Source organism: Xanthobacter albus, from assembly GCF_043194895.2.
Taxonomy (GTDB): Bacteria; Pseudomonadota; Alphaproteobacteria; order Rhizobiales; family Xanthobacteraceae; genus Xanthobacter.
The window spans coordinates 1,198,670-1,251,227 of the sequence record NZ_CM195532.1 but is presented as its reverse complement, the minus strand read 5'-3'; the positions used below and the strand labels follow the sequence as shown (position 1 = coordinate 1,251,227).

The 52,558-nt window shown below is 70.1% G+C and carries 65 protein-coding genes (1 of these 65 only partly in view); 41 read left to right on the top strand and 24 right to left on the bottom strand.

All coding sequences use genetic code 11. The features are described 5' to 3' along the window. Positions 1-723, bottom strand: partial view of a sulfurtransferase gene (locus tag V5F75_RS05645; RefSeq protein ID WP_394033490.1) — the 5' portion only. The gene continues 132 nt to the left of window position 1, outside the view; 723 of the gene's 855 nt are visible here — the first part of the coding sequence; the start codon lies at positions 721-723; its stop codon lies off the left edge, out of view. Between the two features lie 111 nt (positions 724-834). Next, positions 835-1,296: a hypothetical protein gene (locus V5F75_RS05640; protein ID WP_394033489.1), complete on the bottom strand. Its 462-nt coding sequence runs from the start codon at positions 1,294-1,296 to the stop codon at positions 835-837. Between the two features lie 376 nt (positions 1,297-1,672). Here V5F75_RS05640 and V5F75_RS05635 point away from each other — a divergent pair, with 376 nt between their 5' ends. Together V5F75_RS05635 and V5F75_RS05630 are read left to right on the top strand one after the other, a co-directional pair. Then, positions 1,673-3,301: a flavin monoamine oxidase family protein gene (locus tag V5F75_RS05635; protein ID WP_394033488.1), complete on the top strand. Its 1,629-nt coding sequence runs from the start codon at positions 1,673-1,675 to the stop codon at positions 3,299-3,301. A gap of 156 nt (positions 3,302-3,457) precedes the next feature. After that, positions 3,458-3,919 carry a Rieske (2Fe-2S) protein gene (locus V5F75_RS05630; RefSeq protein WP_394033487.1) on the top strand — a complete coding sequence of 154 codons (462 nt, stop codon included), beginning with the start codon at positions 3,458-3,460 and terminating at the stop codon, positions 3,917-3,919. Between the two features lie 156 nt (positions 3,920-4,075). Here V5F75_RS05630 and V5F75_RS05625 read toward each other — a convergent pair whose 3' ends face one another. Next, positions 4,076-4,663 carry a hypothetical protein gene (locus tag V5F75_RS05625; RefSeq protein ID WP_394033486.1) on the bottom strand — a complete coding sequence of 196 codons (588 nt, stop codon included), beginning with the start codon at positions 4,661-4,663 and terminating at the stop codon, positions 4,076-4,078. Between the two features lie 416 nt (positions 4,664-5,079). Here V5F75_RS05625 and V5F75_RS05620 point away from each other — a divergent pair, with 416 nt between their 5' ends. The 19 genes from V5F75_RS05620 (at position 5,080) to V5F75_RS05530 (ending at position 17,371) form a co-directional block, all read left to right on the top strand. Then, positions 5,080-5,400, top strand: coding sequence for a HesB/IscA family protein (locus V5F75_RS05620; protein WP_393989878.1), 321 nt, complete (start codon positions 5,080-5,082; stop codon positions 5,398-5,400). Positions 5,401-5,477: 77 nt separating this feature from the next. Further along, positions 5,478-5,807 (top strand): NifU family protein, encoded by a 330-nt coding sequence (locus V5F75_RS05615; RefSeq protein ID WP_394033485.1) that lies wholly within the window; start codon positions 5,478-5,480, stop codon positions 5,805-5,807. A gap of 63 nt (positions 5,808-5,870) precedes the next feature. Next, entirely contained in the window at positions 5,871-7,076 is a 1,206-nt protein-coding gene (nifS, locus tag V5F75_RS05610) for a cysteine desulfurase NifS (RefSeq protein WP_394033484.1), read from the top strand. 141 nt (positions 7,077-7,217) lie between these two features. Then, a complete protein-coding gene (nifT, locus tag V5F75_RS05605) occupies positions 7,218-7,433 on the top strand; it encodes a putative nitrogen fixation protein NifT (RefSeq protein WP_393989875.1) in 216 nt (71 codons plus the stop codon). Positions 7,434-7,438: 5 nt separating this feature from the next. Further along, entirely contained in the window at positions 7,439-8,314 is an 876-nt protein-coding gene (locus V5F75_RS05600) for an SIR2 family NAD-dependent protein deacylase (protein WP_394033483.1), read from the top strand. A gap of 338 nt (positions 8,315-8,652) precedes the next feature. Beyond that, a complete protein-coding gene (gene nifB / locus V5F75_RS05595; protein WP_394033482.1) occupies positions 8,653-10,212 on the top strand; it encodes a nitrogenase cofactor biosynthesis protein NifB in 1,560 nt (519 codons plus the stop codon). Between the two features lie 88 nt (positions 10,213-10,300). Continuing rightward, the gene (locus V5F75_RS05590; protein WP_394033481.1) at positions 10,301-10,525 is read left to right on the top strand and encodes a 4Fe-4S binding protein; all 225 of its coding nucleotides are present in this window, start codon (positions 10,301-10,303) and stop codon (positions 10,523-10,525) included. A gap of 11 nt (positions 10,526-10,536) precedes the next feature. Then, positions 10,537-10,854, top strand: a complete 318-nt coding sequence (locus tag V5F75_RS05585; RefSeq protein WP_394033480.1) for a HesB/IscA family protein — start codon at positions 10,537-10,539, stop codon at positions 10,852-10,854. A gap of 20 nt (positions 10,855-10,874) precedes the next feature. After that, positions 10,875-11,441, top strand: a complete 567-nt coding sequence (locus tag V5F75_RS05580) for a hypothetical protein (RefSeq protein WP_394033479.1) — start codon at positions 10,875-10,877, stop codon at positions 11,439-11,441. Then, positions 11,434-12,207 carry a 4Fe4S-binding leucine-rich repeat protein gene (locus V5F75_RS05575; protein WP_394033478.1) on the top strand — a complete coding sequence of 258 codons (774 nt, stop codon included), beginning with the start codon at positions 11,434-11,436 and terminating at the stop codon, positions 12,205-12,207. The genes V5F75_RS05580 and V5F75_RS05575 overlap by 8 nt, the downstream gene beginning before the upstream one ends. Further along, the gene (locus V5F75_RS05570; RefSeq protein WP_394033477.1) at positions 12,204-12,521 is read left to right on the top strand and encodes a nitrogen fixation protein NifZ; all 318 of its coding nucleotides are present in this window, start codon (positions 12,204-12,206) and stop codon (positions 12,519-12,521) included. The genes V5F75_RS05575 and V5F75_RS05570 overlap by 4 nt, the downstream gene beginning before the upstream one ends. Further along, on the top strand, positions 12,521-12,760 hold the full coding sequence (locus V5F75_RS05565; RefSeq protein WP_394033652.1) for a nitrogen fixation protein NifZ: 240 nt from the start codon (positions 12,521-12,523) through the stop codon (positions 12,758-12,760). The genes V5F75_RS05570 and V5F75_RS05565 overlap by 1 nt, the downstream gene beginning before the upstream one ends. Positions 12,761-12,800: 40 nt before the next feature. Beyond that, on the top strand, positions 12,801-13,130 hold the full coding sequence (locus V5F75_RS05560) for a DUF3024 domain-containing protein (protein WP_394033476.1): 330 nt from the start codon (positions 12,801-12,803) through the stop codon (positions 13,128-13,130). 72 nt (positions 13,131-13,202) lie between these two features. Then, entirely contained in the window at positions 13,203-13,463 is a 261-nt protein-coding gene (locus V5F75_RS05555; protein ID WP_394033475.1) for a DUF6129 family protein, read from the top strand. 108 nt (positions 13,464-13,571) lie between these two features. After that, a complete protein-coding gene (locus V5F75_RS05550; protein WP_394033651.1) occupies positions 13,572-14,684 on the top strand; it encodes a DegT/DnrJ/EryC1/StrS family aminotransferase in 1,113 nt (370 codons plus the stop codon). A gap of 102 nt (positions 14,685-14,786) precedes the next feature. Then, positions 14,787-15,104 carry a ferredoxin gene (locus tag V5F75_RS05545; protein ID WP_393989865.1) on the top strand — a complete coding sequence of 106 codons (318 nt, stop codon included), beginning with the start codon at positions 14,787-14,789 and terminating at the stop codon, positions 15,102-15,104. Positions 15,105-15,643: 539 nt separating this feature from the next. Further along, positions 15,644-15,868 (top strand): hypothetical protein, encoded by a 225-nt coding sequence (locus tag V5F75_RS05540; RefSeq protein WP_394033474.1) that lies wholly within the window; start codon positions 15,644-15,646, stop codon positions 15,866-15,868. 240 nt (positions 15,869-16,108) lie between these two features. Beyond that, entirely contained in the window at positions 16,109-16,867 is a 759-nt protein-coding gene (locus V5F75_RS05535; RefSeq protein WP_394033473.1) for a 4Fe4S-binding leucine-rich repeat protein, read from the top strand. A 180-nt stretch (positions 16,868-17,047) separates the two neighbouring features. Beyond that, positions 17,048-17,371 (top strand): hypothetical protein, encoded by a 324-nt coding sequence (locus V5F75_RS05530; RefSeq protein WP_394033472.1) that lies wholly within the window; start codon positions 17,048-17,050, stop codon positions 17,369-17,371. Positions 17,372-17,570: 199 nt separating this feature from the next. Here V5F75_RS05530 and V5F75_RS05525 read toward each other — a convergent pair whose 3' ends face one another. Beyond that, entirely contained in the window at positions 17,571-18,083 is a 513-nt protein-coding gene (locus V5F75_RS05525; protein ID WP_394033471.1) for a hypothetical protein, read from the bottom strand. A 220-nt stretch (positions 18,084-18,303) separates the two neighbouring features. Here V5F75_RS05525 and V5F75_RS05520 point away from each other — a divergent pair, with 220 nt between their 5' ends. Continuing rightward, entirely contained in the window at positions 18,304-18,549 is a 246-nt protein-coding gene (locus tag V5F75_RS05520) for a hypothetical protein (RefSeq protein ID WP_394033470.1), read from the top strand. Between the two features lie 82 nt (positions 18,550-18,631). Then, positions 18,632-18,871 carry a hypothetical protein gene (locus V5F75_RS05515; protein ID WP_393989859.1) on the top strand — a complete coding sequence of 80 codons (240 nt, stop codon included), beginning with the start codon at positions 18,632-18,634 and terminating at the stop codon, positions 18,869-18,871. A gap of 104 nt (positions 18,872-18,975) precedes the next feature. Here V5F75_RS05515 and V5F75_RS05510 read toward each other — a convergent pair whose 3' ends face one another. The 4 genes from V5F75_RS05510 to V5F75_RS05495 form a co-directional block, all read right to left on the bottom strand. Next, positions 18,976-19,410 carry a group II truncated hemoglobin gene (locus V5F75_RS05510; protein ID WP_394033469.1) on the bottom strand — a complete coding sequence of 145 codons (435 nt, stop codon included), beginning with the start codon at positions 19,408-19,410 and terminating at the stop codon, positions 18,976-18,978. 155 nt (positions 19,411-19,565) lie between these two features. After that, on the bottom strand, positions 19,566-19,733 hold the full coding sequence (locus V5F75_RS05505) for a hypothetical protein (RefSeq protein ID WP_393989857.1): 168 nt from the start codon (positions 19,731-19,733) through the stop codon (positions 19,566-19,568). Between the two features lie 34 nt (positions 19,734-19,767). Further along, positions 19,768-20,100, bottom strand: a complete 333-nt coding sequence (locus tag V5F75_RS05500; protein ID WP_394033468.1) for a DUF6156 family protein — start codon at positions 20,098-20,100, stop codon at positions 19,768-19,770. A 62-nt stretch (positions 20,101-20,162) separates the two neighbouring features. Continuing rightward, on the bottom strand, positions 20,163-20,612 hold the full coding sequence (locus V5F75_RS05495) for a Rieske (2Fe-2S) protein (RefSeq protein ID WP_394033467.1): 450 nt from the start codon (positions 20,610-20,612) through the stop codon (positions 20,163-20,165). 219 nt (positions 20,613-20,831) lie between these two features. Between V5F75_RS05495 and V5F75_RS05490 the strand changes: the two genes are divergently transcribed. Beyond that, positions 20,832-21,482 (top strand): glutathione S-transferase family protein, encoded by a 651-nt coding sequence (locus V5F75_RS05490; protein ID WP_394033650.1) that lies wholly within the window; start codon positions 20,832-20,834, stop codon positions 21,480-21,482. A gap of 10 nt (positions 21,483-21,492) precedes the next feature. Next, positions 21,493-21,825, top strand: a complete 333-nt coding sequence (locus V5F75_RS05485) for a Rieske 2Fe-2S domain-containing protein (RefSeq protein ID WP_394033466.1) — start codon at positions 21,493-21,495, stop codon at positions 21,823-21,825. 22 nt (positions 21,826-21,847) lie between these two features. Here V5F75_RS05485 and V5F75_RS05480 read toward each other — a convergent pair whose 3' ends face one another. The 3 genes from V5F75_RS05480 to V5F75_RS05470 all read right to left on the bottom strand — a co-directional run bounded on the left by V5F75_RS05480 (position 21,848) and on the right by V5F75_RS05470 (position 24,027). Beyond that, positions 21,848-22,249 (bottom strand): DUF59 domain-containing protein, encoded by a 402-nt coding sequence (locus V5F75_RS05480; protein WP_394033465.1) that lies wholly within the window; start codon positions 22,247-22,249, stop codon positions 21,848-21,850. Positions 22,250-22,549: 300 nt separating this feature from the next. After that, entirely contained in the window at positions 22,550-23,032 is a 483-nt protein-coding gene (locus V5F75_RS05475) for a tetratricopeptide repeat protein (RefSeq protein WP_394033464.1), read from the bottom strand. A 134-nt stretch (positions 23,033-23,166) separates the two neighbouring features. After that, on the bottom strand, positions 23,167-24,027 hold the full coding sequence (locus tag V5F75_RS05470; protein WP_394033463.1) for a xanthine dehydrogenase: 861 nt from the start codon (positions 24,025-24,027) through the stop codon (positions 23,167-23,169). Positions 24,028-24,330: 303 nt separating this feature from the next. Between V5F75_RS05470 and V5F75_RS05465 the strand changes: the two genes are divergently transcribed. Then, the gene (locus V5F75_RS05465; RefSeq protein WP_394033462.1) at positions 24,331-24,564 is read left to right on the top strand and encodes a BolA/IbaG family iron-sulfur metabolism protein; all 234 of its coding nucleotides are present in this window, start codon (positions 24,331-24,333) and stop codon (positions 24,562-24,564) included. 89 nt (positions 24,565-24,653) lie between these two features. After that, complete coding sequence (gene grxD / locus V5F75_RS05460; protein ID WP_394033461.1) at positions 24,654-24,986, top strand: Grx4 family monothiol glutaredoxin; 333 nt, start codon at positions 24,654-24,656, stop codon at positions 24,984-24,986. A 515-nt stretch (positions 24,987-25,501) separates the two neighbouring features. Here grxD and V5F75_RS05455 read toward each other — a convergent pair. Further along, positions 25,502-25,996: a hypothetical protein gene (locus tag V5F75_RS05455; RefSeq protein WP_394033460.1), complete on the bottom strand. Its 495-nt coding sequence runs from the start codon at positions 25,994-25,996 to the stop codon at positions 25,502-25,504. Positions 25,997-26,170: 174 nt separating this feature from the next. On the opposite strand from V5F75_RS05455, the gene V5F75_RS05450 reads away from it, so the two are divergent. Then, on the top strand, positions 26,171-27,124 hold the full coding sequence (locus V5F75_RS05450; RefSeq protein WP_394033459.1) for a 2-hydroxyacid dehydrogenase: 954 nt from the start codon (positions 26,171-26,173) through the stop codon (positions 27,122-27,124). A gap of 360 nt (positions 27,125-27,484) precedes the next feature. Here the strand turns inward: V5F75_RS05450 and lpxC are convergent, their stop codons facing one another. From lpxC to V5F75_RS05425, 5 genes are all read right to left on the bottom strand, one after another. Then, positions 27,485-28,417: a UDP-3-O-acyl-N-acetylglucosamine deacetylase gene (gene lpxC / locus V5F75_RS05445; RefSeq protein WP_394033458.1), complete on the bottom strand. Its 933-nt coding sequence runs from the start codon at positions 28,415-28,417 to the stop codon at positions 27,485-27,487. Positions 28,418-28,724: 307 nt separating this feature from the next. Further along, positions 28,725-30,473, bottom strand: a complete 1,749-nt coding sequence (ftsZ, locus tag V5F75_RS05440; RefSeq protein ID WP_394033457.1) for a cell division protein FtsZ — start codon at positions 30,471-30,473, stop codon at positions 28,725-28,727. An 89-nt stretch (positions 30,474-30,562) separates the two neighbouring features. Then, positions 30,563-31,888: a cell division protein FtsA gene (gene ftsA / locus V5F75_RS05435; protein WP_393989843.1), complete on the bottom strand. Its 1,326-nt coding sequence runs from the start codon at positions 31,886-31,888 to the stop codon at positions 30,563-30,565. Continuing rightward, positions 31,885-32,763 carry a cell division protein FtsQ/DivIB gene (locus V5F75_RS05430; RefSeq protein WP_394033456.1) on the bottom strand — a complete coding sequence of 293 codons (879 nt, stop codon included), beginning with the start codon at positions 32,761-32,763 and terminating at the stop codon, positions 31,885-31,887. Before V5F75_RS05430 ends, ftsA begins: the two co-directional genes overlap by 4 nt. Before the next feature lie 80 nt (positions 32,764-32,843). After that, a complete protein-coding gene (locus V5F75_RS05425) occupies positions 32,844-33,764 on the bottom strand; it encodes a D-alanine--D-alanine ligase (protein WP_394033455.1) in 921 nt (306 codons plus the stop codon). A 501-nt stretch (positions 33,765-34,265) separates the two neighbouring features. On the opposite strand from V5F75_RS05425, the gene V5F75_RS05420 reads away from it, so the two are divergent. After that, positions 34,266-35,360, top strand: a complete 1,095-nt coding sequence (locus V5F75_RS05420) for a methyl-accepting chemotaxis protein (RefSeq protein WP_394033454.1) — start codon at positions 34,266-34,268, stop codon at positions 35,358-35,360. 23 nt (positions 35,361-35,383) lie between these two features. On the opposite strand, the gene murB is transcribed toward V5F75_RS05420, so the two are convergent. Next, entirely contained in the window at positions 35,384-36,316 is a 933-nt protein-coding gene (gene murB, locus V5F75_RS05415; RefSeq protein ID WP_394033649.1) for a UDP-N-acetylmuramate dehydrogenase, read from the bottom strand. A gap of 312 nt (positions 36,317-36,628) precedes the next feature. On the opposite strand from murB, the gene V5F75_RS05410 reads away from it, so the two are divergent. The 7 genes from V5F75_RS05410 (at position 36,629) to lpxK (ending at position 42,611) form a co-directional block, all read left to right on the top strand. Continuing rightward, a complete protein-coding gene (locus V5F75_RS05410; RefSeq protein ID WP_394033453.1) occupies positions 36,629-37,114 on the top strand; it encodes a hypothetical protein in 486 nt (161 codons plus the stop codon). A 26-nt stretch (positions 37,115-37,140) separates the two neighbouring features. Continuing rightward, entirely contained in the window at positions 37,141-38,088 is a 948-nt protein-coding gene (gene ubiA / locus V5F75_RS05405) for a 4-hydroxybenzoate octaprenyltransferase (RefSeq protein WP_394033648.1), read from the top strand. Positions 38,089-38,267: 179 nt separating this feature from the next. Next, positions 38,268-39,134 carry a 3'(2'),5'-bisphosphate nucleotidase CysQ gene (locus V5F75_RS05400; RefSeq protein ID WP_394033452.1) on the top strand — a complete coding sequence of 289 codons (867 nt, stop codon included), beginning with the start codon at positions 38,268-38,270 and terminating at the stop codon, positions 39,132-39,134. A gap of 19 nt (positions 39,135-39,153) precedes the next feature. Beyond that, on the top strand, positions 39,154-39,399 hold the full coding sequence (locus V5F75_RS05395; RefSeq protein ID WP_394033451.1) for a DUF4170 domain-containing protein: 246 nt from the start codon (positions 39,154-39,156) through the stop codon (positions 39,397-39,399). A gap of 181 nt (positions 39,400-39,580) precedes the next feature. Beyond that, positions 39,581-40,297, top strand: a complete 717-nt coding sequence (locus tag V5F75_RS05390) for a lysophospholipid acyltransferase family protein (RefSeq protein ID WP_394033450.1) — start codon at positions 39,581-39,583, stop codon at positions 40,295-40,297. After that, positions 40,294-41,592, top strand: a complete 1,299-nt coding sequence (locus V5F75_RS05385; protein ID WP_394033449.1) for a 3-deoxy-D-manno-octulosonic acid transferase — start codon at positions 40,294-40,296, stop codon at positions 41,590-41,592. The genes V5F75_RS05390 and V5F75_RS05385 overlap by 4 nt, the downstream gene beginning before the upstream one ends. Beyond that, entirely contained in the window at positions 41,589-42,611 is a 1,023-nt protein-coding gene (lpxK, locus tag V5F75_RS05380) for a tetraacyldisaccharide 4'-kinase (protein ID WP_394033448.1), read from the top strand. The genes V5F75_RS05385 and lpxK overlap by 4 nt, the downstream gene beginning before the upstream one ends. A 771-nt stretch (positions 42,612-43,382) precedes the next feature. Here lpxK and V5F75_RS05375 read toward each other — a convergent pair. Together V5F75_RS05375 and xseA are read right to left on the bottom strand one after the other, a co-directional pair. Beyond that, positions 43,383-43,610 (bottom strand): DUF2093 domain-containing protein, encoded by a 228-nt coding sequence (locus V5F75_RS05375; RefSeq protein ID WP_394033447.1) that lies wholly within the window; start codon positions 43,608-43,610, stop codon positions 43,383-43,385. A 113-nt stretch (positions 43,611-43,723) separates the two neighbouring features. Beyond that, complete coding sequence (xseA, locus tag V5F75_RS05370; protein WP_394033446.1) at positions 43,724-45,334, bottom strand: exodeoxyribonuclease VII large subunit; 1,611 nt, start codon at positions 45,332-45,334, stop codon at positions 43,724-43,726. A gap of 162 nt (positions 45,335-45,496) precedes the next feature. On the opposite strand from xseA, the gene purD reads away from it, so the two are divergent. The 4 genes from purD (at position 45,497) to V5F75_RS05350 (ending at position 48,541) form a co-directional block, all read left to right on the top strand. After that, positions 45,497-46,759 carry a phosphoribosylamine--glycine ligase gene (purD, locus tag V5F75_RS05365; RefSeq protein ID WP_394033445.1) on the top strand — a complete coding sequence of 421 codons (1,263 nt, stop codon included), beginning with the start codon at positions 45,497-45,499 and terminating at the stop codon, positions 46,757-46,759. 13 nt (positions 46,760-46,772) lie between these two features. Then, positions 46,773-47,213, top strand: coding sequence for an acyl-CoA thioesterase (locus V5F75_RS05360; protein ID WP_394033444.1), 441 nt, complete (start codon positions 46,773-46,775; stop codon positions 47,211-47,213). 102 nt (positions 47,214-47,315) lie between these two features. Next, positions 47,316-47,894 (top strand): DUF1214 domain-containing protein, encoded by a 579-nt coding sequence (locus V5F75_RS05355; RefSeq protein ID WP_393989829.1) that lies wholly within the window; start codon positions 47,316-47,318, stop codon positions 47,892-47,894. Then, a complete protein-coding gene (locus V5F75_RS05350; RefSeq protein WP_394033443.1) occupies positions 47,891-48,541 on the top strand; it encodes a DUF1254 domain-containing protein in 651 nt (216 codons plus the stop codon). Before V5F75_RS05355 ends, V5F75_RS05350 begins: the two co-directional genes overlap by 4 nt. Before the next feature lie 149 nt (positions 48,542-48,690). On the opposite strand, the gene V5F75_RS05345 is transcribed toward V5F75_RS05350, so the two are convergent. The 4 genes from V5F75_RS05345 to V5F75_RS05330 all read right to left on the bottom strand — a co-directional run bounded on the left by V5F75_RS05345 (position 48,691) and on the right by V5F75_RS05330 (position 51,775). Next, on the bottom strand, positions 48,691-48,933 hold the full coding sequence (locus V5F75_RS05345) for a hypothetical protein (RefSeq protein ID WP_394033442.1): 243 nt from the start codon (positions 48,931-48,933) through the stop codon (positions 48,691-48,693). A 260-nt stretch (positions 48,934-49,193) separates the two neighbouring features. Continuing rightward, entirely contained in the window at positions 49,194-49,538 is a 345-nt protein-coding gene (locus tag V5F75_RS05340) for a DUF1491 family protein (protein WP_394033441.1), read from the bottom strand. 3 nt (positions 49,539-49,541) lie between these two features. Continuing rightward, positions 49,542-50,297: a peptidoglycan-binding domain-containing protein gene (locus V5F75_RS05335; protein ID WP_394033440.1), complete on the bottom strand. Its 756-nt coding sequence runs from the start codon at positions 50,295-50,297 to the stop codon at positions 49,542-49,544. Then, complete coding sequence (locus V5F75_RS05330) at positions 50,294-51,775, bottom strand: sensor histidine kinase (RefSeq protein ID WP_394033439.1); 1,482 nt, start codon at positions 51,773-51,775, stop codon at positions 50,294-50,296. The genes V5F75_RS05335 and V5F75_RS05330 overlap by 4 nt, the downstream gene beginning before the upstream one ends. A 302-nt stretch (positions 51,776-52,077) precedes the next feature. Here V5F75_RS05330 and V5F75_RS05325 point away from each other — a divergent pair, with 302 nt between their 5' ends. Further along, positions 52,078-52,500, top strand: coding sequence for a DUF5330 domain-containing protein (locus V5F75_RS05325; RefSeq protein WP_394033438.1), 423 nt, complete (start codon positions 52,078-52,080; stop codon positions 52,498-52,500). The last annotated feature ends 58 nt before the right edge of the window (positions 52,501-52,558 follow it).

Below are 52,558 nucleotides of genomic sequence, written 5' to 3'. Positions count from 1 at the left end.
GACGACGATAGGCTTCGCAAGGTCGATGCCCGCCGCCGCGAACCGCGCCCGGATCGCCTCCGGCGAGACCAGCGCGCCGGTTTCGGCCACCACGAGGTCGCCCCAGGGCAGGTTCACCGCATCGGGGATGTGCCCGTGCTTGCGCGCGGGGAAAAGGTCTTCCTGGCTGCCGTCGAACTTCGCGGGGCCGCGCGCGTCCAGCACCTGCTCGGCGCCGGAGGCGAGGTTCGCCCGCATCTGGTCGAGGGTCCGCACCAGATGCGGCGAGAAGCTGGCGCTGAAAGTCTTCGGCTCCGGCCGCACCGGAGACATCTCGGTGGGCCGCTTCTCGGCGGTCCACTTGCCGTACCCGCCGTCCAGCACTGCCACGTTGTCGTAGCCGAACACGCGGAACATCCACCACACCCGCGCCGCGGCCGAGCCGCCGCAGTTGCGGTCATAGACCACCACCCGGTCGCCGGCGCCGATGCCGAGCAGCCCCACCTTCTTCGCGAAGTCGGCGGCCGAGGGCAGCATGTGCGGGAGGCCCGTCGACTTGTCCGCCACATGGTCGATGTCGAAATGCACGGCGCCCGGCAGGTGGCGGCCGCGATACTGGGTCCGCCCGTCGAGATTGGTGCTCTCGTGGTGCCAGGTGCAGTCGAGAATCCTGAGGTCCGGGTCCGAAAGATGATCGCTCAGCCATTCGCTGGCGACCAGGGCCCCGGGGAGTGTGGTGGTCATGAGATCACGGGCTCCTTCTCGGCGGGCCGGCACCGCGCCGGGCGCGCGCCGGAAGTCACGATCCCGAGGCCCGCGCCGCCCGCCCGAAGGCAGCGGCGCGGGCCGGGCGGCTCAGGGAACCTTGGGCATCTCGTAGCCGGGGCGCGGGTGGCTGTCGTAATAATCGACGCGCTCCGGCCAGCCGCCCTCGGGCTTGAAGGTGAACTTCGCCACCCTCACCGGCGCATTGGTGGAGACGGTGACCTCCGCGAACTTGATCTCGCGGTCGCCGGGGCCGGCGGAGAAATCGGCGATCACGGTGCCGTCTTCCTTAGTGGCGCGCGCGAAGCCGGGGGTGCCGGCATCCGCTCCGGGCACCGGATTGGCGACGAAGCTCGGGACCTCGGAACCGTCCTCGGAGGGGGTGCCGAAGGCCGGAGTGGCGAAGGTGAAGGTGGCGAGCTTGTTCGAACGATCCACCTTCTGGTCCGCCGAGGCCGGACGGGCGACGGAATAGACCGTGAGGGTGGCCCCCGCCAGCAGCTCCTTGATCTCGTCCAGCGACTTCTGGGCGAATTCAGACGCGACGTACATCTTGGCTCTCCAAAGGCAAACGGTTCGCCTTCGGAACATCAAGTTTCATGCCAGCCGCGCACGCCGGCCGCGAAACATCGGAAGGACGCCGCGCGGCCCCTTGCGGCGACAGGGCGCGCGGCGGGACGTTGATAGACGCCGGCGATCACATGCGGCCGGCATCGTCATGTCGGGAAGCCGCCGCGCGGCGCAGGAATGCGACGTCGCCCGTGTCCGCTTGCCGCCCTCGCCCGCCGCGATCCGCCCGCGTGAGAGACGGACGCGATCACGCCCCACTCCGCCCTGCCCTTTCCCGCAAAGGCTTTGCCGCCGCCGGGCGGGCGTGAGCGCGAATCTTGCAGGGGTTCCAGGAAACGCAGTCATGCGAGGACAGTCCATGCTCGACACAGCGATCATCGGCGGCGGACTCTGCGGCCTGGCCCTGGCCCGGCACCTGAAGCGGCAGGGCCGCGACATCGCCATCTACGAGGCGCGCCCCCGCCTCGGCGGGCGCATCCTCACCGCCGTCTCCGCCACCACCGGGGAGGCGCTGGACCTCGGCCCCACTTGGTATTGGCCGGACACCCAGCCCCTCGTCACCGCCTTCCTCTCCGATCTCGGCCTGCCCACCTTCCTTCAGCACGACGAGGGCACGGTGCTGCACCTCGCCGAGGCGGACAAGAGCGCCCAGCCGCTGGCGAGCCAAAGCGTGCACGGCGGCGCCCGCCGGGTCGCCGGCGGCATGACAACTCTGGTGTCGGCGCTGGCGGACGAGCTGCCGGAGGAGCAGATCCACCTCTCCCACGTGCTGGTGGCGGTGCGCGATGCCGGCGACCACGTGGTCCTCGCCTTCCGCGTGAACGACATGCTGCTGGAGGTGGAGGCGCGCCACGTGGTGGTCGCCCTGCCCCCGCGCCTCGTGGCCGAGAGCGTGCGCTTCGAGCCGGAGCTCGACGGCGCCACCCGCGACGCCATGGGCGCCGCGCCCACCTGGATGGCCGCCCAGGCCAAGGTCGCCATCGCCTATGACCAGCCCCACTGGCGCGCGGCGGGCCAATCCGGCAACGCCTTCGTGACCCACGAGCAGGCCGTGGTGGGCGAGATCTTCGACGCCTGCGACGCCACCGGCGCGAAGGCCGCGCTCGCCGGCTTCCTCGCCTTCCCGCCCGCGCTGCGGGACACCTTCGCCGTGGGCCTGCCCATGCTCATGAAGAACCAGATGGCGCAGGTGTTCGGCGCGGCGCTCGAAGGGGGCGGCGAGCTGCATTACCAGGACTGGGCCCGCGAGCCCCTCACCTGCAGCGCCCGCGACCGGGCGGAGCCGGCGGGCGAGCACGTGGCCTTCTCCAATCCCCTGCTGCGGCGGGCGCTGTGGGACGGGCGCCTGTTCCTCGGCGGCTCGGAGACGGCGACCCAGGGCGCCGGCTACCTTGAAGGCGCGCTGGAGGCGGCGCGGCGCATCGAGCGCGCCCTCGCCCGCCTGCGCGCGGCGGAGACGGAAGACGACGGCCTGCCCACGGTCGGCGCCTCGGTCAACGCCGTGAGCCTCGCGCGGTTCGCGGCCTGGGTGGCGGGGCAGCACGATGCCGCCTTCGATGCCTACCGCGCCCGGCTCAACCGGGCGCTGGCGGCCCAGCAGCGCGACCAGCTCGCCCAGCGCGCCATCCTCGGCGCCGTGGAGGACATCTACGACCGCGCCCTCGACATGCTCGACACCCTGCCCTTCGACATGCGCGACGTGGCGGTGGAGAAAGGGCGCTCGGCGCTGATGCCGCAGGTGCAGCAGCCGTTCCGGGACTTCATCCAGACCCTCGTCGACGACGTGGTGGCGTTCAACCGCACCTCCTGCGCCCTGTCCAACTTCCCGGACGAGCACCACCTGTCGAAAGAGTACATGCAGACGATCCTGAGGGACATCGCCGCCGCCTGGCGCGACTTCTCCCTTGCCGCCAACCGCCGCCTGCTGGCGAAGGCCGAGCGCGAGCGGGCGCAGCCCGCGCCCGCCGGCCCGGCGTTGGCGTCGTGACACCGCCGCGCGGCGCCAGCCGCCGCGCGGCCCTGGAGCATTTTCGAGCCAAGTGGTGCCGGTTCGCGTGAAGAAAATGCGCGGTCTAAATGACCTGGAACGATTTCCGCGCGCCGATGCGCGCGGAGAAGCCCTGGAGCCGTGAACGAGGACGCAATGGAAACCGAAGTCGCACAGGAAGAAGCCACCGGCGAGACCATCGCCTACGCCATCTGCAGCATGAGCGACATCCCGAGCCAGAGGGCACGGGGGTTTCAGCTGGTGCGCCTGGACGAGAACGGCGAGGAAAAGCCGTTCAACATCGTCGTGGTGCGCTGGGGCAAGCAGGTGTTCGGCTATGAGAACGTCTGCCCCCACCAGCAGGTGAACCTGGACTGGGAGCGCAACCAGTTCATGGACCCGAACGGCATCCGCATCATGTGCGGCAAGCATGGCGCCCTGTTCGAGATCGGCACCGGCGCCTGCGTCGAGGGGCCATGCAAGGGCGAGGGGCTGACCCCGGTGCCGCTCGCGGTGCTCGACAACGACATCTGCGTGGTGGGCGTGCCCCTCGCGGAGGACGAAGACGACGATGAGGAGGAAATCACCTCCTGCTCCGACGAGGGCGGCGGCGTCTGAAGGGCCGGCACCGGATCCGGATGAGCCACGCTCATCCGGATCGAGGTTTCGGCTCGCAATGTCCGGCAGGTTCCCAAGAAGGCCGGGATTGCCCGAAAAGGCGGGGATGCGCCGCATCCCCGCAGGTTCCGTTTCGAAGACCGCGTCGCGCTCCGCTCAGACCGGGCGGTTCTCGTTGCGGTTCTTCACCGGCTCCATCACCGCGAGGCCCTGCTCGAAGGTTATGGGCTCGAGATCCTCGTGCCAGGCGAGGGCGGCTTCCAGCACCACGTCGGTCTTGCCGCCGGTGTCGAGCTTCTTGATGTCGTTCTTGTCGATGCTGAGGAGATCGGTCATCTCCTTCCACACGGTGGATTCATCGCAGGGCAGAACGTAGAACAGCTTGTCGCCGACGCTGACGCGATAGCGCTTCAGGAAGTCGATGTTGTTGGCGAAGATGATGTACTTGCCGTCGGGCGAGAGCGCATCGCCGAGCACCTCGGCCACGTCCTTCAGGAAGGCGAAGTTCTGCAGGTAGCCGGCGAGCACCGGGATCGTGCTCTTGCCTTCCTCGCCGAAGGTGATCACCTGCTCCATGGTGTATTCCGGCGGGCGCTTCTCGTCGGCGAGCTGGGGCTGGAACTTCAGGGCGATGTCCCCGCGGAAGCCGAACCGGCCCGGCTTCGTCTGCTGCTTGAGCACGGCGTTGAGCAGGCGGCCATCCTTATCCAGCCGGCCCAGGGGGGTATCGTCGATCGCGGTCATATGAGGTCTCCGAGTGGTCACGCACGACGCTTCTTGGCACAGGTGGCGCGGCGCACGGCCTGCGCGGGCGCAAGCGCATCCCTCATGCAAGTGCTTTGCCGAAGGCCAATGTCGCAAAAGCGAAAGGCCGGCGCGGTCGAAACCACGCGGCGGCGGGCCCCCGGAGCCGCCCCCGCCGTGAGACGCAACCCCTTGGCCGTCCGCGCCTTTCAGCCGGGCGCCGGGCCGCGCGCCGCCTGCGACATCTCGCCCGGCGGACCGCGCGCGGCGCGGCGCGGAAAGCTGTCCGAAACCCAACACGCGTCGGAAACGCAACAGCCCCGCCGCGAAAAATTGATATAAATCAGTTCTTTGTCGTTTGGCACACCGATTGCTTCGACCTTGGCAAAGCGTACCCAGCACCGAAGGTCGAGCCGATGATCAATTTGACCGACAGCGCACTGCATGCCGTCCGCGAGGCCATCAGCAGCGCCCCAGAACCCATGGGTGGTCTGCGCATCATGGTCGAGGCCGGCGGCTGCGCGGGATACAAGTACATGATGGGCCTCGTCAACGACGGCGAGCCCGACGACACGGTGATCGAGCACGACGGCGTGAAGGTCTTCGTGGACATGAACAGCCACGACCTGCTCGCCGGCACCACCATCGACTTCGTCGTGGCCCTCGAAGGCTCCGGATTCACCTTCGACAATCCGAACGCCACCTCGAGCTGCTCCTGCGGCAAGTCCTTCGGCTGAGACCGAGCCCGGCAGCCTTGCCGGGCAATCTCACCAGAGCCTGAACGAAGCGAACCCCTCAGATAAAGGACAGTGCGATGTTGGCCGAGACCGAGGAGCTCAAGACCGAACAGCGCCAGCCCGCCACCGACCGGCAGGCCGAGCGAGAGGCGATCATCCGCGCCGTCATCGAGGAGGTGCGCCCCAACCTCAAGCGCGACGGCGGCGACTGCGAGCTGGTGGAGATCGACGGCAACAAGGTCATGGTGAAGATGACCGGCGCCTGCGTGTTCTGCAAGCTCGCCAGCGAGACCATCGAGGGCATCCAGTCCAAGATCGTGGAGCGCCTGGGCGAGCTGGTGCGCCTCATTCCCGTGGCCGGCAGCCTCAACAAGCCGCTCATCAGCCTGAAGGCCAAATCCATCTGAGGCCGCGCCCCCGGCGCGTCCCGCGCCGGGCGGTCCACCCGCCGGATCACGAGGGGATTTGCCGTGTCGCCCGTCTATCTCGACAACAATGCGACGACCCGGACCGACCCGGCGGTGGTCGAGGCCATGCTCCCCTTCTTCAGCGAGCATTTCGGCAACGCCTCCTCCACCCATGCCTTCGGCGAGAAGGTGGGCGAGGCGCTGAGGGCCGCGCGCCGCCAGCTCCAGGCCCTGCTGGGCGCCGCCCACGACCATGAGATCGTCTTCACCTCCGGCGGGACGGAATCCGACAACGCCGCCATCCTCTCCGCCCTGGAGAGCCAGGGCGACATCGACCCCGCCCGCACCGAGATCGTCACCACGCGGGTGGAGCACCAGGCGGTGCTGGCGCTGGTGGCGCACCTGGAGAAGACCCGCGGCATCACGGTCCACCAGATCGGCGTGGACCGCCAGGGCCGGCTCGACATGGACGCCTATGCCGCCGCCCTCGGCCCGCGCACGGCGCTCGCTTCGGTGATGTGGGCCAACAACGAGACCGGCACCCTGTTTCCCGTCGCCGAGCTGGTGCGGATGGCCCATGCCGCCGGCGCCCTCTTCCACACCGACGCCGTGCAGGCGGTGGGCAAGGTGCCCATGGACCTCAAGTCCATGGAGATCGACATGCTCTCCCTCTCCGGCCACAAGCTGCACGGGCCCAAGGGCATCGGCGCGCTCTATGTGAGGAAGGGCGTGAAGTTCCGGCCTCTCATCCGTGGCGGCCACCAGGAGCGCGGACGGCGCGGCGGCACCGAGAACGTGCCCGGCATCATTGGCCTCGGCGCGGCGGCGAACCTCGCGCTCGCGCACCTGGAGGAGGAGGGCACGCGCGTGAAGGCGCTGCGCGACCGCCTGGAGCAGGGCGTGCTGCAGCAGATCCCCCACACGCTGCTCAACGGCGAGCCCGGCAACCGCCTGCCCAACACCGCCAACATCGCCTTCGAATATCTCGACGGTGAGGCGGTGCTCACCCATCTCAACCGGGCCGGCATCGCCACCTCCACCGGCTCGGCCTGCACCTCCGGCTCCACCGAGCCCTCCCATGTGCTGCGCGCCATGGACCTGCCGGCCACCGCCCTGCACGGCGCCATCCGCTTCTCCCTCTCGCGCGAGAACACGACCGAGGACGTGGACCGCGCGCTGGAGGTGCTGCCGGACATCGTCACCAGGCTGCGGGACATGTCCCCGGCGTGGAAGAACCGGCAGGGCGCGCCGGCGGCCGCCCATGGCTGACACCATCCCTTCCTTCGTGCACGGGCCTGCCCAGGCCCCCCGCACACCCTTCCGGAATGACCGGCGGGCGGGCCCCGAGAATCCAGGGTGCCCCGGCCGTGGTCGCAGCGGCGCGTCGAACGCGATCCAGGAGCCCAACGTATGAAAATCATGCTTCGCCGTTCCCCGGAGATGGGTCTGTCGATCTATGTCCCGAAGAAGGACCTCGAGGAGCCGATCGTGGAGACCGAGCACGAAACCCTGTGGGGCGGCTGGATCAAGATCGCCAACGGCTGGGTGCTGGAGCTGCCGGAAATGCCGCCCGAGACCACCCTGCCGATCACCGTGAACGCCCGCAAGCGCGGCGAAGACGAGTAAATGCCATGAACCTGCCCCTCTCCCCCGGGGACGTCCTCAAGCTCGCCGACGCCGAGGCGGTTCTCGCCGACGTGGCGCGCGCGCTGCCTTCGGGCCGGATCATCCCCTATCTCGGACCCGCCGTCAGCGCGGGCGCGAACCCGGCCGTTCCCATGACGCCGGACGCCCTCGCGGCCTTCTTCGCCACCAAGGTGGCTCTGCCGAAGCGCGCCAAGGGCAATCCCTGGGCGGCGGCGCAGCACATCGAGGGCACGAAGCTCCGGGCCACCGTGGTCGCCCTGATGACCGAAGCCTTCACGCCTCGGCTGGAGCCGACCGCGCTCCATCGCCTGCTGGCGTCGCTGCCGCTGCCGGTGATCGTGGACACCTGGTACGACGGGACCATGCGGAGCGCGCTGCAGGGCCGCTCCGACTGGGGCGAGGCGCAGGGCATCAGCCGCGCCGGCATCGGCGAGGACCGCTGGTACCGCTTCTATGACGCGTCCGGGGCCGAAGCCACCCGCGAGGCGGCCGAGGGCTGGACCACCATCCTCTACACGCCCCACGGCAGCGTGGCTCCCGCCCGGAACTACCTCATCTCCGACGCGGACTATGTGGAGGTCCTGACCGAGATCGACATCCAGACGCCGATCCCCGATATCATCAAGCACCGCCGGACCGAACGCTCCTTCCTGTTCCTCGGCTGTCGCTTCCACGACCAGATGCTGCGCAACTACGCGCGGCAGATCAGCAAGCGCTCCGCCACCCCGCATTTCGCGCTGGTGGATCCGGACGAGCTCACGAAGAACGAGCTGAAGTTCCTTCTGGAGCACGCCATCACGCCCATCGCCATTCCCACGCCCCGCGCCATCGAGATCATCGTCGAGAACGCGAAGGCCTGAGGATGCCGTGATGAAGAAGGGGCCCGCCGGCGCGGCGGGCCCCTTCTGCGTTCCGGCCACCGCCGCCGCTGGCGCCTCCGTATTTTCCCGGAATGGCGGGCCGGCTCGACATGACATAGAGGGTGGGTTGTCCTGCGCTTTTTGTGCCTTTCGCGCACGTGTAACTTTTCCAACATGTCATGTGCGCCCAGTGGACGTGTTCGGAACGCGACAGCGACGCTTCGCGCCAAACCACTGAAAAAAATTACAGTTTTTCAGAATTCAAAGCTGGCACGCCAGTTGCTCCACTCCCTTCAGGATAAGTTTTTGGGATCCTGCTGAGAGCAAGGAGCAGAACCATGGACGCGACGACACAGCACGGAGACGCCGTCGGCGTTTCCGACCAGCTCGCGGATATCATGCAGGCGAAGGCCGAGCACCAGGGCTGCGGCACCTCGGGCGGTTCCGGCAAGGCGAGCTGCGGCTCTTCCGCCGGCCAGGGCGACCTGCCCACCGAGATCTGGGAGAAGGTGAAGAACCACCCCTGCTATTCTGAAGAAGCGCACCACCACTACGCCCGCATGCACGTTGCGGTGGCCCCGGCCTGCAACATCCAGTGCAACTACTGCAATCGCAAGTATGACTGCGCCAATGAGAGCCGGCCGGGCGTGGTCTCCGAGAAGCTGACCCCCGAACAGGCGGCGAAGAAGGTGCTCGCGGTCGCCTCCACCATTCCGCAGATGACGGTTCTGGGCATCGCCGGCCCCGGCGACCCGCTCGCCAACCCGGAAAAGACCTTCAAGACCTTCGAGCTGATCTCCAAGACCGCCCCGGATATCAAGCTCTGCCTCTCCACCAACGGCCTCGCCCTGCCGGACCACGTGGAGACCATCGCCAACTTCAACGTCGACCACGTCACCATCACCATCAACATGGTGGACCCGGAAGTCGGCGCGAAGATCTATCCCTGGGTGTTCTGGAAGCACAAGCGCTACACCGGCTACGAAGCCGCCAAGCTGCTCACCGACCGCCAGCTCCAGGGCCTGGAGATGCTCACCGAGCGCGGCATCCTGTGCAAGGTCAACTCGGTGATGATCCCCGGCATCAACGACAACCATCTGGTTGAAGTGAACCGGGCGGTGAAGTCGCGCGGCGCCTTCCTGCACAACATCATGCCCCTCATCTCCTCGCCCGAGCACGGCACCGTGTTCGGCCTCAACGGCCAGCGCGGCCCCACCGCCCAGGAGCTGAAGGCGCTCCAGGACCGGTGCGAGGGCGAGATGAACATGATGCGCCACTGCCGCCAGTGCCGCGCCGACGCCGTCGGCCTCCTGGGCGAGGACCGCTCGGCCGAGTTCACCACCGACAAGATCATGGCCATGGAGGTCAATTACGACCTCGAAAGCCGCCAGGCCTACCAGGCGCTGGTGGAGGAGGAGCGGGTCGCGAAGGTCGCCGCCAAGCAGGAGGAGCTCTCCTCCCTCGCCGGCGAGCAGAGCGACATCAAGCTCCTGATCGCGGTCGCCACCAAGGGCTCGGGCCTCGTCAACGAGCACTTCGGCCACGCCAAGGAGTTCCAGGTCTACGAGCTCTCCACCGCTGGCGCCAAGTTCGTCGGCCACCGTCGCGTGGACCTCTACTGCCAGGGCGGCTACGGCGAGGAAGACAGCCTGGAGACCATCATCCGCGCCATCAACGACTGCCATGCGGTGTTCGTGGCGAAGATCGGCGGCTGCCCGAAGGCGGACCTCGTCAAGGCTGGCATCGATCCCGTGGACCAGTATGCCCACGAGTTCATCGAGAAGTCCGCCATCACCTGGTTCAAGGACTATCTCGGCAAGGTGAAGAGCGGCGAGATCGAGCACGTCGTGCGCGGCGACGCCGAGATCCGCCAGGGCGCCCTCATCAGCGCCGCCTGACCTGCCGTGAAACACGGACCGGGGCGGGCCGGCAGCCGCCCGCCCCGGCGCCCGCGCGCAGCGCGCACGCCAACGAAGGACCAAAGCCATGGCGCTGAAGATCGTCGCCTCGCAATGCACGAGCTGCTCGGCCTGCGAGCCCGAATGCCCCAACGTCGCCATCTTCGAGAAGAACGGCACGTTCGTGATCGATCCCAAGAAGTGCACCGAATGCCTCGGTCACTACGACGTGCCCCAGTGCGCCGCCGTGTGCCCGGTGGACGACACCTGCATCATCGACACCTCCTATCCCCGCTACCAGCCGCCCGCGTAGGAGCAGCGCAGATGAACTTCACCCTGACCCCCGCCGCCAAGCGCTTCATCCGCCTCATGATCATGAGCGACGGCGGCCCCGGCGCCGGCTTTCGCCTCGCGGTCTCGCCCGGCGGCTGTTCGGGCCTCAACGCCGACATCTCCGTGCTGGCCGAGCCCACGCCGGGCGACGCGGTGGTGGAGCGCGAGGGCCTCAAGTTCTTCCTGCCGGCGGAAAGCCGCCTGCTGCTCGATGGCGTGACGGTGGACTTCACCGACAGTCCCGCCAAGACCGGCCTCGTGTTCCACGATCCCAAGGCCACCGGCACCTGCGCCTCGCACGCGCACTGAGCGGGCACGGAGCGCGGGGCATGAGCGGATTGGGGATGACGGCGGCCGTTCCGGACGACGACGCGGACGCGCTCACCCCCGAGGCGCTGATGGCGAGCGCCGTGATGGGCGGCGGGCTGCCGCCGCAGGCGGAGGCGCACCTGGAGCAGGCGGGCCTCTCCTACCAGCAGTCGGAGGTGGCGCTCACCCACCTGCGCGCCGCGCGGGAGATCGCCCCCGGCCATGTGGCGGTGCTGATCGGGCTCTACCGCTTCTACTTCTACAAGGGGCGGCTGGCCGAGTGCCTCACCGTCGCCCGCGAGTGCCTCGCCAAGGCGCAGCGGGAGACCAACCTGCCGGCGGACTGGCGGGACGTACGGCCGGGCGACGCGGAATTCTCCCGCTACGACCGGCTGATGCCCCGCTTCTTCATGTTCACCCTGAAGGGCTACGCCTATCTCAACATGCGCCTGGGCGCGCTGGAGGAAGGCCGGGCCGCGGCGGCGAAGCTCCTGGAGCTCGACCCCTCCGACAAGATCGGGGCCCGGCTGCTGATCGACGTGCTGGAACGGGCGGAAGCCGCCCGAGCGGAGCAGGACGATGACTGACGACATCGACGAGGCGAAGAACTGGCTCGGTGACGACATCGACTGCGCGGCCTGCGCCCATCGGGAGATGCTGGCCGCCGGCCGGTGCCGCCTGAAGCACGCCTGCGTCAACGACCGCTACGCGCGGCGCATCGACCGCTTCTTCAACTGGAACCCGGAGCTCGCCAGCGGCTACGTGCGGCATGAGCATTTCGAGGTGCGCGCCATCGCCGCCAAGCATGCGGACGTGTTCGTGCTGCCGCCGCTGCTCGACGACCCCGAGGAGACCGTGCGCTGGAACGCCGCCCGGCGCCTGCCCAAGCGGCTCATCCTGCGCCTGCGCACCGATCCGCACCGCGAGGTGCGCATCCGCATGGTCTCCCTGCTGGACGACGCCGAGCTGATCCCCATGCTCGTCGACCCCGATTATTACGTGCGCCTCGTGGTGGCGCGCCGGGTGGCCCCGCCCCTGCTCTCGCGCATCGTCAACGACCCGGAGGAGCAGGTGCGCAAGGTGGTGGCCCAGCGCCTGCCGGCCGAGTGGCTGCCGAACATGATGACCGACCCGGCCGCCACCGTGCGCCTGGAGGTGGCCCAGCGCCTGCCGCCGGACCTGCTCTCGGGCCTGATCCGCGATCCGGACTGGCGGGTGCGCCACGAGGTGGCGGGCCGCATCGGCCTCGACCACATCGACCCGCTCCTGGACGATCCCGACGAGTTCGTCCGGGAAGTGGCCCGCGCGCGCCGCGACGGCTGTTCGCCCCTGGTGAAGGAGATGCCGCGATGAGCAACATCGTCCGCGACAGTGACGTCGTCGAGATCACCGAGCCGCCCTACTTCTCCTTCGGCGAGAAGGTGAAGGCGAAGCGCGTGATCCGCAACGACGGCACCTATGCCGGCAAGGAGATCGGCGAGATCCTCGCCCGCAAGGGGGAGATCGGCTACGTGGTCTCCATCGGCACCTTCCTCCAGCAATTCTATATTTACGGCGTGGAATTCACCGAGAGCGGCAACCGCGTCGGCATGAAGCGCAAGGAACTCGAGCCCGCCAAGCCGCGGGACGAGGAAGACATTCCCCTGCCCGGAGCACCCAGCGCATGATGTTCGATCCCCGCCTCCCCAAGTACGACTGGGGCATGAAGGTGAAGACCCTCATCGAGCTGCGCAACGACGGCTCCTTTCCCGAGGCGCCGGAAGATGCGCTGCTGGTGGGCCTCGGCACGGTCGGCGAGATCGTGCAGGTGGGCACCCACACCGAGACCAACACCCCCATCTACCTGGTCGAATTCAACGAGCGCATGGTCATCGGCTGCCTCGAGGAAGAAATCGAGCCCGTGTGAGCGGCTCGCGGCCGGCGGACCCGCGCGAGAGAGAAGGCCGATGAGACCGCCCCCTCATCCCAATGATCTCGACCGCAAGCGGATCGAGCGGACGCTCAAGGGCCGCAAGCGCTACCGCTATGTGGAGCCGCGCGTGATGGCCGCCCCGGACGGCTACCGCATCGAGAGCGCCTGCTGCTCGCGCAACGTGGACCCGGAGGGCGGCGTGGTCGACATCGCCCTGCTCCGGTTCGATGCGGACGCCGGCAGTTGGCATCTTTTTCGCAAGAACCACAAGACGAAGACCTGGGAGTTCGACAGCACGCACGCGCGGCTCGCCGAGCTTCTCGTGCTTCTGAACGACGATAGCGAACGCAAGTTCTGGCAGTGAGGCGCCCCCGCCGCGGCGCGCCCCACCCGGCCATCCGGCGGCCTTGCGCAGCCAAAGCGGAGTTGAGCGGACATGGCAATGAGCGACACCGACTTGTCGGAAATCGAAAAGGTGCTGACGGCGCAGGATCTTGCCATGCCGGTGTTCAGCGAGCTGCGCGCCCGCCTGCCCAAGCTCTCCTGGACCCAGTGCGACGCCTCCGACATGACCGAGGCGCCGTTCCGCAGCTTCGCGGCGTTCGAGATCCACCTCATCGACACCTCCGACCACTGCGTGCAGATCACCTCCGATCCCGCCCGCGCCACCGGCGTCATCCTCGCCAAGAAGAACTGAAGACGGGAGCGCTGTGCGATGATCGACGACGACCTTGTCGCAGACCTGACGGACGATATCGGCGAGGATGCCGCCGAGGCGACCTTCATCCCCCTCTCCGACCCCGACATGACCGTGGCCGAGCTGGAGGCGGTGAACCTCGCCCTGCAGGCGCCCCGCCTGTCCGCCGGGCCGACGGTGGAGGCGTTCGAGGAAGCCTTCGCCGCCTATCTCGGCCGCAAGTATGCGGTGGCGGTGCCGAGCGGCACCATGGGCCTCCTGCTCACCCTCCACGCCTACGGCATCGGGCCCGGCGATGAGGTGATCGCCTCCCCCTATTCCTTCCGCGAGACCGCCCACGCCATCAGCCTGTGCGGCGCGCGCCCGGTATTCGCGGACATCGACTACTGGGCCGGCACCCTCGTGCCCGACAAGGCGGCCCCGCGCATCACCGAGAAGACCAAGGCCATCGTCGCCTGCAACAACAACGGCCATCCCGCGGCGTGGGACGGCCTGCGCGCCCTTGCCAAGGCGCACAACCTCATTCTCATCGAGGATTCCACCGAGGCCATCGGCTCGCGCTACAAGGACGCTCTGGTGGGCACCTTCGGCGACACCGCGGTGTTCGATTTCTCCCAGCCCTCGCCCCTCACCTGCGGCGAGGGCGGCATGGTGGTGACCGACGACATCGACGTGGTGGTGGCCCTGCGGCGCTTCCGCTCCCACCGGCTGGACGAGCGCTCCTCGGTGGTGGTGAGCATGACCGCGCCCTACCAGGCGCCCATGAGCGATGTCACCGCCGCGCTCGGCCTCGCGCAGCTGCAGCGCCTGGAGGAAATCCTGGAGCGGCGGCGCTATGTGGAGCACCTCTATTACAAATACGTCCAGTCGTTCGAGGGCATCAAGGACCCCTACATCGGCCCGGACGTGACCGAGGTGCACTGGTTCCTCTACGTGGTGCACCTGGGCACGCGCTTCTCCAAGTCGAGCCGCGACGCCATCGTGGACGACCTGAAGGTGGAGAAGGTGGAATCCACCGGCTACGCCAACCCGCTGCACCTGCAGCGCCACTATTTCGACCTCGGCTATCGCCGCGGCGACTATCTCGTCACGGAGAAGGTGGCCGACCGCGCCATTGCGCTGCCGTTCCACACCCACCTGACCGAAGACGAAATCGAGTTCATCGTCGCGACGATGAAGGATGCCTCGATCAATGTCGGGGCGGGCTCGGCCATCTACTAGGCCGTCGCCGCGCGGGAGGGTGCTCGCGTGGTGGAGCGCGCCGCCGTTCGGCGCGCCAAGAACATTCGCATCAATAATATTTGGAAATGACAGGAGTCGTTGATGTCCACCGTGACCATTAAGGTTCTTCCCGTTGGAAAGACCGTCGAGGCCGCCGAAGGGGCGAACCTGTTCGAGATCCTGACCTCGGTGGAGCCGCGCCTGCTCGACCGCCAGAAGGACGACAAGGACGGCAGCTATTCCCACGTCTTCGTCCAGGAAGGCCGCAAGGGCCTCTCCAAGACCAGCCGCGAAGAGAACGAGAAGCTGGATACCCTCGTCGGCGTGGGCTCCAAGTCGCGCCTCGCGTCCATGATCACCGTGCTCGGCACCGAGAATGTCACGGTGGAGCTGCTGGGCTTCGATTACGCCGGCCTCTGAGCCGCGCGACGGCCGGCGCCGCCCTCGGCCGCGCCGGCCGTCCCGCCCGAGCCGCCACCGGGCCGGAACGCTATTCCGCAACGCGGCGCGCATTCCCCATCACCCGTTCGAGGATCCCGCCGCGGCGCCCGTGCGCGCGCGATCGCGCCCGGCCGTCCGCCGCGCGGAGCAATCCCCGACGCGCGCCCTGGTATCGAACTTGCTTTGAAAACCTGTGCGGACACCGGACCTTCTCCCCGCCCCCTCGGGGCCGAAGGACCGGCGGACCCGATGACGCGAGCTGCGGCCGCGAGCCCCCTGCGGCAGAGGCCCACAGCCCGAAAATCCTGGGAGTGAAGAGATCCGCGCACGCGGAGATGGGAAGGCATGTCCCGCTCAAGGCCACCGGCGCCGCGCTGCGCCTGCTCGACTGCAAGAGCAGGCGGCACGCGGCGAAGCAAAGCCGACATGACTGGCGGGATCGGAACACGGGGCGCCGGATCAGCGGCGCCTTGTTCGAAAGTCTACAGGCAGACGCGTTTTCACCACGGAGAGCACAGATGGACAATCAGAAGGTCATCATCCACGCCCGCTTCTCGCCCAGCGGCAATGTCGTCGAAATCGGCCAACGGCCCTCGACCCTGCCGCCCCAGGAGTGGTTCAACTACCTGGCCGAGCACGCGGCCAATGCCTATCAGGCGCTGGCGGGCGGTCGCGGCGTGTTCCGCCTGGAACCGGCGCAGCTCGCGGAATTCAAGGCCCCCTTCGACTCGAAGGCCGCGTGACTGCATCGCTCGTAACTACGGCACCTCCTTTGCCGCAGCAATACGGGCAACTACGTAGTCACCTCCGCCCCGCGCCGTCTTCCCGGCGCGGGGCACCGTGCCTCACGCCTTCGCGATCCGGTCCGAAGCCGGCAACACTGGCAATCCGCGCGAGCCGCGACTAGCTTTGCAGTGAGGCGCCCGGCGGTGGAGGCCGCACGCAAGAGGCGCCTTCCCCGCGCGGGTGAGGAGGTTCCGTCCATGGTCGCCACCAGCGAAGTTCAGCTCGAAGCCCTGGATTGGCAGGGACGCCCCCTGCGCTGCCAGGATTGCCCGCACGAGGACATCCACGCCGAAGGCCGCTGCGATCTCGGCGCGGTGTGCGTGGCGGACCGCCGCCGCAAGCGCATCGACAATTTCTTCCGCCGCAACGAGGAACTGGCGGCGCGCTACCTGAACCATCCCTATTTCGAGGTCCGCGTGCTCGCCGCCCGCCACGCCAGCCTCTTCGCCATTCCCGCCCTGCTGGCGGACCCGGAGCCGGACGTGCGCGCCGAGGTGGTGGCGCGCCTGCCCGCGAGCCGCATCGCGGCGCTGAAGGCCGATCCCGAGCCGGAAGTGCGCATCGCCGTCGCGCGGCGGCTGGAGGGCGCGGCCCTGGTGCCCCTGCTCTCCGACGAGGATTACCGCGTGCGCATGGCCGCGGCCCGGCGCGCGCCGCCCGATGCCCTCGCCTTCAGCCTGCGCGACCCCGAAAGCGAGGTGCGCCGCGAAGTGGCTCGCCGCGTGGAGGAGCCGCAGCTTGCGCGCATGGCGGCCGATCCCGATCCGCTGGTGCGGATGGTGGTGGCCGAGCGCCTGCCGGAGGGCCGTCTGAAGCTGCTGCGCGACGACGCGGACATGCGCGTGCGCTTCGCCGTGGCCGAACGCGCCACCGATGCGGCCGATCTCGCCGCCCTGGCGGAGGACCCCGTCCCCGAGATTGCGGAACTGGCGCGGACGCGGCTCAGGCCCTGCTGACAGGCCGGATGCCATCCCTTCCGGGTGCGGCGCGGCATGTCATTGGCCGGCTTGATTTCGATTGGGGCGGATTTTACCGTGTCGTTTGCGCGACATGCTCGTGGTCGGTTTCGCGTTGCTGCCCCCGCACAGCTTTCGCACGGCGCCGCGCCCTTCCCGACGCGCTTCACGAGGCCTGACATGAGTGTGATCCCGCACGATTTCGGCGCCGACAAGCGCCGCACCCAGCGGCGCTTCCGCAAGCTCCTGAGCCTGGATGCCCTCCACGAGGCCAATGTGGAGGCGAACCCGCTGCCCTATCTGGAACGCGCCAGCGAGCGCATCTTCCAGCTGGAAAAGGCGCTGTTCGAGGCGGTGCTGGCAAGCCGCCCGGCCGCCGGCGAGGACGCGGGAGGCGAGACCGTCACCATCGATGCCGCCGAATATCGCCGCCTGCGCGCGGCGCTGGCGGTCATCGAGGCGGCCCACGCCCATTTCTCGACGGATGACGAGAACGACTTCTGACGCCTCTTCCGGCGCCCGCCGCGATGAACGGCGCTCATGTCGCCGAACCGCAGGATCATGGGGGGCCGAGCCTCAGCCCCAAAAGGGCGGCGCGGAGCGCGATCGAGAGCTCCGCGCCGCAAGGTGCGCGCCATCCCGGACGGTGACCCGCCCGGGCATTGGATAAGCGCGACGGCCGCTGGGGCCGCGCGAGATCCGGCTACGCCACAAACCATCGGGGCGTGCGCCCCGCCCCCCGCGCCGCTGCGGGAGTCCAGCGATAGAGATCGCCCCAGCCGCTCGCGGCCCGCCTCTGGTGGATGAACCCCTGCGCGCCCAGGGCCTCCGCGAAGCCCTGCCGGTCGCCCGCCTTCACGCTCGCGAGCACCGCCACGCCGAGCCCCTTCACCTCCCCCAGCAGGCCGGCGAAGAGGTCCGTGCCGCGGAAGGCCGGCGCCATGGCCGCATAGGCCACGTGAACGGCGGGATTGTTGCGCAGGCCCCATTCCAGGTCGTCCCGCCGCGCCAGCAGCGCGCCGACGATGCCGCGCTCGTTGTCGATGGCGATGGGGGAGAGGCCGGACGCGCAGCAGGCCGCCACCTCGGACAGGATCGCCTCCTGCTCGCGCTCGTCCTCGAGCCTGAAGGGCACGTCGGCGGAGACCCGGCGCAGCAGGCCCCACAATCCCTGCACATCGGCGAGCGAGGCCGTTCGCTGAGTCAATTCAGCCATCGCGCATGTCCAATATACGACCAATGAATTCCTGAAATTTATGGCGATGCCGCGCCTGCTGCAAGTTCAAAAAATTGATTTGGCGCAAATCGAATGCTTTGATCTAGACTTTCTCTCATCGGTGAACGGCGCCGGATGTGGCGCGGGGCCGGTTGGCAAGAACCTTGCTGAAGGCTCCCCATCCGGCCCGCGCCCGCGGGCGTTTCACTGGAGAAGGTGCATGTCGACCCCGGATGGCTTCTTTGTGGATTGGGACGGAAATCTCCGCAGCACGAGCGATCCGGGCGGGGGCTACCTCTGCGAAGCCGATACCGTTGCCCGCTATGTCGCCATCACCACCAAGACCGGCACGCTGGTGCACGAGGCCACCCTCTACAGGTCCGTGGCCGATGTGGAGAAGGCCGGCATCCGCGCCGGCCTGGTGCCGGGCTCCCACCCCTGGGGCAAGAAGGGGGACGGCTTCTGAGGCGCCACGGCGCCCGTCCTGTTCGCGGCGCCCCGGCCACGGCCGGGGCGCATCCGCAAACCGCCGAGCCGAGAGCTGAGCGATGCTGCCGACGACCATTCTCATCGACGAGGCGCCCCGCTGCGTGGTGCGCCCCAACGACATGAAGGCCCTCAACCGCTTCATCAAGAACGGCCGGGACTACCTGCTGGCCGGCCGGCCCGACGGCAGGATCACCCATCGCGGCGCCTCCGAGCCGGAGCTGGCCCGATGGCAGGAGGGCTTCGCGCTCCACAAGGCCTGGGGCGGGGAGGACGAGGATTTCTTCGGAGTGCCGCTGTAGAGCATTTTCAAGCGAAGCGGATGCCGGTTCGCGTGAAGAAAATGCGTTATTTCAATAATATAGATCAATTTCCGCGCGCTAGGGCGAGCGGGAAATGCCCGAGGTCAGGGGCGCGCGGCGTGGCCGGCGGTGTCGTGGGGATTGTCGCCGGTATTGCGCATCCAGTCCGCGAGCCGCGCCATGGCGCCGTAGAGCTCATCGCGCGCGGCCGGATCGGCCACCGTCTGGTCGAGCGCGCCGCGCATGCACAGCAGCCAGGCGTCCCGCTCCGCCGCGCCGATGGGCACGTGCATGTGGCGCTGACGCATGCGCGGATGGCCCTTCTGCGGGGAGTAGAGCCTGGGGCCGCCGGTCCATTCGGTGAGATAGCGCTTCAGGTCGCCCTTCAGGGGGGTGAGGTCCGGGGCGTGCAGCAGGCGGATCTCGCGGGCCTCGGGCAAATGGTCCATGCGGGCGTAGAATTCCTCCACCAGGCGGTCGATGGCCACCGCGCCGCCGATGCGCTCGTACATGCTTGGGGTGTCGGCTGCGTCGGACATCTTTTTCCTCGACCATTGGCGGGGCGGCGCTCCCGCTGGAAACCATGGGCGGAGCAAAGCCCCGGCCGGGCGGACGAAAACAGGTGCCGGCCCTCGGTGCAAGAGCGCGGCCAGCGGCGGCGCGCCGCAGCGCGCAAGCTCCCGCGCCTCCCGCGCTATTCCTCCATGCTGGGCAGGAGGACAACCTCCGCCGGCGCTCCCGGCCCTTGCGACTCCACGAAATCAAGAGCGCTGACAAGGGAGAGGCCTCCGTCGGCCTCCATCAGCACCACCGCCTCCCCCGGCATGCGGGAGAGGGCTTCCATGAGCTGCGCGACCGTCATGCCCGGGCTCCTCCGCGTCCTGTCCGCGCCGCCGTCAGCCGGCGGCGACCGGCGCTCCCGCCTCGTCGAAGGCGAGGATCACCGTTTCCTCGTCCATGGTCACCTCCGCCCGGCTCAGCCGGCCGTTGGCGTGGTAGTCGTAGCGATGCGCCAGCTCCACCTCGCCATAGACCATCTTGTCGAAGCCGGTGAGCATGCCGGCGGCGTCGAAATAGGCCCGGATGAAGGTGTTGCGATGCGTCAGGTGCTCCGCCTCGATGGGCTCCACCAGCTTGAAGGGCACCTTCACGCCGGTATAGGTGAGGAAGAAGCGGCAGGAACCGCCGCTTTCCGGGGCGCACCGCCCCGCCGCGTCAGAAGAAGTCATGAAAACCTGCGTGCCGGTTGAAGAAGAACCCCCGCGCCGATGGGGCGCCGTGCGGCGATTCTTCAATCGGGCGAGATCATGATCTCCATGGTGTCGTCGAGGTCGTCATAGGGGAAGGGCCGGCCCTCCTCCTCCACCAGCGGCACGCCGCACAGGCACACGTCCTCGCCCACCACCACGAGGGCGACGGGCTCCAGGCTCTGCTCCTTGCAGGGCCCCTCGGTGCAGGCGCCGCTTTCGATGTCGAACAGGGCGCCATGCCGGCCGCAGCGCAGCATGGTGCCGTCCTTGTTGAAGAATTCCCCGCTGCCGACATTGAGCCAAGTGCCCTGGTGGGGGCAGGCGTTCACATAGCCCACCACCTCCCGCGCGCTGGTGCGGACCACGAGGATGCGGAACGGCCGCGCCGCGCCGTCCTCACCCAGGCGCGACAGGCTGAAGGCTTTCGCCTCACCCGGATCGATGTCCTCGATCTCGCAGATGGCATAGACCTCGATCTCGTCAGCCGACATGGTGCCCGTCCTGCTCTTCTTCTTGTGCGCGCCACGTCGCCGGCGCCCGATCTTGTCGCGAAGGGCACAGGGATGTCGGGTTCTGTTCCCGACAACCTGCGCCAGCTCCGAATTGACCCGATAATTGCATGAAGCATGCCGACGCCCGGCGGGCGGACAGGCGCGGGCCGCACCATCCCTCCAGGGCCCGGCGGGAAAGACAGGTCACGCATGGCCAACATGAAGTTCTACATGACCCCCGGATCGTGCTCGACCGCGATCCACATCATCCTCGAGGAGCTGGAGGAGGTGTTCGAGGCCCACATCGTCAACCTGCCGGCCGGGGATCACTTCAAGCCGGAGTATGTGGCCGTCAATCCGAAGTCCACCATCCCCGCCCTGGTGCGGCGGGACGGCAGCGTGCTCACGGAGATGGTCGCCATCGGCTACTGGCTCGGCCGGAGCCGCCCGCGCGCCGGCCTGTGGCCCGCCGACGCGGAGGCCGAGGCCCGCGCCCTCGAAGCCATGGCCTATGTGGTGAACACCGTGCACGGCCAGGGCTTCGCCCGCATCTTCGCCACCCCGAGCTTCACCGGCACCGGCGTGGACCAGGAGAAGATGAAGGCCCTCGGGCGCGATATCGTCACCCAGGGCTTTACCATCCTCGACAAGGCGCTGGAAGGCCGCGACTACGTGGCCGGCGCCTATTCGGTCGCCGACCCCTTCCTGTTCTACGTGGAATTCTGGGCCGACAAGACCCAGATCCCCCTGCCGCCCAACCTCGCGGCCCACTACCGGCGGCTGCTGGAGCGCCCGGCGGTGCTGCAGGTGCTGCGGGAAGAGGGCTACAACCCCGCCACCCTGGGCGGGGCCGCCCGCGTCCTCAACTGAGGGGCGGGCCATGTTCGTGCGGCTGTGCGCCCTGTCGGACCTGGAGGAGGGCACGATGCTGCCCGTCGGCATCGGCAGCACGCTGGTGCTGGCTGTGTGGCCGCGAGGCGGGGCGCCGCGCGCGCTGCAGGGGCTCTGCCCCCACGCCGGCGAGCTTCTCGTCGATGCGCGCTTCGACGGCCGCAGCATCACCTGCCGCGCCCACGACTGGGTGTTCGACGCCGCGAGCGGCCTGTGCACGGTCGGCGGCCTGTGCACGCTCGCCGAATATCCCTCGCGCATCGAGGACGGCGTGATGTTCGTGGATGTGGAGGAGGTGCCGCCGAACCGCCTGCGCCGGTGAGGCGCGGCCCGTGGGCGACGCCTTACAGCAGGCCCAGCTCGAGCTGCACCTCTTCCGACATGCGCGACTTGTCCCATGGCGGATCGAACACGAGGCTCATCTTCACGTCGCGGACGCCGTCCACCGCGCTCACCGCCTCCTGCACCCAGCCCGTGAGGGTGCCGGCCACCGGGCAGCCGGGGGCCGTGAGGGTCATGTCGATCTCCACCACGCCGTCCGCCTTCAGGTCGATGCGGTAGACGAGGCCGAGGTCGTAGATGTTCACCGGGATCTCGGGATCGTTGACCGTGCGCAGCGCGCAGACGATGCTCTCCAGGCGCGTCAAATCCTTCGGCTCGAAGTCCACATGGGCCTTTTGCTCCCCGTCCGCACAGAGCACGGGCGCGGAGGGTGAGTCGAAGCCGTAATCCATGATCTCCGTCATCTGACAGTCGCCTCCAGCAACCAAACCAGTCACGGGCCTGCATCCGCCTTGCTGATGTAGGCGCCGGCGCGGCGATCGGACAGGGGCGCTGTCGCATTCCCCCGCCGCCGCCCGCGCACGAACACGCGATGCCGCCCGCTCCGCCCGGAGCGCCGTAACCGTACGTGTGACGTGCTGCGCCGCCTCGTTGTCACGCAAATGTCGCATGAAGTTGCGCACGATTTGCGGCTTTCCTTCATCCCGACGCCGAGCGGCGCCTTGCCCGGTCCACCGTGCAAGCCCGGTGCCAGACGGAGAGGATCAGGAGGCGAGGCCCTCGGCCAGGGCCGCCACCACGGGCCAGCCCACGGCGCCCGAGGGGTCGAGCACCCGCAGGGCGTCGAGCTTCTCGGCGGCGGCATCGGGGCGGTCCTGCCGCAGGTGGATGAAGGCGAGTGCCTTCAGCGTGTAGAGGGCGAACCGGCCCGCGCCTTCGGGAAAGGGATGCTCCGGCACCCAATCGTGCCAGTCCGTGCTCCAGCCGGCCTGGATGGCGGCCTCCCGCAGGCCGCTCTCGGCGGCGCGCTGGGCCTCCTCCAGATTGCCCTGGTAGGTGTGGATCTTGTAGAGGCAGAAATAGGTGGGCAGCTCGTGGGGCGCGGCCGCCAGGGCCTGCCGGAACAGCTGGTCCGCCTGCGCGCGGTCGCGCCGGTAGGCGATGACCCCCTGCTGGAGCAGGGCGTTGATGCCCGGCGGCAGGTCGCCGAAATTGATGACGTCGGTGTTCGGAAACAGTTCGATCATGAACGTCGGCCCCCGGCGCGCCTCCCGCTCGCCTTGACTCGCGGCAGCCGCACCAGCCTGTCGGGTTGCGGCAAGGTCTTCACTCGAAACGAAACTCAGTGTCCCGGGGCCACGCGCTCCGGCCCGCGGGAACCTTACTTCACCGGCACCGCGGCGCCCTGCGCCGCCGGCGTCGCCTTGCGGAACGACAGGGCGCGGGTGACCGCCTTGGCGATGATGAGGGCCCGCGCGTCGAGACCCGTCCAGTTGGCGTTGCGACCGCGCGGATCGAGCTCCAGCAGCTTCACGCCGGCCGGCACCTCCGTGCCGTCGCGGGCCACGCCGCGCACCACGCCGTCGAACGGCGCGCGCACCGGCACGCTGCCCAGGTGGCCGATGAGGAAATCCTTATAGACGCGGGTGCCGATCTCGATGGCGGTGTGCCAGCGCCCCGCCACTTCGGCATGGATGAAGCGCTCCGAGCGTCGGTCGCCCAGGGGCCGCGCGATGCCGTCGGCCGCGTCGGTGGGGCCGTATTGGATGATCCGCCCCTCCTTGCCCGGCCGCGTCTCGATGGCGACATCGCAATTGGCGCCGCCGCTGAAGCCGGGGCCGAGGCCGATGGTGAGCCCGGCGAGGCGGCGCAGGTCCGGCGTCACCTGGTATTTGTTCATCCGCGCATCCACCAGAAGGTCGATGGCGCCGATGACGATGAGGTCCAGGAGGCCGAGGTTCGTGACCATCACGCCCTCGGGGCGGCCGAGGCCGGCGCGGATCTGCATGCTCGAATCCGCAAGCGTGGCGAACACGCCGTCCACCTCCACGAGGTCGTCGAACAAGGCGTCGTGGAACGCCATCTTGCGGCGGATCACCGGCGGCACCGGATCATGAGACAGAACAACGCCATAGCCGGAGCGATGCAGGTGCACCGCCACGGCGGAGGCGATCTCGTTGGTCCCGAGGATCACCGCGAACGGCGGCGATCGGCGGCGGCCCTCATGTCGTGTTTCTCTCATGTTCCGTCTCTCATCACGGAGGCTGATGCAGGTAAGCAAGAGCCGGGCCGATTTCGGGGTAGGCCCCGCATTTTTCGGGCTCACGCTATTCCCGCATGTATAGAGCGCAAGCGCCGTCATTTCAGTGCCCGCCAGCCAGCCGGCCTGTCGCAAAGCCGACAGCTCGGCGCATGGGGGAAACGCGCCATCCGTGTCCGCATGACGCCAATGCGCCCGCCCGTGCCCGGATTTCAATCACTTGCGGCGCCCGCGCCCGCGTGGTGCCGACCTTGCATGAGGGCGCGCAGAAGAGGAGCACAGACCATGGCCATGGACGGAGCCGAAATCGAGCGGCTGGTGAAGAGCGCCCTTCCGGACGCCCACGTTGTGATCGTGGATCTCGCCGGCGACGGCGACCACTACGCCGCGCGCGTCACCTCGGAGGCCTTCAAGGGCAAGAGCCGGGTGCAGCAGCACCAGATGGTCTACGCCGCCCTCCAGGGGCAGATGGGCGGCGTGCTGCACGCCCTCGCGCTCGAGACCATCGTTCCCAAGTAGACCCGACGGAGATGTAGACCGCGCGGAAATGTAGATCACGCGCAGATCGTTCCCGACCCACCGTTTCAGATCAGCCGAGGATTGCCCCCATGGCCAACACCGCCGAACGCATCAAGGATCTCATCGAGAACAACGACGTCGTGCTCTTCATGAAGGGCGTGCCGCAGGCGCCGCAGTGCGGCTTCTCCTCCGCGGTGGTCCAGGTGCTGGGCCAGATCGGCGTGCCCTACGCCGCCGTGGACGTGCTGCAGGACCCCTTCATCCGCGAGGGCATCAAGGCCTATTCCAACTGGCCGACCATTCCGCAGCTCTATGTGAAGGGCGAGTTCGTCGGCGGCTGCGACATCGTGCGCGAGATGTTCCAGGCGGGCGAGCTCGCCGCGCTGCTGACCGAGAAGGGCATCCTCGCCCCCGCATCCTGACGCCTGGGGGCCCGTGCCGCCGCGCGGGCCCAACACGCCGGAGGGGCGTTCGAAGCAGCGCCCCGTGAAGCGCTCCATCGCCTTGCCGCCTGGATGCGGGCGGTGTCAGGCGAGACCGTTCACTCCGGAGGACGATCACGCGCGCCCTCCTTTTGGAGGGTGGTCCGCATCCCTTCGCCAGGGGCGGAAGCGGCGGCGCTCACGCTTGAGATACGCGCTGATCCCGCAGTTCGCCGCGAATGCCGGCAAGCTGGGAGAACCGAGGCGCCGCGCCCACCGCCCCGGACATACAGATGCGGACGTCGGCTGCGCCGACGCACCCACGCGAGCGCGTCCACCGTCCTTGCCGAAAATCCCGTTTGAAAACCACGACCGCCGACGCGCCCTTATGGGCGGCGCGGGCGGAGGGCGTCCGCAGGGCTTCCCACGCCCTCGCCGCATCGTCGCCGGTGGGAGGGCGCAAGACCCGGCGCGGCAGGCCGGAGGCGACGGCGGACCGTCGCCCCCGAGGCCACCTACTTCGCGTCGGCGGCGGTAGTGACGACGCCGGCCAGCCAGTCCTGCTGGCTCACGCCCGCGGCGCGCACCTTGGCGTTCACCGCATCCACCACCGCCGGGGGCAGCCCCACGTCGAGGAAGATCTTGTCGGCCGTCTCCAGCGAATAGACGAGGCGCACGGTGCGGGCCGCGAAGGCCTGCATGCGGGCGGTCTTCTGCGCGTCGGTGTAGTTGGCGTTCTCCGCCACCACCGGGCAATAGGCGCTCACGAGGCCGTCGATGATGAGCGCGGGGCGCAGGCCGCTCGCCTTCAGCTTGTCCACCGCGGCGTTCAGCACGTTGGGCTGGTCCAGCGGATCACCGGCGGCCAGCAGCGCGGCCACCTCTGCGGAGGGCTTCTGACCCGCCGGCAGCCAGGCGCATTCGAACTTCGCCGTGTCGGCAAGGCCGAGGCGAGGCATCGCACAGAGCGCAAGCGTGGCGACGGCAGCGAACAGAGACGCTTTTTTCATGACGAATCCTGCACATGGAAGCCAATCGGCGAAATCGGGAAAGCTCTGGCACGGCGCTCGCGCGATTGCAACGCGGCCGATGCGCCCGCTCGCCTCCACACCCGGAAAGCCCCTATAGAAAGCCGGCCCCGCTCCGCGGTGGGGCCGCAGCGCCATACCCCGACGGAAAACCCGATGACCTCTTCCGCGCCCCGCCCGCCCGTCATGCTCTGGGCCTGCCCCGGCATCGGGCCCGAGCCCTGGCTCGCCGCCTTCGCCCGCGAAATGCCGGAGCTGGACATCCGCCAGTGGCCGGATGTCGGCGCGGCGGAGGAGATCGACTATGCCTTCGCCTGGAAGGTGCCGCCCGGCGTGCTGGCCGGCCTGCCGAACCTCAAGGCGGTCTTTTCCCTCGGCGCCGGCGTCGACAGCATCATCGGCGCCGACGTGGTGCCCACACACCTGCCGCTGGTGCGCATGGTGGACCCGGGCCTGAAGCTCGGCATGAACGAATTCGTGCTCATGCAGGCGCTCTATTATCATCGCGAAATGCCCGCCTTCGCCGCCCAGCAGGCGCGGCGGGAGTGGCACGAGCGGAACGTGCCCCTCGCCAGCCACCGCACGGTGGGCGTCATGGGGCTGGGCGAGCTCGGCCGCTTCTGCGCCGAGAATCTCGCGCGGGTTGGTTTTTCCGTGCGCGGCTGGGCGCGCTCGGCGCGCGACATTCCCGGCGTGGCCTGCTTCCACGGACCGGAGGGGCTTGGCCCCTTCCTGTCGGAAACCGAGATCCTGGTGTGCCTGCTGCCTCTCACACCCGAGAGTCGCGGCATCCTGAACGCGCAGACGTTCGCCCGCCTGCCGCGCGGCGCCAGCCTCATCAACGCGGCCCGCGGCGGCCATCTGGTGGACGAGGACCTTCTCGCAGCGCTGGAGAGCGGGCACATGGCCGGCGCCACGCTCGACGTGTTCCATGTGGAGCCTCTGCCGGCGGAGCACCCCTTCTGGTCGCACCCGCGCGTCATCGTGATGCCCCACGCGGCCGCGCCCACCCAGCCGGAAACGGCGGCGCCGACCGTGATCGAAGGCATCCGCCGCCACCGGGCCGGCCTGCCGCTGCTGAACGTAGTGGATCGCGCCCTGGGCTATTGAGCCGAGGCGCTCTCGGGCAAGGCCAAGCGGCGCCCTCGCCGGGGGAACCGCCTGCGGCCCCCATACGCAGTGACCCGGTGGCCGAAGACGCCGCCCCCGAAGTGGCGGCCTGCCTGGAAGCGCCTTTGAGCCCCCCTTGATCGCTTCACGCTTCGCGCGGCCTCCCCCGTTTTCCACCCGCATCGGCTCGCGGAGATCACTCCAGCTTATCGAGACAACGCACGTTCTTCACGCGAACCGGCATCCCCTTCACTCGAAAAGGCCCGGAAAAGCAAAGACCCCGCCGGGCGCGGCGCCGGGCGGGGTCTTGAAGCGATAAAGCTCGGAACGAAACCTGGAGCACCCTGCCGGGCGCTCGCCTCACAGCTCGGGGGCGAACACCGGAACCGGAGTGGCGCCGGAGATCTCGGCGCCGACGGTCTCGCGCACCGGGCGGGCCTCCTCCACCACCGCATAAGCGGAGCGGTCGGCGAGCAAAGCGTTGACCATCTGGAAGTTCAGCTTGTGGCCGCCGCGGAAGGAACGGTAGCGGGCCAGAAGCGGCATGCCGGCGAGGGCGAGGTCGCCCACCGCGTCAAGCGCCTTGTGGCGCACGAACTCGTCGGTGAAGCGCAGGCCGTCGGGATTGATGACGCCGGCGTCATCGAGGCACACGGTGTTCTCGAGGGCGGCGCCGCGGGCATAGCCGGCGGTGCGCAGGCGCTCCACATCCTTCAGGAAGCCGAAGGTGCGGGCCTGCGCCAGCTCGCGGCGGAACACCGCGGGAGAAAGGGTGGCGGCGAAACGCTGGCGGCCGATGGCCTCATGGGAGAAGTCGATCTCCACTTCCAGGCGGAAGCCGGCGTCATAGGGGAGAAGCTCGCCGAAGGCGGCGCCGTTCTCGACGCGCACGGGCTTCAGCACCTTGAGATACTTGCGGCGGCCGCGCAGGGTGGTGACGCCGGCGGCGTCGATGGCCGCCACGAATTCCACCGCGCTGCCGTCGAGGATCGGAACCTCGGGGCCGTCGATCTCCACCACGGCGTTGTCGATGCCCAGGCCGTTGAAGGTGGCCAGCAGGTGCTCGACCGTGGACACCAGGGCGCCGGAACGGTCGCCGAGCACGGTGGCGAGGTCGGTGGCCTGGACGGACTTATGGGAAACGGTGGCCTTGCGCGGGGCGCTGTCGGCGAAGGAGCGGACGAAGACGATACCAGTGTTCGCAGATGCCGGCTTCAGAGTGAGGGTCGCCTCGACCCCGGCGTGAACGCCGGCCCCCTTGAGGGCAATCTCGCGAGCCAGAGTGGTCTGCATAATCGGTGTCGTCCCATGCTCGGGGAGCCGAGGCCACCGAATGGCCAAAGGCTCTCCCCCAAAGCTTCACCTTGCCTTCCCACTTTCGCCGCGGTTGTCCAAAAAAAACTGTCAACGCGATGCGTGTGGGTCGATCAGGATTGGGGGCACCCTAGTCCCCAGGCTGCGCTGCGCCAAATCACGCTTGCTTACCGCCTGTTACCAAGGCCAACGACACGATTTCCATTATTTAACAAATGCTTAAGGCCGACCATGACAGTCAGCCTCAAGCCTATTGTTACAGCCCGCGAAGGGGTGCGTGCCCGACTCAGTTCGCCTGGCGGCGCAGGAAGGCGGGGATTTCCAGGTGGTCGTCGTCCTCGCCACGCTGCGGCGCGGGACGGGAGGGAACCTCCATCACAGGCCGGCTCTGCGGGCGCTTGGCGAACTCGGAAACCGCCTCGCCGGGATGGCCGCCCATGGTCGGGCGCTGGTCCTGGTAGCCGCGCGGATCCTGGTAGCCGCGCTGCTGGTCCTGGTAGCGGGGCTCGGGCTGGCGACGCTCGGGGGCGCGCATGCTCGGCTGGTCGCGGCGCGCCGGCTCGGGCTCGGGCTCCTCGCGGCGGCCCACATGGGCGAGACGCTGCAGAAGGGTCATGCGCTTCTTGTCGGGCTGGGCCTGCTCCAGCGGCGGCTCGCCGCGCTGGGCGCGGATCTGGTTCTGGGCCGGCAGCGGCAGCTCGTCCACCCGCGGCATCCGCGTGGTGCGCACGCGCTGGCTCTGCGGCGGGATGTAGGGCGCGAAGTCGTCCTCCTCCTGCACCGGCATCGGCGCGGGGGCGGGCTCCGGCTCGGCGAGGAAGGACGGGCGCGGCTGGGCGGCGCGGATGGTCACGTCGTCGATGGCCACCGGCTGCTCGGGCATCGGCGCGGGGGCCGGCTGCTGGGCGACGGGCGCGAAGTCCTCCAGGCCGATGAGGTCCTCGGCGGAGATAGCGGCGACGGCAGAGTGGATCTGCGCCTCGCGGGCGGTCTCCACCGCCATGCGGCCGGCGTTGGACATCTTGCGTCCGCCGAGGTCGGCGGGCGGCTGGATCTGGTCGGGAATGGAGAGCGGATCGATGCCGGTGGCCACCACGGAGACGCGGATGATGCCGTCCAGCATCTCGTCGAAGGTGGCGCCGAGGATGATGTTGGCGTCGGGGTCCACTTCCTCGCGGATGCGGGTCGCCGCCTCGTCCACCTCGAACAGCGTCATGTCCTTGCCGCCGGTGATGGAGATGAGCAGGCCGCGGGCCCCCTGCATGGAGGTCTCGTCCAGCAGCGGGTTGGCGATGGCGGCCTCGGCGGCCTGCAGGGCGCGCTTCTCGCCGGAAGCCTCGCCGGTGCCCATCATGGCCTTGCCCATGTCGCGCATCACGGCGCGCACGTCGGCGAAGTCGAGGTTGATGAGGCCTTCCTTCACCATCAGGTCGGTGATGCAGGCGACGCCCGAATAGAGCACCTGGTCGGCCATCGCGAACGCGTCGGCGAAGGTGGTCTTCTCGTTGGCCACCCGGAACAGGTTCTGGTTCGGGATGACGATGAGGGTGTCGACGCTCTTCTGCAGCTCGGTGATGCCGTGCTCGGCCACCCGCATGCGGCGCAGGCCCTCGAAGTGGAAGGGCTTGGTCACCACGCCCACGGTGAGAATGCCGAGCTCGCGGGCGGCGCGGGCCACCACGGCCGCAGCGCCGGTGCCGGTGCCGCCGCCCATGCCGGCGGTGATGAACACCATGTGCGAGCCGGACAGGTGGTCGCGGATCTCGTCGATGACTTCTTCGGCCGCCGCGCGACCCACTTCCGGCTGGGAGCCGGCGCCGAGACCCTCGGTCACCGCCACGCCCATCTGCACCACGCGCTCGGCCTTGGTGAGGGTGAGCGCCTGGGCATCGGTGTTCGCGACCACGAACTCGACGCCGCTCAGGCCCGAGGAGATCATGTTGTTGACGGCGTTGCCACCGGCGCCGCCCACACCGAACACCGTGATCCGCGGACGGAGCTCACGAATGTCGGGCATCTGAAGGTTGATCGTCATGTTTTCGCTCCGTCGAACCCGCTCGGCTCAGACCGCCTGTCGATGAATCCCGTTGACCAACTTGTTACTGCTGATTTGGTTAACCATGTCTAAAAGCTGTCCTTCAGCCAGCGCCCCACGCGGCCGAAATATCCCTGCGGCTCGGCGCCCACCGCCTGCCGGCGGCGCGGCTCGAAGTGTTCAAGGCCAGCGGCTTGCGGGTAGACGAGCAGGCCCGCGGTGACCGCGAACGCCGCGCCGCGCGCCGCTTCCGGCAGGCGCGAAACGCCTAACGGACGGCCGATGCGCACCTGTGGGCCGATCACCCGCGCCACCAGGTCCGCCAGCCCCTGGAGCTGCGCGGCGCCGCCGGTGAGCACGATGCGCCGGCCCGCGTCGCCGGCATGGCCCGAAGACTTCAGCCGGTCGCGAATCAATTCCACGATTTCTTCCGCGCGCGGCCGCACGATGGTGACGAGCCGCGACTTCGGAACCATCTGCGGCTGGTCGCGCGTGTCGCCAGAGAGCGGCGGCACGGTGAGCATGTCGTGCTCGTCGGAGGAGACCGCCACCACGGCGCCGTGCAGGGCCTTCATGCGCTCGGCGTCGGCGAGGCGCGCCGGCAACCCGCGCGCGACATCGTTGGTGATGTGGTGGCCGCCCAGGGCCACCCCGTCCACGTAGACGCAGTGCCCGCCGTCCACGATGGCGAAGGTGGTGGTGCCCGCCCCCATGTCGATGAGGGTGACGCCCAGCTCCATCTCGTCGTCGGTGAGGGAGGAGAGCGCCGCCGCATAGGGCGCCGCCACCATGGCCTCAATGGAGAGATGGCAGCGCTCCACGCACAGCACGAGGTTCTTCAGCGCCGTGAGGTCGGCGGTGATGACGTGCATGTCGGCGCCGAGCTCCTGGCCCAGCATGCCGCACGGCTCGCCGATGCCGGAGCGCCCGTCGAGCGAATAGCCCACCGGCAGCGCGTGCATCACGGCCCGGCCATCATTCACCGCATAGGTGGAGGCGGCCTCCAGCACGCGGCGGATGTCGAACTCCTCCACCGACGGCGCGGTGAGGCGCACAGCCGCCTCGTAATGCTGGGAGGCGAGCCGCCCGCCGGAGACACCGACCACCACCGAGGCGATCTGCACGCCCGAGGCGCGCTCGGCCATGTCCACCGCCTGGCGGATGGCGAGCTCGGCCTTGGCCATGTCCACCACCGCGCCGCCCTTGATGCCGTAGGCGCGGGTGTGGCCGATGCCGAGGACGTCGATGGAATGGGTGCGTCGGCTCAGCACGTCCGACGCGCCGCGGGGCCGCAGCTTGGCGATGGCGCACACCACCTTGCTGGTGCCGATGTCGAGCACCCCCACGATGCCGCCCTTGCGGGGGGGAAGCGGGCGCATCTTCGGCGCGAACCCCTGGGCGAGCCGGGACCTCATGCGGGGCCTCCCTTCTTGGCCTTGGCCTTCGCCTTCAGCATCTCGTCGCGAGCGGCGGCGGCGGCGTCCGACAGGCGCACCGCCACGCGATCGGGCAGGCGCAGGTCGACGATGGTGATGTCACGGGAAAGAAGCTTCTTGTCGCGGTCGAGGGCGACGAGCTGCATCAGCGCGCCGTCCATCTCCCGCTCCGGCAGGCGCACGTCGATGCCGTTGCGCGTCTTCAGGGTCCAGCGGCGCTCGGCCACCAGGATGGCGGCGCGCACCTGGCTCTTGAGGTCCGGCAGGCGAGCCAGCGCGTCCACGATCTCCTCCACCCGCTTCTCCGCGCCCTCGCCCACCACGATGGGCAGGTCCACGTAGCGCGGGTCGTCGGAATAGGGGGCGATGGCGGTGCCGTCGCGGGCGATGACCTTGATCTCGCCATTCACCTGCCAGAGCGCGAACGCCTCGCGCTCGACGATGGCGATGTCGATTCGGTCGGGGAACTGCTTGCGCACGCTCGCCGCACGGATCCAGGGCATCTGCTCCAGCCGGGCGCGGGTGTCGTCGGCATTGACGAACAGGATGGAGGTGGAGCCCTTGATGCCGGCGGCCTGGAGGATCTCCGCCGGCGACATGTGGTTGTAGCCGGAGAGGTTGACCTCGCGCACCTTGAACCCGGCCACGTTGGCGGCCGCGTCCGCGAGGTCGACGCCGATCTCCCGCGCCTCCTCCATATGGCCGCCGATGACGACGCCATAGGCGGAGAAGCCGCCGATGACCGCCACCATGAGCAGGCCGGCGCCGCGCTGGCCGAGCCGGGAGGCGCCCAGCCACACCGTGAAGCGGCGCAGGAGCAGGGCTGTGCGGCTGGCCGGGCGGAGGTCCTCCACCGGCAGGCGCTTGTGCCGGCCGGGCGGAACCGGGCCGGCCTTCGGCGCCGCGCCTCGGCGCGTCTCCGCCCGGGGGGGCCTTACCGATCCAGCGACGCGTCCTCCACCATCCATGTCACAAGCTCGCCGAATGAAATGCCCGCGTGGGCCGCCATGTCGGGCACCAGCGAGGTCTCGGTCATGCCGGGCTGGGTGTTCACTTCCAGGCAGACGAGCCCGGAGGCATCGCCCTTGGAAATGTCGAAGCGGAAATCCGCGCGAGACACCCCCCGGCAGCCGAGAGCTCGGTGCGCCGTTAGGCTTAACATCTGCACGCGCTCGTAAATTTCAGGTAAAATCCGCGCCGGAAGAATGTGGCGCGAGCCGCCGGGCGCATACTTGCTTTCGTAGTCGTAAAACGGTTGCACCGCCTCGATCTCGATGACTCCCAGGGGCCTGTCGCCCATCACCCCGCAGGTCAGCTCCAGGCCGGGGATGAAGGCTTCCGCCAGAAGGGTTTCGCCGAAGCTCCAATCTTCCCTGTGGAGTTCCTGTGGCGGATGGGCCTGCTCCTCGCGCACGATGAAGACACCGACGCTGGAGCCCTCCGCCACCGGCTTCAGCACATAGGGCGGCGCCATCACATGGCCCAACGCCGCTTCCGCGCGGGTGACGGTGCGGCCGGCGGCCACGGGAACCCCGGCCGCCGCCAGCGTGATGCGCGCCTGGGCCTTGTCCATGGCGAGGGCCGAGGCAAGCACGCCCGAATGGCTGTAGGGAATGCGCAGGATCTCCAGCACGCCCTGGATGGTGCCGTCCTCGCCGGGGTGGCCGTGCAGCACGTTCAGCGCCGCGTCCGGCCTCAGGCGCGCCAGCACCTCGCCCACGTCGCGGCCCACGTCCACCCGCGTCACGCGGTAGCCCGCGTCCTCCAGCGCCGCGGCGCAGGCGGCGCCGGAACGCAGCGAGACCTCCCGCTCGGACGACCAGCCGCCCATCAGCACCGCCACATGTTTCGCCATATCGCTCACCGCTCCTGAAGCCCCCGCGCCAGAGGCGGCGGGATGTAGCAGAAAATCGCCCCGCCGGCGCCACCGGAGGCGCCGGGCGAAGGTCGCCGCCAGTGAAGACCGGGGCCGGTATGCAATTCCCTAAGGGCGGCGCGGGCGCACGCGCTCCCGATGGCCGCGCACGGGTGCCCGTTCCGGCGGCACCTGCCTCCATTTTTCGCGTCCGCGACGCCGGAAACGCCGTCCGGACGCCGCCGCCAGCCCCCGAAAGGGACGTTCCGGACGAAAAATCGCCCCGCCCGCCGCCATCCGGCCCTGGGCCGCTCCGGCCGTCGCGGAGGGCAAATACCAGCGGAGAGGTAACGACATATCCCGGCAAGCTTGGCCATGCCGAGAGTGTGACGGTACAGAGATAACGGCCCAAAGACCGGCCGCCGCGGCCGGGTGCTGACAAATATGGCTCATTTCTTGCTGAGGTGAAAAAGCAGGCAGCACACCTCATGAGGATGTCACATGAGCGCTGAACCGGAACGCGTCGTGATGCTCTCCGAGCAGATCGGCGCCATTGCCCATGAGAAGATCGACCAGATCAACGGCGTGACGCGGGAGACGCGCACGCTCGCCCTCAACGCGCTCATCGAGGCCGCCCGCGCCGGCGACGCCGGACGCGGATTCTCGGTGGTCGCCAACGAGGTGAAGGCGGTGTCGCAACGGATCCAGGAGATCTCGAGCGCCCTCTCCACCGACCTCTCGCGCTCCATCGTCGAGCTCACCGAGATCGGCCGCCGCATGGCCGAGCAGGTGCGCGGCCAGCGCCTCGCCGACCAGGCGCTGAACATGATCGAGATCATCGACCGCAACCTCTACGAGCGCTCGTGCGACGTGCGCTGGTGGGCCACCGACAAGGCGGTGGTGGACTGCCTGGAAGCGCCCGGCCCCGAAACCGCGCGCCACGCGGCCGACCGGCTGGGCGTGATCCTGCAGAGCTACACGGTCTATCTCGACCTCTGGATCGTCGATGCCGACGGGCGCGTGGTGGCCAACGGCCGGCCCGACCGCTACCACCGCGCCGTGGGCACCGATGTCTCGCGCACGGAATGGTTCCGCGCCGCCATGGCCACCCGCAGCGGCGAGGATTTCTCCGTCGCCGACGTGGAGACCATTCCCGCCCTGGGCAATGCCCAGGCGGCCACTTACGCCACCGCCGTGCGCGCCGGCGGCGAGGCCACAGGCCGGCCGACGGGGGTGCTCGGCATCTTCTTCGACTGGCAGCCCCAGGCCGCCGCCGTGGTCAGCGGCGGCCGGCGCAGCGCCGAGGAACAGGCCCGCACCCGCTGCCTGCTGCTCGATTCACGCCACCGCGTGATCGCCGCGTCCGATGGCAAGGGCATCCTCTCGGAGGTCTTCCCCCTCCGGACGGAAGGGGAAAGCGGCCACTACACCGACGCCCAGGGCGCCATGGTGGGCTATGCCCTCACTCCCGGCTACGAGACCTATCGCGGCCTCGGCTGGCACGGCGTCATCGTGCAGGCGCGGCCCGCCGCGCAGGCAGGGCTGGCGGAGCAGGTGGCCCGGCTCGCCCCAGCGACCCTGCGGGCCGCCGAATAGGCCGGCGGGATCAGGCGGCGGGATCAAGCGGCGGGAAGGCCGATCCGCTTGATCTCCCATTCGAGGCTCACGCCGGTGGCGGCCAGCACCCGCCGGCGGACCTCCTCGCCCAGGGCCTCGATCTCGGCGGCGGTGGCGCCGCCGAGATTGACCAGAAAATTGGTGTGCAGCTCCGACACCTGCGCCCGGCCCAGGGTGAAGCCGCGCAGGCCGGCCGCATCCACCAGCTTCCAGGCGCTGGTGCCGGGCGGATTCTTGAAGGTGGAGCCGCCGGTGCGGCTCTTGATGGGCTGGGTGGCCTCCCGGCTCTGGGTGATGTGCGCCATCTGCGCGGCGATGGCCTCGCGGTCTCCCGGACGCCCCTCGAACACCGCGCGGGTGAAGATCAGGTCGTCCGGCGCCGCGCAATGGCGGTAGGTGAAGCCCATGTCGGCGGCGGAAAGCTCCACCTTCTGCCCGGCGCGGGTCACCGCCTCTGCCGAGACCAGGATGTCCTTCACCTCGCCGCCATAGGCGCCCGCGTTCATGCGCAGGGCGCCGCCCACCGCGCCGGGAATGCCGCGCAGAAAGGCGAAGCCGTCGAGCCCCGCCTCGGCGGCGGCGCGCGCCACCTTCACGTCCGGCACGCCGGCGCCGGCGCTGACGCGGCAGCCTTCCACCGCGATCTCCGTGAATCCCCTCGCCAGCCGGATCACCAGCCCCGGCACCCCGCCATCGCGCACGATGAGGTTGGAGCCGAGGCCGATGACCGTGACCGGCACCTCCGCCGGCAGGGCGGCGAGCAGGGCCGCGAGGTCGTCGGCATCGGCGGGCAGGAACAGCGCCTGCGCCGGGCCGCCGGCGCGGAACCATGTCAGCTCGGCGAGCGGCGCGTTCGCTTCGAGCCGGCCGCGCAGGCCGGGCACGCGAGCGCGCAGCGCGGGCACGAGGTCCGCGAAGGGCGCCGGGCGCGCCATCGTCTCCGGCCCGGGGGCCGGCTGGTCTTGCGTCATGCTCATCGGCATCGTCCGGATCGCAGGGGGCCGCGCGAGGGGGCCCATTCACCCTGCCTCTCCCACACGGCCGGCGGAAGAACAAGGGCCGGCGGCGCATGGAAGCCTTCCGCCCGGCCGCGGCCGACACCCGGAAACGGAACCTTCACGACCCTCGTGGCAACCTGCCGCAACGTCCGCCGGCCGCCATGCCGGCTTCGCCGTGATATTGCCCCATGTCTGCGCTCTGTATATCAAGAGATCGCCGGGGGGCGGACAATGAAAGGGCAGTGCTCGATGCAGAAGACGACGCTCAAGATCGCGGCCATCGCCGTCGTGAGCGCCCTGTCCATCGCCAGCGCGCGAGCGGACTGCCAGAGCGACGTCGCCGCCGCGCGCGCCGACCTGGAGCAGAAGGGCAAGGCCCTGAACGAGGCCGGCAAGAAGAAGGCCGATCCGCAGACCCTGTGCCCGCTGTTCCGCTCCTTCTCCAGCGCCGAGGCGAAGTGGGTGGAGTTCCTCACCAAGAACAAGGACTGGTGCCAGATTCCCGAGCAGGCCATCACGCAGGCCGCCGCCAGCCACAAGAAGACCAACGACATCCGCGACAAGGTGTGCCAGGTGGCCGCCAACGGCGGCGCCACCGGCGGGCCCGCCAAGCCACCGCCCCAGGGCTCCATGTCCAGCGCCCTCGGCGTCACCACCGGCTATTCCACCAGCAAGGCCTCGGACGGCAAGAGCGGCGTGTTCGACACGCTGAGCGGCAACGTCCTCCAGAAATAGGCATCGCCTTGAGCACGCAGGAAGGCATGGCCGGCCCCACGGTCGCGGATGCGCCGCCGGACAACTGGGTCGATCGCCACGCCCCTGCCCTGGTGCGGCCCTATCTCCATCTCGCGCGGCTCGACCGGCCGATCGGCTGGTGGCTGCTGCTGCTGCCGTGCTGGTGGTCCACCGCCCTTGCCGCCGTCGCCGCGGATGCGCCCTATCCCGATCCGCGGCTGCTGGTCCTGTTCGCCGTCGGCGCGATCGCCATGCGCGGGGCCGGCTGCACCTGGAACGACATCCTCGACCGCAAGATCGACCGCGCGGTGGCCCGCACCCGCGCCCGGCCGGTGGCGTCCGGCGCCGTGAGCGTGCCGGCCGCCCTCGCCTTCCTCGTGTTCCAGTGCCTCGTAGGCCTCGCGGTGCTGCTGTGCCTGCCGCGCTTCGCCATCATCACCGGCCTCGCCTCGCTGGGAGTGGTGGCGGTCTATCCGCTCATGAAGCGCATCACCTCGGTGCCGCAGCTCACCCTCGGCATCGCCTTCTCGTGGGGCGCGCTGATGGGTTGGGCGAGCGTGTTCCAGACCATCTCGGACCCCGCGCTGCTGCTGTTCGCCGGCGCGGTGCTGTGGGTGTTCGCCTACGACACCATCTATGCCCACCAGGACCGGGAAGACGACGCCGTCGTCGGCGTGCGCTCCACGGCGCTGCTGTTCGGGCGCCGCACGGGCCTCGCGGTGGCGCTGTGCTACACGGCGGTGGTGGCGCTGTTCGCCGGCGCTCTGCTGCTGGTCCCGGCGGGGCTGTTCTCCATTCTGGGCCTCCTCGGCTTCGCGGCCCATCTCTTTTGGCAGGTGAGGCGGCTCGACATCGACGATTCCGCGCGCTGCCTCGCCCTCTTCCTCTCCAACCGCGACGCCGGGCTCATCCTGTTCGCCGGCCTCAGCCTCGACACGCTGGTGCCGAGCGTGCTGCGGCTGATCCTTCCCTGAGCACTGCCTAATCAAAATGCAGCGAAAGAGCGGGTGCGGCGTAAAATCACTCTTACTTGTATACCAATGAATTATATTGTGTTTTCACATCTCAGGCCCTGCGTCTGCCCGCTTTTCAGGCGTTTGGGAAACGGAAGGCGCATTGCCTTCCGCCCCGCCTGCTCCTATGTGGCGAGGCCATGAGCGTCGAGCCAGTCAGTGCCGCCGCCGGCGCGGGGAACGCCCCGCGCCCGGACGACGAAACCCTGGCCCGCCACCTGACGGACGTGGTGGCGGGAGCGGGTGAGCTCGCGCGCTCCATGTTCGCCTCCGGGGTGAAATCCTGGAGCAAGGGCAACAATTCCCCCGTGACCGAGGCCGACATCGCGGTCGACCGCTTCCTGCACCGCCACCTCACCGCCCTCGCGCCCGATTGCGCCTGGCTCTCGGAGGAGACCGCCGACGACGCGGCCCGCCTCTCGGCCCGCCGGGTGTGGGTGGTGGACCCCATCGACGGCACCCGCGGCTACATGCACGGCGCGCCCGACTGGGCGGTTTCCGTGGCGCTGGTGGAGGACGGACGCCCGCGCCTCGCCGCCCTGTTCGCGCCGGTGCTGGACGAGATGTTCATCGCCGTGCGGGGTGCCGGCGCGCAGCGCAACGGCGCGGCCATCAAGGTTTCCGTCCGCGCCACGCTGGAGGGGGCCCGCGCCGCCGGCCCGGCGGATGCGCTCGACCTCATCGCCCGCGCCGCCGCCATCACCCGCCTGCCGCGCGGCCACTCGCTGGCGCTGCGGCTCGCCCGCGTGGCCACGGACGAGGTGGACCTCGCCCTCTCCCGCGCCGACAGCCACGACTGGGACCTCGCCGCGGCCGACCTGCTGGTGGAGGAAGCCGGCGGGCGCCTCACCACGCTGGACGCCGCGCCGCTCGCCTACAATCGCGCGGTGCCGCGCCATCCGCCGCTGGTGTGCGCCGGCCGCGCGCTGCACCCGGCCGCGCTGGCCGCCGCCAACGGCCTTTCCCCTTCAGCCGCCCCTGCCGGGACGGTGCAATCCCGCCCGTGACCCTCTTTCCGGACACGCCATGACCAGCTCCAGCAAGCAACTGCCCCACCTCGTCTTCGGCGGAGAACTCACCGCCCTCGACGGCACCGAGTTCAAGGACCTCTCCAAGCTCGACATCGTCGGCATCTTTCCCGACTACGCGAGCGCCGCGGCGGCCTGGAAGGCGAAGTCCCAGCAGAATGTGGACAACGCCATGATGCGCTATTTCGTGGTCCACCTGCATCGCCTGCTGGACCCGGAGACCGGCAAGGCCTTCGGCGCCTGAGCCACGCTCGCGGAAGGCGCGCCTGACCTTGCTGCACCGCCGCGCAAGGCGCGCCGGAACGCCCGCTGGAGGAGGCAGATCCGCTCCCGCCCTTTGACTGGAGCCGCAGAGAGGCTATGGATGGCGCCGTGCGCGGCTGTCCATGGCCGCGTGCCTCTCACGACAGCGAGCAAAAAGAACAATGTGGCGGCGACTGAGGACCAACCGCGCGTTTCAACTCGCGGCGGGGACGACCTTTGCTTCCTATTTCAAACTGGTGGCGCACACCACGCGGTTCGTCATCGAGCCGCCCGACGTCTTCGAGACCATCGACGCGCGCCTGCCGGCCATCCTGACCTTCTGGCATGGCCAGCATTTCCTCACGCCGTTCGCGCGCAAGCCGCACCATCAGGCGAAGGTGCTCATCTCCCGCCATGCCGATGCGGAGATCAACGCCATCGCTGCCGAGAAGCTGGGCGTGGGCACCATCCGCGGCTCGGGCGCCACCTCGCGCAGCGATTTCCACCGCAAGGGCGCGGTTTCCGCCACCTATGAGATGCTCGCCACGCTGGAGGCGGGCGTCACCGTGGCCATGACCGCCGATGTGCCCAAGATCGCCCGCCGGGTGGGGCTCGGCGTCGTTACTATTGCACGGTATTCGGGACGGCCTATCATCCCCGTCGCAATGGCCACCCAACATCGCATCACCCTCAAGAGCTGGGACCGTGCCAGCCTGAACCTGCCGTTCGGGCGCGGGGCGGCCGTGGTCGGCGAGCCGCTCTACGTGCCGCGCGAGGCGGACGAAGCGACGCTCGCCGCCGCCCGCGACGAGTTGCAGGCGCGGCTCGAGGCGGTGACGAAGCGCGCCGAGATGCTCGCGCGCAGGCGCACCGGGACGGCCGGGTCGAGGCTCGCATGAAGAGATCCCGCGCGCTGCCGGTGACGCTGCGGCTCTACCGGGGCGCCAGCTCCGCCGCCGCTCTGCTCACGCCGGCCTGGCTCGGCTACCGTGTGCGCAAGGGCAAGGAGGACCCCCGCCGCCTCGCCGAGCGTCGCGGCCATGCCAGCGCCGAGCGGCCGGAAGGCGCGCTCATCTGGGTGCATGGCGCCAGCGTGGGCGAGGTCACCTGCGTGCTGCCGCTGATCGAGAACCTGCGCGCGCGCGGCTATGAGGTGCTGCTCACCTCCGGCACCCTCACCTCCAGCAAGGTCGCCGCCCACCGCGCGCCCGAGGGGGTCATCCACCAGTTCTGCCCGCTCGATGCCGCCCCCTTCGTGCGGCGCTTCCTCGACCACTGGCGGCCGGACCTGGTGCTGCTCGCGGAATCCGAGCTGTGGCCCAACCTTCTTTCCGAGCTGAACCGGCGCGAGACGCCGGTGGTGCTGGTGAACGGGCGTCTCTCCACCCGCTCCGCGGAGCGCTGGGGCAAGCTGCCGCGGAGCGCGCGGGCCCTGCTTTCCCGCGTGGACCTGTGCCTCGCCCAGAGCGAGGACGACGCCCAGCGCTTCCGGACCCTCGGCGCCGAGCGGGTAGAGGTGTGCGGCAACCTGAAATTCGATGTGCCGCCGCCCGCCGCCGATCCGGCCGACTTCGCCGAGTTCACCCAGGCCATCGGCAACCGGCCGCTGCTGCTCGCCGCCTCCACCCACCCCGGCGAGGACCAGGTGGTGATGGAGGCTCATGCCATCCTCAGCGCTGAGATCACCGACCTGCTCACCGTGATCGTGCCCCGCCATCCCGAGCGGGGAGGCACCATCGTCGGCGCGGCGGAGGCGGCCGGCTGGGCCGCCGCCCAGCGCAGCCGCGACGAGCTGCCCGCCGCCGATGCCGACTTCTACGTGGCCGACACCGTGGGCGAGCTGGGCCTGTTCTACCGCCTGGCGCCGGTCTCGTTCGTGGGCGGCTCCCTGGTGCCCCGCGGCGGCCAGAACCCCATCGAGGCGGTGAAGCTCGGCAGCGTGGTGCTGCACGGGCCCCATGTGGACAATTTCACCGAGACCTACGCCCACCTCGACGCCCAATACGGCGCCCTGCCGGTGCGCGACGCGGCCACCCTCGCCCGCACCGCCTTCGTGCTGATGCGCGATCCGGACCTGCGGGCCCAGGCCGTGGCCCAGGGACTGAAGACCATGGAAGACCTCGGCGGCGCGCTGGAGCACACTCTGCGCGCCATCGAGCCCTACCTCATCCACATCCGCCTGCAGCAGCGATGACGGCGCGCGCCCCCGGCTTCTGGTGGCGGCCGCCGGGGCTCGCGGCGGCGCTGCTCTCGCCCATGGGCGCCGTCCTGGGCGCGGTCACGTTCGCCCGCATGGGCGGCCGGGGGGAGACGGTGCCGGTGCCGGTACTCTGCATCGGCAACCCCACGGTGGGCGGCGCCGGCAAGACGCCCACCGCCCTGTGGTTCCTCGAACGCCTCGCGGCGACGGGCGCGCGACCATTCGCGCTGCTGCGCGGCCATGGCGGCACCGCCACTTCCCCCCTCCTGGTCGATCCCGCGCGGCACGACGCCGGCCTCGTCGGCGACGAGGCGCTGCTGCTGGCGCAATGCGCGCCCACCATCGTCGCCGGCGGCGACCGGGTCGGGGGCGCGCGCCTCGCGGTGGCGTCCGGCGCGAGCCACATCGTGATGGACGACGGCTTCCAGAACCCGCGCCTCGCCAAGGATGCGAGCCTGCTGGTGGTGGATGCCGCGGTGGGGGTAGGCAACGGCGCGGTGCTGCCCGCCGGCCCCCTGCGCGCGCCGCTCGGGCCGCAGATCGCGCGGGCGGACGCGGTGCTGCTGGTGGGTGAGGGGGAGGCCGGCGAGGCCGTGGCGCGGGAGGCCGCGCGCCGGGGCCGGCATGTCCTGCGTGCCCGCCTCGTGCCCGAGCCATCCGCCGTGGCGGCCCTGCGCGGGCGCCCGCTCCATGCCTTCGCGGGCATCGGCCGACCCGACAAATTCTTCTCGACCCTGGAGCGCGAGGGGCTCGACCTGCGGGCCCGCGCCGCTTTCCCCGACCACCACCCCTTCCGCCGGCCCGAAATCGAGGCACTCCAGCGCGCGGCCGCGCGCGCCGGGGCGACACTGGTGACCACCGCCAAGGACATGGCGCGCCTCGGCACACCCGAGCTTCAGGACCTGAGAGAGGGCATCGCCGTGCTGTCGGTCACCCTGGCGCCGGAAGACCCGGCGGCTCTCGAAGAGCTGCTCCGACGCGTGGAGGAACGCGCCCGCGCGCGGGCCGCCTGAAGCGGAGGGGGCAGCTTTTCGCTCCCGCACGGAGCGGCGGAGCCGGGGGACATTCAACCGCCACGCCCGCCTCAGCACCGCGAAACGGTATCCCGCGACACGAGCCGTCCCGTTTTCGGAGACGAAACGCGGCGGGCCTGGGAAGGCGGGAGCGGGAAATGAATACCATCCCGAACCGTCCCCCGCGCGGGCACCGCTCCGGCCATGAACGCTTCGACCCGCCATCCGGCAACGCTCCCCCCCTCTCAACCTCTGCAAGATGGAGAGGGTGAGAAGGGCGCGGAAAACCTGACTCCGAAAGGCGATCCGCTGCGGCGCGCCCCATCCCAGCGGGCGAGCGACGGGAGCCGGTATCCGCGGGAATGATGCGGCAGGGACAGGACCGCACGCGCGGTGCAGGGCTTCGCCACGGCGCACGGCGCCCACCGGGAGCTGAAGGCCCGCCCGGCAGCCCGGATCGTTTTGGTGTTCTACGGAAACACTGAAACGATCCGGGCTCTTGCGATTACGCGTTTCCTTCACGCGAACCGGGGTTCACTTCGCTCGGAAACGCTCTCGCCGCCGCACGCGAGCGCCCCACGCGACGACATTCGCGTCACGCAAGCCTTCAGCCCGCCGGCCCCGGTCTTCGACCGGCATCAGTCGGGTGTCGGTCAAGTGCCGCACGGGCTGGACCAGAGACCCACGAGGCAGGCTCACGGGCTCTTGGCGTCACGGAACTCCGGGCGCGCGGGTGCAATCCCGGAGCGCAGGCCAACCCGGAACGCCCGCTCAGGGCATGGGGCGGCCGCGTTCCTGCATGCGGGTGAGCACGGCCTCGGGGCTGGCATAGGCCTCCTGCAGGTCCACGCTCCAATAGCGCAGGTCGTCGAGCGGAATGGCCTGGCCCGTCACCGCGCAGCGCACGAAGCTGCCGGGGCGCACGATGCGGAATTCCCCGTCGAGATAGCGCAGCTCCGCCTCGCCGATGGGCTCGGGGAAGCGTTCGAATCGGTTCATCACTTTGCGAAACGTCCTCAAGAGAGAACGAAAGCATAATCCGGCGCGCCCGCGCGCGAAAGAGGCCCACCCCGAAGGTGGCCCCGGCTGGGAGGTCCGGCCCATGGCGCGCCTCAGTCGAACAGGCTCGGTCCCGGGTCCGCCTTGCGCGGCCGGCGGGACGGGGCGCGGCGCGCGGGCGCGGCGGGGTCCGGTGCCTCCGCGCGGGGGGCGCCGCCCAGGGTCTCGGCCGCGATGCGCCCATCCGCGAACTCGATCTCGATGCGGGCGGCGGGCCCGAGCCCGGCGGCGCGGCGCACCGCCTGCCCCTGCGCATCGCGCACCAGGGCGAAGCCGCGCTCCAGCACGCCGTGGTAGGACAGGGCGCCGAGGAGCTGGGCAAGGCCATCGAGCCGCCGCCCCTCCTCCCGCAGCCGGCCCTCCACCGCGCGGCGGGCGCGCAGGCCGAAGGCGGCTACCCACTCGGCCCGGCGGGCGTTCAGCTCCCGCTGGGCACGCAGGTGGGCCGCGCGCGCCATGGCGAAGCCCTGCGCCGTGCCGCGCAGGCGTTCGCGCGCCTGCCGCAGTGTGGTCGCGGAGGCCCGTTCCAGCCGGCCGGAGAGATTTTCCACCCGCTCGCCCGCCCGCTCGAAGCGCCCCCGCAGGGTGAGCGGCGAGAGCCGGGCGCCCGCTTCCAGCAGCCGCAGGCGATGGGCCGCCGCATTGGCCTTGAGCGCGCGCGGCAGGCGATCGCCCACCGCATCGAGCCGCTGGCGGGGAATGGCGAACAGGTCCTCTTCCGTGGGCAGCAGGCGCGCGAGGGCGCGCAGGTCGGCCCGGCGGCGCTCCAGCATCCGCGCCGGCGCCACGGCGAGCCGGGCGCCGAGGCTTTCCACCCCCGCCACGAGATCGGATCGCACCGGCACCACCATCTCGGCGGCGGCGGTGGGGGTGGGCGCGCGCACGTCGGCGGCGAAGTCGATGAGGGTCACATCCGTTTCGTGGCCCACGGCGGCAACGAGGGGAATGGCGCTTTCCGCCGCCGCCCGCACCACCGCCTCATCGGAGAAGCCGAGCAGGTCCTCCAGCGAGCCGCCGCCGCGCGCCACCACGATCACGTCGGGCCGCGGCACGGGCCCGCCCGCTGGCAGGGCGTTGAAGCCGCGGATGGCGGCTGCGACCTCCGCCGCCGAGGTCTCGCCCTGCACGCGCACCGGCCACACCACCACCCGGCGCGGGAAGCGGTCCGCCAGCCGGTGCAGGATGTCGCGGATGACCGCGCCGGTGGGCGAGGTGACGACCCCGATCACCTGCGGCAGGAACGGCAGCTCCTGCTTGCGGGCGGGATCGAACAACCCCTCGGCCGCGAGTCGGCGCTTCCTCTCCTCCAGCATGGCCATGATGGCGCCGGCGCCGGCGAATTCGAGCGCCTCGATGACGATCTGGTAGCCGGACTTGCCGGGATAGGTGGTGAGCCGGCCGATGGCCACCACCTCCAGCCCCTCCTCCGGCCGCACGCGCAGGCGCTGGAAGGTGCCCTTCCAGATCACGGCGTCGAGCCGGGCGCCCGCATCCTTCAGCGAGAAATAGGCGTGACCGGAGGAATGCGGCCCACGGTATCCGGAAATCTCGCCGCGCACCCGCACATGGCCATAGGCGTCCTCCACCGTGCGCCTCAGGGCGGCGGAGAGCTCGGACACGCTCCATTCGGGCGCGTTGCCGCGCGCTTCGGGGACATCGACCATCGAATCATTCAACCGGAAATACGGGTCGCGAGCATAGCCCGCCACGCCCCTATGCGGCGAGCGCAGAGCGGAGGGTCTTGTATGCGCGCGCCCGAGCCGATAGCCAAGGGCCCGAAGAACAGCCCCAACGACCAACAACAAGACGCGAGGCGTGGAGGACCGATGAACATCCTGCTGCTCGGTTCGGGAGGCCGCGAGCATGCGCTCGCCTGGAAGCTGGCGCAGAGCCGCGAGATCGGGCAGTTCTATGCCATGCCCGGCAATCCCGGCATCGCCGAGCACGCGGAGCTGATCGAGGGCATCCCGCTCTCCGCCCACGACACGCTCGTCGCCTGGTGCCGGGACCACGGCATCGAGTTCGTGGTGGTGGGCCCCGAGGCGCCGCTGGTGGCCGGCCTCGTGGACCGGCTGCAGGCCGCCGGCATCCCCGCCTTCGGCCCCACCGCCGCCGCCGCCCGGCTGGAAGGCTCGAAGCTCTTCACCAAGGAGCTTTGCAAGGCCAACGGCATTCCCACCGCCGCGTTCGCCCGCTTCGACAATGCCGCCGCGGCCGCCGCCTACGTGAAGGCGCAGGGCGCGCCCATTGTGGTGAAGGCCGATGGCCTCATGGCGGGCAAGGGCGTGGTGGTGGCGCTCTCCGTGGACGACGCGGTGGACGCGGTGGAGCAGGTGTTCTCCGGCGGCGGCACCGAGGTTCTGGTCGAAGAGTTCATGGAGGGGGAGGAGGCGAGCCTGTTCGCCCTCGTGGACGGGGAAACGGTGGTGCCCTTCGGCAGCGCCCAGGACCACAAGCGCGCGTTCGACGGCGACCTCGGCCCCAACACCGGCGGCATGGGCGCCTATTCCCCGGCCCCGGTGCTCACCCCTGAGCTTGAGCACCGCGCCATCGAGGAGATCATCCGCCCCACGGCCCGCGCCATGGTGGCGGCCGGCACGCCCTATCGCGGCGTGCTCTATGCCGGCTTGATGCTCACCAAGGACGGGCCGAAGCTGGTGGAATACAATTGCCGTTTCGGCGATCCCGAGTGCCAGGTGCTGATGCCGCGCCTCGACAGCGACGTCCTCACGCTGCTGCACGCCACCGCCACCGGCCGCCTCGCGGAAGTGACGCCCGTCTGGCGCGACGTCTCGGCCATGACCGTGGTCTATGCCAGCCGCGGCTATCCCGGCCCGCACCAGACCGGCAGCGTCATCTCCGGCCTCGACAAGGCGGCGGGGGACGATGTGCTGGTGTTCCAGGCGGGCACGCGGCGCAAGGGCGCGAACATCGTCTCCAACGGCGGGCGGGTGCTGAACGTCACCGCCACCGGCGCCACCCTGGCCGAGGCGCGGGCCCATGCCTATGCCGCCATCGCACGCATCGACTGGCCGGACGGCTTCTACCGCTCCGATATCGGCTGGCGCGCCCTGAACCCCAAGCCGTGAGCGGGAGGCTCCCATGACCGCCGCGCCCCCGCCCGAAAAGGCTCCGCTGCCCACGCTCGACGACTTCCCCCTGAAGTCGTTCGACACCATCCGCTTCGGCGACACCGACAAGCAGGGCCACGTGAACAACGCGGTCTTTTCCAGCTACCTGGAGACCGGCCGCTCGCAGATGCTCATCGGCCCCGGCCACCGGGCGGCACCGGAGGGCTTCTCCTTCGTGATCGTGCGCCTGGTGCTGGACTACCGGGCCGAGATCATCTGGCCCGGCACGGTGGATATCGGCACCCGCGTGTCGAGCCTCGGCCGCAGCTCGGCGGGCATCGTCCAGGGCCTGTTCCAGGACGGCAAATGCGTCGCGACCGCGGACACGGTGCTGGTGCTGTTCGACCCGGTCGCCCGCCGCGCCGCCGAGCTGCCGCCGGAAAGCCGGGCGTTCCTCTCCCGCTATATGTGAGGGGGACGGCGCCCGTGCGGCGTGCCCTTTGCCCCGCCGCGATTGTGCTCTACTTAAGGGCGTCGTGCCTCCTCCAGAAGGAGGCGTAGCCGGAACGGTGCCGTGCGCCTTTTGCCTCTCGCCTTCACCCTTCTCGTCGCCATCGTGCTCGGGCTGGGCGTGACCCTGTTCATGGTCACCCATTCGCGCGGGCTGGACATGGTCGAGGCCGGGCCCTGGAGGGGCTGGCCGCGCTCCGGCACGGTGAAGGCCGATCCCTATGCCCGCGCCGCCGTCGCCCGCTCCGGCGAGCTGCCGCTGGAGCTGGCGGACGGCCTCATCTTCCTCGCCACCACCGACGACAAGGGCCAGCCCATCGACGGCCGCTGCGAGACCCGCATCACCGGACGGCTGCCCCAGGCACGGCTGTGGACCCTCTCGCTGATGGACGAGGAAGGCCGCTTCATTCCCAACGACGCGGAACGCTATGGCCTCACCAGCGCCGAGGCCCTCTACAATGCCGACGGCACGCTGGAGGTGCGCCTCTCCCCCCGCGCGCGACCGGGCAACTGGCTGCCCACCGGCGCACGCGGGCGGCTGCAGGTGGCGCTCCGGCTCTATGACGCGCCTTTCTCCTTCGCGTCGGGCGCGGGCGATGCCACCACCGTGCTGCCGCACATCGCGCAGGAGGCCTGCCCGTGAGCCTGTTCGACACCTTCAGCCTGCGCCTGCCCCCTCGCGGCCCGGCGGGCAGGCGCGACGGCGGCTGGCTCTCCCGCCAGCTCGCGCGCGTCAACTGGCTGTGGCCGGCGGGGCTGCTGCTGCCCATCGCCATGGCGCTGGTGCTGGCGGGCATCGCGCATATCGTGTCCATCCTCGCCATGCCCTCGCTGGCGGAGAACAACGCCTTCGCGCGCCTGTCCGAGATCGCCGACAGCAATGAGATGAAGCTGCTGGCGGACCCCTCGCCCAACGCGGCGGCGCTGCCCATGCAGGACCCGGCCTTCATCTCCGCCGTGTGCCTCTATGATCTCAACGACAAGCCGCTGAAGGTACGGGTGCCGGCCACGGCCGATTATACCTCCGTGTCGTTCTACACGGACGAGGGGCTCGCCTTCTACGCCCTCTCCGACCAGGCGGCGGGCAAGGTGATCGAGCTCGACCTCATGAACGCCGACCAGAAGGCCGCCCTGCCCGAGGACGAGGAAATCACGGCGGCGGACCGGCTGGTGATCGAATCGCCGTCGGAGGAAGGCATCGTGCTGGTGCGCGCCCATGTGCCCCAGCGCGGCATGCGCGAGATGGTGCGTCGCCAGCTCGAAGCGGCAAGCTGCACCCCCGCCGGCTGAGGCCGTAGCGGAGTAGCGCATCTCGGCGTGATGTCCTTACGGAGCAACTCTGTGCCAGCCGGCGTCCTGCCCGGTTGGCCGCGCCATGCGTCGTTTCGGCCCTGCTCACGCGCGCAGCCGCCCGCCCATGCCCGCGCGCCGGGGATGTCTCAGTGGCGGCGGCCGGCCGGCCCTGCGCCGCGCGGCGCGCGGGTGGAGCGGACGAGGTCGAGGCGAACAGGCGCATCCGCGCCCGCAGGCCGGGGGGCTTCGGCGGGAACATCCGTGTGGCGCTCGATTCGCACCACCGGCAGGATGACGATCTTCGGCCCGGAGAGTTCCGCCCGCCGGTGGTCGGAGGCGGCGCGTGCCGCCATGTCCCGCGCCGAGGGAAACGCTATGACAGTGCTCATGCCCCTGGTCCTCCAGTGCGACAGCCATGACCACAACGTCGATCGCGCCCTTATGGTTTCACGAAGCTTAACGGCCCGTTAACGATCCCCCTGCGGCAGCTCATGCCAACGGACGTGAGCCTGGCTCATGGGCCTTTGCTGACATCCGCGCGGCGCTTGAACGAGATCCACCTGCAATCAAAGCCCGCCCGTCAGCCCCCTGGCGCCGGCCAGGGACCGGGGCGCACAGCATCCGGGCGCAGACGCGGCGGAAGCCGGCCTCACGGCGCCATGAGGTCCAGGAAATGGCGGCCCTGGCGGTCCTCGATCTCCACCAGCCAGAGGTCCGGGTCGAAACGGATCTCCTTCGCCATGCGCGCGTCGGCGTCCGCCTCCGAGCTGCCCGGCGGCACCAGCACGCGGAACAGGCGATCGGCGGGCATGGCCTCGTCGAAGACGGTCTGGGGCGCGGGGCCGTAGAGGGCGGCGGTGCCGTCCATGGGCGTGACCTTCACGAACACCGCGCCCGCCTCCTCGGCGCCGCGCCGCCCGATCACGCCGAACGCGCCCTCCACCTGGGCGCGCCGCAGCAGGGCGGAAACGAAGATGCCGCTCTTGAGGCGCATGGCTCAGTTGATCGCGAGGCCGGAGATGAGGCTGAGCTCGCGCACCAGCGCCTCGCTCACCTCGCCGTCCACGGGCAGCCGGCGGTCGCGCTCGAAGCGGCGGATGGTCTCGCGCGTCTCCAGGTTCAGCGCGCCGGTGGCCTTGAGCGGGCCATAGCCGAGCTTCGAGAGCGCGCGCTGCACGGCCGCCACCCGCGCCGAGGCGGGCACGTCCGCCGGCGGGCGGATGGCATCGGCGGAGCCGGGCACCGTCATGGGGCCGGTGGCGGCGAGCGGGCCCACCTTCAGCGGCGGGCGCAGGCTGGACACCGGTCGCGGCGCGGCGATGGCGCCGGCCGCCGCCTCGTCGGCGCTCACGGGCTTGAGCTGGGTGGTCATGCCGGTGACGGACGTCTTGGAGGCGAGGTAGCCGAGCGCGCCGTTGGTCTCGCCGCCGGCACCGGCGCCACGGGCGCCGGGATTCGCCTGCGGCAGCGGCACGGAGAGGGGAATGGAGGTGCTGTGCACCGCCTTGCCCTTGTCGCCGACCGCGGCGGCACCCGCCGCGCCCGGCGCGGTGAGGACGGCGTGCTGCGGCGGCGCCTGCATCAGCAGGGCGTTCGCCGCCACGGCGCCGCCGGCCGCCACCACCACCGCCGCCACCAGGACATCGAGCAGCCGCAGGCGATTCCCACCGCGCGGAGGCGGCGGCGCGAACAGCCCGGAGGCGGCGCCGAGGGAAGGAGCGGCGGAAAGCGCCGGCGCGGTATCGAGCTTCATGCCATCCTCCTGGCGCGGATCTCGGCGGCGCGGCGCACGGGGAATGCGGCGACCACGTCGCCCTCCCGCCCCTCGCCGCGCACGGGGTCTTCGGCCGCGGCGCCTGCGGGCGCGAGCGGCAGGGTCACGGTAACGGTGGTGCCCCGTCCGGGCGCGCTGTCCACCCGGAAGGTGCCGTCGTGCAGCTTCACGAGGCCCTTCACCACCGCGAGGCCGAGGCCGCTGCCGCGGGCGCGCTGCGCCACCTCGCCGGTCTGGAAGAAGGGCTCGCCCAGGCGGGCCACGTCCTCCGGCCGCATGCCGGGGCCGGTGTCGCGCACGCGGAGCGACAGGCGCCCCTCGCGGCGGCGCGCGGTGAGCTGCACCCGCCCGCCCTCGGGCGTGAACTTCACGGCATTGGACAGGAGGTTGAGCACGATCTGCCGCAGCGCGCGGCGGTCGGCGCGCACCTGCGGCAGCGCCGGGGGCACCAGGGTGCGCACCGCCACGCCCTTGCGCGCGGCGTCGAGGCCCACCATCTCGCCGCAGCCGGCCACCAGCTCGGCCATGTCGATGGCCTCCGGCTCCAGCGCATAGGCGCCGGCCTCGACGCGGGAGAGGTCGAGGATGTCGTTGACGAGCCCCAGCAGGTGCTGGCCGCTCTCGTGGATGATGCGGGCGTATTCCGCCTTGCGGGCCTCGTCGAGCGGGGCACCGGTGTCGGTCGCCAGCATTTCGGAGAAGCCGAGGATGGCGTTGAGCGGCGTGCGCAGCTCATGGCTCATGGCGGCGAGGAAGCGGCTCTTGGCCGCGTTGGCCTCCTCCGCGTCGGCGCGGGCGCGGGCCTCCTCCTCCACCTTCTGGGAGGAGACCTTCATCTCGCGCCAGATGAGCCGCGCCCGGCCCTCTGCGGCAGGAAGGCAGCGCAGCTCCAGCGGCAGGAAGGCGCTGCCGGCGGCCTCCGCCGAGCAGCACAGGCGTACGTCGCAGGCCACGGGCCGGCGCTCCTGCGCCGCCACCCGCACCGCCGACATGAAGGCCGGCCGGTCCGCCACCAGCACCCGGCCGAACAGGCCCGGCCCCTTCAGCGCCTCGCGCGGGGTGCGGGCGAACGCGCCGCCCTGGCTCTCCACCCGCACCAGGTCGCCCTGGGCATCATGCAGGCTCACCAGCACCGCGCCGGCGCTCAGCTCGGCGGCGGAAACGCCACGCGCGGCGCGCGCCACGCCCGCCGCCATGGCCGCGAGCGCCCCGCACAGGAGCCCCGCCGCCAGCAGCGAGAGGGCATCGCCGGGCTCGCCCGCGAACAGGCCCACGGCCTGGGCGACCAGCACGACGCCCGCGCTCGCCAGCGCCGCCGTCCCGAGCACGCCCAGCACCACCGCCATCACCCGGCCGAGCACGGCCAGGCGCGGCAGGCCCTCGGCCTCGGCCTGCGACGCGGCGGCAGGCGCGGAAGCGACATCGCCGAACCCCTCGAAACCGCGTGGCCGCACCATGTTCCTCTCAACCGCCGGCATGGGAGCGAACGGCCCCCTGTTGTGTCGTGGAATGGGCGCACTCTGGCACGCGAGGCTTTAAGCGAACGCTAAGCCCGGCCGCGCCCGCCGGGCCGAGCGTTAACGATGTCTTGAAAAGACGCGGTGCGCGCGCGGCGCGGAGAGGCTACGGACCGCCGCACCGGTGGTACGTTCGCCATGCGTGCGGCATCGGGCACGAAAGGGACCGCGAGGCGGCCTTCCGCGATGTCGGCGCGCCGGCCGGGCGAGAGGACCGGACCGCATGATCTGAAGAGGGCGCCATGTTCTTCCTGCTGCGTATGGCCTTCTGGATCTCCCTGGTGCTCCTGCTGCTCCCGCTCGGCTTGAAGGGGACCAGCGGGCAGGACGTGAGCGTGTTCGACGCCTTCGGCGCGGTGCAGGCGGTGGTGGCCGACGCGCGCGGCTTCTGCGCCCGCCAGCCCGAGGCCTGCGCCGTGGGCGGGCAGATGGCGACCCACCTCGCGGAGAAGGCCCAGGCGGGCGCCAAGTGGATCTCCGATACCCTGGCCGCGCGCGAGAGCACCCCCGCCCCCGCCGCAGAACCGGCCGCCGCCGGGACCCAGGCTCTCTCACCCCAGTCCCTCACCCCGCAGGATCTCGCCCCCGGCTGGGGCGGCGGCGAGAAGGTGCAGCCGGCGGCCGCGCCCCAGGGCGTGCCGGTGCCCGCCAAGCGGCCGAGCTGAGCCCGCTCCCCCACGTCCGCAGTCTGTCCGCCCCTCCCGTCCCCGCGGCCCGCGCCGC

Coding starts and splice junctions, on each gene's coding strand:
- V5F75_RS05640 (WP_394033489.1), bottom strand. CDS start 1,296: ATGTACGTCGCGTCTGAATTCGCCCAGAAGTCGCTGGACGAGATCAAG.
- V5F75_RS05635 (WP_394033488.1), top strand. CDS start 1,673: ATGCTCGACACAGCGATCATCGGCGGCGGACTCTGCGGCCTGGCCCTG.
- V5F75_RS05630 (WP_394033487.1), top strand. CDS start 3,458: ATGGAAACCGAAGTCGCACAGGAAGAAGCCACCGGCGAGACCATCGCC.
- V5F75_RS05625 (WP_394033486.1), bottom strand. CDS start 4,663: ATGACCGCGATCGACGATACCCCCCTGGGCCGGCTGGATAAGGATGGC.
- V5F75_RS05620 (WP_393989878.1), top strand. CDS start 5,080: ATGATCAATTTGACCGACAGCGCACTGCATGCCGTCCGCGAGGCCATC.
- V5F75_RS05615 (WP_394033485.1), top strand. CDS start 5,478: ATGTTGGCCGAGACCGAGGAGCTCAAGACCGAACAGCGCCAGCCCGCC.
- nifT (WP_393989875.1), top strand. CDS start 7,218: ATGAAAATCATGCTTCGCCGTTCCCCGGAGATGGGTCTGTCGATCTAT.
- V5F75_RS05600 (WP_394033483.1), top strand. CDS start 7,439: ATGAACCTGCCCCTCTCCCCCGGGGACGTCCTCAAGCTCGCCGACGCC.
- nifB (WP_394033482.1), top strand. CDS start 8,653: ATGGACGCGACGACACAGCACGGAGACGCCGTCGGCGTTTCCGACCAG.
- V5F75_RS05590 (WP_394033481.1), top strand. CDS start 10,301: ATGGCGCTGAAGATCGTCGCCTCGCAATGCACGAGCTGCTCGGCCTGC.
- V5F75_RS05585 (WP_394033480.1), top strand. CDS start 10,537: ATGAACTTCACCCTGACCCCCGCCGCCAAGCGCTTCATCCGCCTCATG.
- V5F75_RS05580 (WP_394033479.1), top strand. CDS start 10,875: ATGAGCGGATTGGGGATGACGGCGGCCGTTCCGGACGACGACGCGGAC.
- V5F75_RS05575 (WP_394033478.1), top strand. CDS start 11,434: ATGACTGACGACATCGACGAGGCGAAGAACTGGCTCGGTGACGACATC.
- V5F75_RS05570 (WP_394033477.1), top strand. CDS start 12,204: ATGAGCAACATCGTCCGCGACAGTGACGTCGTCGAGATCACCGAGCCG.
- V5F75_RS05565 (WP_394033652.1), top strand. CDS start 12,521: ATGTTCGATCCCCGCCTCCCCAAGTACGACTGGGGCATGAAGGTGAAG.
- V5F75_RS05560 (WP_394033476.1), top strand. CDS start 12,801: ATGAGACCGCCCCCTCATCCCAATGATCTCGACCGCAAGCGGATCGAG.
- V5F75_RS05555 (WP_394033475.1), top strand. CDS start 13,203: ATGGCAATGAGCGACACCGACTTGTCGGAAATCGAAAAGGTGCTGACG.
- V5F75_RS05550 (WP_394033651.1), top strand. CDS start 13,572: ATGACCGTGGCCGAGCTGGAGGCGGTGAACCTCGCCCTGCAGGCGCCC.
- V5F75_RS05545 (WP_393989865.1), top strand. CDS start 14,787: ATGTCCACCGTGACCATTAAGGTTCTTCCCGTTGGAAAGACCGTCGAG.
- V5F75_RS05540 (WP_394033474.1), top strand. CDS start 15,644: ATGGACAATCAGAAGGTCATCATCCACGCCCGCTTCTCGCCCAGCGGC.
- V5F75_RS05535 (WP_394033473.1), top strand. CDS start 16,109: ATGGTCGCCACCAGCGAAGTTCAGCTCGAAGCCCTGGATTGGCAGGGA.
- V5F75_RS05530 (WP_394033472.1), top strand. CDS start 17,048: ATGAGTGTGATCCCGCACGATTTCGGCGCCGACAAGCGCCGCACCCAG.
- V5F75_RS05525 (WP_394033471.1), bottom strand. CDS start 18,083: ATGGCTGAATTGACTCAGCGAACGGCCTCGCTCGCCGATGTGCAGGGA.
- V5F75_RS05520 (WP_394033470.1), top strand. CDS start 18,304: ATGTCGACCCCGGATGGCTTCTTTGTGGATTGGGACGGAAATCTCCGC.
- V5F75_RS05515 (WP_393989859.1), top strand. CDS start 18,632: ATGCTGCCGACGACCATTCTCATCGACGAGGCGCCCCGCTGCGTGGTG.
- V5F75_RS05510 (WP_394033469.1), bottom strand. CDS start 19,410: ATGTCCGACGCAGCCGACACCCCAAGCATGTACGAGCGCATCGGCGGC.
- V5F75_RS05505 (WP_393989857.1), bottom strand. CDS start 19,733: ATGACGGTCGCGCAGCTCATGGAAGCCCTCTCCCGCATGCCGGGGGAG.
- V5F75_RS05500 (WP_394033468.1), bottom strand. CDS start 20,100: ATGACTTCTTCTGACGCGGCGGGGCGGTGCGCCCCGGAAAGCGGCGGT.
- V5F75_RS05495 (WP_394033467.1), bottom strand. CDS start 20,612: ATGTCGGCTGACGAGATCGAGGTCTATGCCATCTGCGAGATCGAGGAC.
- V5F75_RS05490 (WP_394033650.1), top strand. CDS start 20,832: ATGAAGTTCTACATGACCCCCGGATCGTGCTCGACCGCGATCCACATC.
- V5F75_RS05485 (WP_394033466.1), top strand. CDS start 21,493: ATGTTCGTGCGGCTGTGCGCCCTGTCGGACCTGGAGGAGGGCACGATG.
- V5F75_RS05480 (WP_394033465.1), bottom strand. CDS start 22,249: ATGACGGAGATCATGGATTACGGCTTCGACTCACCCTCCGCGCCCGTG.
- V5F75_RS05475 (WP_394033464.1), bottom strand. CDS start 23,032: ATGATCGAACTGTTTCCGAACACCGACGTCATCAATTTCGGCGACCTG.
- V5F75_RS05470 (WP_394033463.1), bottom strand. CDS start 24,027: ATGAGAGAAACACGACATGAGGGCCGCCGCCGATCGCCGCCGTTCGCG.
- V5F75_RS05465 (WP_394033462.1), top strand. CDS start 24,331: ATGGCCATGGACGGAGCCGAAATCGAGCGGCTGGTGAAGAGCGCCCTT.
- grxD (WP_394033461.1), top strand. CDS start 24,654: ATGGCCAACACCGCCGAACGCATCAAGGATCTCATCGAGAACAACGAC.
- V5F75_RS05455 (WP_394033460.1), bottom strand. CDS start 25,996: ATGAAAAAAGCGTCTCTGTTCGCTGCCGTCGCCACGCTTGCGCTCTGT.
- V5F75_RS05450 (WP_394033459.1), top strand. CDS start 26,171: ATGACCTCTTCCGCGCCCCGCCCGCCCGTCATGCTCTGGGCCTGCCCC.
- lpxC (WP_394033458.1), bottom strand. CDS start 28,417: ATGCAGACCACTCTGGCTCGCGAGATTGCCCTCAAGGGGGCCGGCGTT.
- ftsZ (WP_394033457.1), bottom strand. CDS start 30,473: ATGACGATCAACCTTCAGATGCCCGACATTCGTGAGCTCCGTCCGCGG.
- ftsA (WP_393989843.1), bottom strand. CDS start 31,888: ATGAGGTCCCGGCTCGCCCAGGGGTTCGCGCCGAAGATGCGCCCGCTT.
- V5F75_RS05425 (WP_394033455.1), bottom strand. CDS start 33,764: ATGGCGAAACATGTGGCGGTGCTGATGGGCGGCTGGTCGTCCGAGCGG.
- V5F75_RS05420 (WP_394033454.1), top strand. CDS start 34,266: ATGAGCGCTGAACCGGAACGCGTCGTGATGCTCTCCGAGCAGATCGGC.
- murB (WP_394033649.1), bottom strand. CDS start 36,316: ATGGCGCGCCCGGCGCCCTTCGCGGACCTCGTGCCCGCGCTGCGCGCT.
- V5F75_RS05410 (WP_394033453.1), top strand. CDS start 36,629: ATGCAGAAGACGACGCTCAAGATCGCGGCCATCGCCGTCGTGAGCGCC.
- ubiA (WP_394033648.1), top strand. CDS start 37,141: ATGGCCGGCCCCACGGTCGCGGATGCGCCGCCGGACAACTGGGTCGAT.
- V5F75_RS05400 (WP_394033452.1), top strand. CDS start 38,268: ATGAGCGTCGAGCCAGTCAGTGCCGCCGCCGGCGCGGGGAACGCCCCG.
- V5F75_RS05395 (WP_394033451.1), top strand. CDS start 39,154: ATGACCAGCTCCAGCAAGCAACTGCCCCACCTCGTCTTCGGCGGAGAA.
- V5F75_RS05390 (WP_394033450.1), top strand. CDS start 39,581: ATGTGGCGGCGACTGAGGACCAACCGCGCGTTTCAACTCGCGGCGGGG.
- V5F75_RS05385 (WP_394033449.1), top strand. CDS start 40,294: ATGAAGAGATCCCGCGCGCTGCCGGTGACGCTGCGGCTCTACCGGGGC.
- lpxK (WP_394033448.1), top strand. CDS start 41,589: ATGACGGCGCGCGCCCCCGGCTTCTGGTGGCGGCCGCCGGGGCTCGCG.
- V5F75_RS05375 (WP_394033447.1), bottom strand. CDS start 43,610: ATGAACCGATTCGAACGCTTCCCCGAGCCCATCGGCGAGGCGGAGCTG.
- xseA (WP_394033446.1), bottom strand. CDS start 45,334: ATGGTCGATGTCCCCGAAGCGCGCGGCAACGCGCCCGAATGGAGCGTG.
- purD (WP_394033445.1), top strand. CDS start 45,497: ATGAACATCCTGCTGCTCGGTTCGGGAGGCCGCGAGCATGCGCTCGCC.
- V5F75_RS05360 (WP_394033444.1), top strand. CDS start 46,773: ATGACCGCCGCGCCCCCGCCCGAAAAGGCTCCGCTGCCCACGCTCGAC.
- V5F75_RS05345 (WP_394033442.1), bottom strand. CDS start 48,933: ATGAGCACTGTCATAGCGTTTCCCTCGGCGCGGGACATGGCGGCACGC.
- V5F75_RS05340 (WP_394033441.1), bottom strand. CDS start 49,538: ATGCGCCTCAAGAGCGGCATCTTCGTTTCCGCCCTGCTGCGGCGCGCC.
- V5F75_RS05335 (WP_394033440.1), bottom strand. CDS start 50,297: ATGAAGCTCGATACCGCGCCGGCGCTTTCCGCCGCTCCTTCCCTCGGC.
- V5F75_RS05330 (WP_394033439.1), bottom strand. CDS start 51,775: ATGGTGCGGCCACGCGGTTTCGAGGGGTTCGGCGATGTCGCTTCCGCG.
- V5F75_RS05325 (WP_394033438.1), top strand. CDS start 52,078: ATGTTCTTCCTGCTGCGTATGGCCTTCTGGATCTCCCTGGTGCTCCTG.